This is a genomic window from Paracoccus hibiscisoli, from assembly GCF_005048265.1.
In the GTDB taxonomy this organism is placed as follows: domain Bacteria; phylum Pseudomonadota; class Alphaproteobacteria; order Rhodobacterales; family Rhodobacteraceae; genus Paracoccus; species Paracoccus hibiscisoli.
Genome location: NZ_SUNH01000009.1, coordinates 113,264 through 162,366, shown reverse-complemented (window position 1 = coordinate 162,366; position 49,103 = coordinate 113,264). Strand labels below are relative to the sequence as shown.

The window sequence follows — 49,103 nt, the reverse complement described above, 5'->3', positions numbered from 1 at the left end:
CGCGCCATGGGGCACCGGTGCGAGCGATCCAGAATATCCCATCAAGAACAAGGCGGTGGTTGGTCGGTTTGCGCCCGTTCGGCGCACGGACCGCCAGGATAAACCGTTCAAAGAACGCCCATTCCTCGTCCGACATCAGGTCTCGTGCCAAGCTGGTCTCGATCGCAGATACCAGCTTGAATCATGCCCGAACCGCGTTGTGAATCCCTTTTGTCAACACGGCCTAGCGACGTTCCGTATTGTCGATCCACATCCGATGCAGGTAGTCGCCCGATGTCGGGCCACAGCAACGCGGGCCTTAGCAGAACCGCGGCACTTGGCCTGGGCCATGTACTAGACCTTCGATGGAGCGCGTTTGATCCTCTGGCGCATGATGATGCCAGCTGCCTTAACCCGCGACCATCTGACACCAGCACCTCCACACTGGAAGGCACCCCGCTCGCGGTCCAACTCGCCTGATTGATCGCGCGCGGGTGTCAGGCCGAAATGGGGCGGGCGACGTGATCGGCCGAAGCGGGCAGCCTCGTCGATGCCTGCCCTGACGGTGAGTGAGACGGGCGGACCGACCCCCGGTGCGGTCATGAGCAGACGGCAGATGCCATCGTCTGCGTCCAGCCGGTTTATGGCCTTGTGCAGGCGTTGATACGCCTTACGAAGCGCGCGCCGGACTTCCAAGCAGCGGCGCGATTGTCATCGCAAGGTGGGAGCATTCCTTGATCAGACCCATCACCAGTGCCTCGACCTGTGGTCGCGTGACAACGCCAGCCTTCAAGCCGAACTTGCGCAAGGCACTGATGATCGTCGACTGCAGGAATTTGCACGTCAGCAACATTCTGATCTCTGAGCCCCGCTCTGTCGTGACGTGGACGGGGCGAAACAGGCCAACGCGCATCACCTGGTCAATGCCGCGCGTCGTTCCTGTCCGTCCTGTTGATCCACGCCGACAGCGCCGCCGTCACGTGCCGCGTCTTGACGCATATATCCGGTTTCGACCAGGCCGCTCTACAGCCACTGCGAAACCGGACCTGCCTCTAACCCTGCCCTTTGATCCTGCCCGGCCAGCGCGCCAAGCAGGGACGGGATAGCCCCGGCTCGCTCTCGACCATCCCATCTCATTCACAGGGCCCGCTCAGCCGCGCCCATGGGGTTCGGACCAGTCGATATCGGGACCGATGGGCACGATGCGATGCGGGTTCACCGTGTCGTGGCTGTAGTAATAGTGCCGGATGAAGTGGTCGGGATGCACGGTCTCCGCCACGCCCGGCCATTGATACAGCTCGCGCGCCCATCCCCACAGGTTCGGATAGTCGATGATCCGGCGGCGGTTGCACTTGAAATGCGTGTGATAGACCGCATCGAATCGCAGGACGGTGGTAAACAGCCGCCAATCGGCCTCGGTGATGCGGTCGCCGGTCAGATAGCGGTTCTTGGTCAGCAGCCCCTCGATCCAGTCCAGGCTGTCGAACAGCGGATGGACGGCCTTGTCATAGGCCTCCTGGCTGGTGGCAAAGCCCGCCTTGTAGACGCCGTTGTTGACCGTGTCATAGATGCGGTCGTTGATCGGGGCGATGCGGTCGCGCAGCGCTTCGGGCCAGTAATCGTCGGTGTTCCCGGTCACCCCGTCAAAGGCCGAATTGAACATGCGGATGATGTCCGCGCTTTCGTTCGACACGATCTGGTCGGTCTGGCGGTCCCACAGGACCGGCACCGTGACCCGGCCCGAGGCATCGGGTTTCGCCTTCAGATAGACCTCACGCAGATAGGCGAACCCGAACTGACGGTCGCCGGTCGCGCCGTCGAAATCGGTGCGAAACTCCCACCCGTCCTTCAGCATGTCGGGATGCACGGCCGAAACCGCGATGTGATCCTCCAGCCCCTTCAGCGCCCGAAAGATCAGCGTGCGATGCGCCCAAGGGCAGGCATGGCTGACATACAGGTGATAGCGCCCGCTTTCGGCCTTGAACCCGCCCGTCCCGGTGGGTCCGGCGCTGCCGTCGGCGGTGACCCAGTTGCGGAATTTCGATTCGTCGCGCTTGAACGCGCCGCCGGTGCTGTCGGTGTCATACCATTCGTCCTTCCAGACGCCGTCGACCAGTTGGCCCATGATCTGTCCTTTCCTTGATGTGGCAGGGGAACGGGCGGGCGCGCCCGTTGTTCCGCGCTCAGCCGATGGCGCGGTCGCGCGTCTCGATTCGGACCCATGTCAGGGCGGCGGCAGCCAGGACCAGCAGCACGGCAAAGCTGCCGATGGCCAGGCCGAACCCGCGCGCGAACACGACGGCCAGCAGGCTGGGCGCCAGGATGCCGCCCAAGCGCGCCATGGCGCTGGCCGTGCCCATGCCGGTGCCGCGCAGATGCGTCGGATACAGCTCTGGCGTGAACGCATAAAGCGCGCCCCAACTGCCCAGCAGCGCAAAGCTCATCACGATCAGCGACGCGGCGACCACCGCCCCGCTGGTCGCAAAGGCGAACAGCCCGCAGCCCGCCGCCGACAGGATCAGGAACCCCGCCAGCGTGGGGCGGCGGCCCCAGGCCTCTACCCCCCAGGCCGCCAGCGCGTATCCCGGCACCTGCGCCAGCGCCAGGATCACCAGGAAGCCGTATCCCCGGACAAAGCCGAACCCCTCGGTCGCCAGCTGCCCGGGCACCCAGACGAACACCCCATAATAGGACAGCGAGACCAGAAACCACACCGCCAGGATGCCGATGGTGGCGCGGCGCAGCGGCCCGTCCATGATCGAGCGTGCGGCCCCTTCGGCGACGGGGGCGGGGCGCAGATGGGCCGCGGGTGGCAGGGGGGCCGCGCCGTTCACGCGCAGCACCTGGTCGATGACGGCGCGGGCCTCGGCCTGGCGGCCCTTGCGGACCAGATACATCGGGCTTTCCGGTATCCAGAACCGCAGGACGAACCCGATCAGCGCGGGCAGGGCCGCGACCAGAAAGATCCACCGCCAAGGGGCCGCGGCGCCCCAGCTGGCCGCCGCCCATGCGGTCATCGCCACGATGATCGTGCCGACCGCCCAGAACCCCTCCAGCCAGACCAGCCAGCGACCGCGATTCCGGGGCGGCAGGAATTCGGCCATCATCGCGTAATCGACGGGCAGCGTGCCGCCCACCGCCACCCCGGTCAGAAAGCGCAGGACCAGCAGCACCGTGAAATCGCCCGCCATGACGGAGGCCAGCCCAAAGACCGCGTCCATCGCGACGGTCCCCACCAGCACCCATTTGCGCCCGATGCGGTCGGCCAGGCGCCCGAACCCGAATGCGCCCAGGAACATGCCCAGAAAGAACACCGTCCCGATCTGCAGCGCCGTCACCCGGTCCACCCCGAACGTCGCCGCGACCGAGGGCGCGGCAAAGCCGACCGCGATGACCTGCATCGCATCCGCGGCCCAGACCAGCCCGAAGATGCCCAGCAGCCGCCACTGGAACCGGCCGGTGCCGCCGCGCGTCAGCGCCTCGTCGATGGTCAGCTTCATCACGGCCCTCCTGCGGTCCCTCATGCATAACGCGCATCCGGGATATGACAAGCCTGCGCCGCGCGTCTCGACACCCCCCTCCCGCGCCGCTAGGGTCCGCGCCCAAAAGGAGCGCGCCCATGTTCACCATCGCCACCTGGAACATCAACTCTGTCCGCCTGCGCGAGGGGCTGGTCGCCCGGTTCCTGGAGGAGGAGCGCCCCGACATCCTGTGCCTGCAGGAATGCAAGGCGCCCGTGGACAAGATCCCCCTGACCCGCTTTGCCGAACTGGGATACGGCCACATCGTCGCGCGGGGGCAGAAGGGGTATAACGGCGTGGCCATCCTGTCGCGCCTGCCGCTGGAGGATGCGGGCGACCGCGACTATGCCGCCCTGGGCCATGCGCGGCATGTCTCGGCGCGGCTGCCCAACGGGGTGGTGATCCACAACATGTATGTGCCTGCGGGCGGCGACATACCCGATCGTGAGCAGAACCTGAAATTCGGGCAAAAGCTGGATTTCCTGACCGAGATGCGCGACGTCTTTCATGCCGACCGCCCGGCCCGGTCGATCCTGGTGGGCGACCTGAACATCGCCCCGCGCGAGGACGACGTCTGGTCGCACAAGCAGCTGCTGAATATCGTCAGCCACACCCCCATCGAGGTCGAGCATCTGCTGGCCGCCCAGGATGCCGGGGACTGGGTCGACGTGACGCGCCAGGACATCCCGCAGGGGCTGCTTTACAGCTGGTGGAGCTATCGCGCCAAGGATTGGGACGCCGCCGACAAGGGCCGCCGGCTGGATCACATCTGGGCCAGCCGCGACATCGCGGGCGCCGCCCATTCCAGCCGCATCCTGCGCCCGGTGCGGGGCTGGGACCAGCCAAGCGACCATGTCCCGGTGCTGGCCAGCTTTGATCTGTGACATGATCGGCCCTTTCGCTGGCCGGATGCCTGCCCCATATTGGGGCCAACGCTTTCGACCCACGGGGACGCCATGACCATGCTTTTCGACGGGGCGCAGACGCCCAAGACCGACGACTTCATCAAGGACGTGACCGAGGCGACCTTCATGACCGAGGTCGTCGAGGCCTCGATGGAGGTGCCCGTCATCGTCGATTTTTGGGCACCCTGGTGCGGGCCGTGCAAGACCCTCGGCCCCGCGCTGGAGGCCGAGGTCGCCCGCCACAAGGGCCGCATCCGCATGGCCAAGATCGACGTGGACCAGAACCAGATGATCGCCGGTCAGCTGCGGGTGCAGTCGATCCCGACGGTCTATGCCTTCTACAAGGGCCAGCCGGTCGATGCCTTCCAGGGCGCGCTGCCCGCCAGCCAGATCAAGCAGTTCGTCGACAAGCTGGCCGCCCTGTCCGGCGATGACGGCGGCCTGGCCGACGCGCTGGCCGCCGCCGAGCAGATGATCGAGGACAACGAGGCCGCCGATGCCGTCGAGACCTTCACCGCCATCATCGGAGAGCTGCCCGACAGCCCCGAGGCCTGGGGCGGCCTGATCCGCGCCCATCTGGCGGCGGGCGATCCGGCTGCGGCCGCCTCCACCCTGACCCAGGTCCCCCCAGCCCTAACCCATGCCGGCCCCATCGAGGCCGCCCGCGCCCAGCTGGCCCTGGCCCAGCAGGCCGCCAGCGCCGGTCCCCTGGACGATCTGGCCGCCCGGGTCGAGGCCGACCCCGCCGATCAGCAAGCGCGTCTGGAATACGCCCAGGCCCTGCATGCCGACGGGCAGCTGGAGGCCGCCATCGACGTGCTGCTGGACAGCTTCCGCCGCGACCGCGACTGGAACGAGGGCGCGGCCAAGGCGCAGCTGCTGACCATCTTCGACAGCCTCAAGCCCACCGATCCGGTGGGACAGAAGGGCCGCCGCCGCCTGTCCTCGCTGATCTTCGCCTGACCGATGGTGCTGCGTTTCGACCTGCCCGACCGCATCCCCCTGTTCCCGCTGCCGGGCGCCGTGCTGATGCCGCGCGCCCGCCTGCCGCTGCACCTGTTCGAGCCGCGCTATCTGCAGATGCTGGATGATACGCTCAAGACCGACCACCGCCTGATCGGCATGATCCAGCCCGAGGGCGACGGCCTGTCCGCCATCGGCTGCGCGGGCCGCGTGGTGGCGTTTTCCGAGACCGGCGATGGGCGGATGATGATCTCGCTCGGGGCGGTGTCACGCTTCCGCCTGCAGGAGGTCGAGGAGGGCTTTGCCCCCTATCTGCAGGCGCGGGTGGACTGGTCGTCCTTTGCCCGCGATCTGGGCGGCCCCGAGCAGGACCCGGGCCTGGACCGCAAGGCGCTGTTCTCGCTGTTGGACCGCTACATGCAGACGCAGGAGCTGTCGACCGATTGGGACGCCGCCGCCGAGGCCGAGGATGAGCTGCTGATCAACTCGCTGTCGATGATGCTGCCCTTCGGCCCCGGCGACAAGCAGGCGCTGTTGGAATCCCCCACCCTGTCGGACCGGCGCGAACTGCTGGTCGGCCTGATCGAATTCGCCCTGCATGGCGGCGAGAACGAGGAACGTCTGCAATGACCGATGCCCCCTATGACCGCCACATGCTGGAGGCGCTGGTCTGCCCGGTGACCCACACCACCCTGCGCTATGACGCCGCCGCACAAGAGCTGGTGTCCCACGCGGCAGGCCTTGCCTTTCCGATCCGCTCCGGCATCCCGATCATGCTGATCGACGAGGCCCGCCAGATCCGCGCCGATGACTGACACCCGCCCATGACCGATCCCGGCCGCCCGGTCGCCTTTCCGCAGGTGGCCCGCGCCGACCGTGGGCCCGCGCCGCTGCCGCTGTGGCTGCGCGGGGTGATCGTCGCCTGCTGCCTGATCGAGGCGCTGACCTGGGCCGGCCCGATGCTGGGCCTGGGCTCGGCCCGCGTGGCGGGGGTGATGCTGGGCGGGTTCTGGCCGCCGCTGATGTCCGGGGCCGCGGGGCTTTATCCGGGTCAGGGCGTGGTGATGTTCCTGACCTATGGCCTGCTGCATGGCGGGGTGCCGCATCTGGCGATGAACATGATCTCGCTGGCGGCGGTGGGGCGCGAACTGGTCCGCATGATCGGATCGGGGCGCATGGCGCTGACCTATCTGGTCAGCCAGATCGTGGCCGGTGCCGTGTTCGCCTGGATGGAGCCCGCCGCGGGCCCGATGGTCGGCGCCTCTGGCGCGGTCTTCGGTCTGGCCGGCGCGCTGGTCGGCCATGCCGCGATCAGCCTGCGCCGCCGCCACCGCTCCATGGCCCCGCTGATCCGCGCCACCGCGCTGATCCTGGGGCTGAACATCGTGCTGACGCTGCTGATGCCCGCGATCGCCTGGCAGGCCCATCTGGGCGGCGGGCTTGCCGGGCTGGTCCTTGGCATCGCCTTCGCCCTGTCCGGACCCGCGCGCCGCTAGGACGTCTGATCCGTCCCGGCGTCAGGCGCGCCCTGGGGGGTCCGGGGGGCCTGCCCCCCGGCGTCGCGGGACGCATCCTGCGCCGCATCCCCGTCAGGCGCCTCGGCCTCTGACTCTGGGGCGGCCTCCTCAGGCTCCTCCACGCCCTCGATCGCCAGCAACCGCCGCAGCGCCGGGCGGAACGCATCCGCGGGTTCCGCGACCAGCGATGCGGCAGACTGTCCCTCGGCCTCGGCCAGATGCTCGGCCAGCAGACGGTGCCCCAGCCCATAGCCTGTCCATTTCCGCATCCGTCCGCGCCCCATGAACCATTCGCCATGGTCGTAATCGCGCCGCGCCCAAAGCGTCCCGGCCTGCTTCAGCGATCCCGATCCGGGCCGCGTCGCATCCCAGGGGTCAGGCGCCCCGCCCAGCACCTGCAGCACGAAATGTCCCGCCAGCCCCTCGCTGACCAGGGCCTCGCCCAATGACCGCCCATATCCCGGCCCCTCCCACCGCGCCAGGTGGTGCATCTCATGGACCAAAGTGCGGCGGAAATGCTCGGGCGCGACGCGGGACGGGTCCAGCGTGATCTCGATGATGCCGGCGGCGGGCGCATGGCCCGCGATGCCCCATTCGGGGAACACCCCGTCGCCCGCCCGCACCACCAGATCGAATCGCGGCAGGTCCAGATGCGCCTCGACCGCGGCCACCATCTCGCGCGCATGGGCGCGGATCTCGGCCATGATCGGGGTCAGCGCGCTGCGCGCGTTCAGCATGTGCAACTGCCAGATCGGCATGGCTCTCTCCTCGGGTCCGCGGGGTCAGACCTCGGGGACCAGCACCTCGCGCTTGCCGACATGGTTGGCGCTGGACACGACACCCTGCTCCTCCATCTGCTCGACCAGGCGCGCGGCCTTGTTATAGCCGATGGCCAGCTTGCGCTGGATGTAGCTGGTGGAACACTTGCGGTCCTTGGCCACGATCATCACGGCCTGATCGTACAGCGCGTCATCCCCGCCATCGCCGCCGCCCAGGCCCAGCACGGCGTCGATATCGTCGGCCTTGTCATCCTCGACCCCCTCGACCACGCCCGACTTGTAGCTGGGCGGGCCGAAGGATTTCAGATGCGTCACCACCTCCTCGACCTCCTCGTCGCTGACGAAGGGGCCGTGGATGCGGGTGATCCGCGCGCCGTTGCCCATGTACAGCATGTCGCCCTGACCCAGGAGCTGCTCGGCCCCCTGCTCTCCCAGGATGGTGCGGCTGTCGATCTTGGACGTGACCTGAAAGCTGACCCGCGTGGGAAAGTTCGCCTTGATCGTGCCGGTGATCACATCGACCGAGGGGCGCTGCGTGGCCATGATCAGGTGGATCCCCGAGGCCCGCGCCATCTGCGCCAGGCGCTGGATGCAGGCCTCGATCTCCTTGCCCGCGACCATCATCAGGTCGGCCATCTCGTCGACGACCACGACGATATAGGGGAAGGTCTCGGGCTGGAATTCCTCGGTCTCCCAGATCGCGTCGCCGGTATCCTCGTCGAACCCGGTCTGGACGGTGCGCTTGAACATCTCGCCCTTGCGCAGGGCCTCGGTCACGCGGCCGTTATAGCCCTCGATGTTGCGCACGCCCATCTTGGACATCTTGCGATAGCGGTCCTCCATCTCTCCGACGACCCATTTCAGCGCCACGACGGCCTTCTTGGGGTCGGTGACGACCGGGGACAGCAGATGCGGGATGCCGTCATAGACCGACAGTTCCAGCATCTTGGGGTCGATCATGATCAACCGGCATTCGTCCGGCGTCAGCTTGTAGAGCAGGCTCAGGATCATCGTGTTGATCGCGACCGACTTGCCCGACCCGGTGGTGCCCGCGATCAGCAGGTGGGGCATCTTGGCCAGGTTCGCCACGACCGGATCGCCGCCGATATCCTTGCCCAAGGCCAGCGGCAGCGGCTGCGTGCCATCCCCGAAGGCGCGGGAGGCAAAGATCTCTCGCAGCAGCACCTTTTCGCGTTTCGCGTTGGGCAGTTCTATCCCGATGACGGTGCGGCCGGGGACGGTGCTGACGCGGGCGGACAGGGCCGACATCGACCGCGCGATGTCGTCGGACAGCCCGATCACGCGGCTGGCCTTCAGGCCCGGCGCGGGTTCCAGCTCATACAGCGTCACGACCGGGCCGGGGCGGACCTCGGTGATCTGGCCCTTGACGCCATAATCATCCAGCACCGCCTCCAGCATGCGGGCGTTCTCCATCAGCGCCTCGTGGGACACGGGCACCACGTCGCTGTCGGAGGGCGCCGACAGCAGCGCCAGCGGCGGGCGCTCATAGGCCGGGCCGCCGCTGTCGTCAAAGCGCAGGGCCGGTTCCGCCTCGGCACGCGCGCTGCGCGACGGCTCGGGGCGGCGGGCGGGGGCCACGATCTGGCGCTGCGTCTCGGCGCCGAAGGGGCGCGGATCGGCGGGCTCCTCCTCGGGCGGCAGGGCCGCAGGCGCACCGTCGCGGGCCAGCCGCGACGCGACGGCCTTGAGGACCGACGATTTCGCCGCGCTTGAGCGGATCGCGTCGCTGATGCGGCCGCGCACCTCTGCCTCGGAGGGCGCGTCGCCGTCATAGTCGGAATCGCGCTCGATCAGCTCGGGCTCGGGCATCTCGGCCTCCAGCTCGAATTCGGGCGGGGGGGCGGGCCTGCGGCGGGCGGGGGTGACCCGGGGGGCGGCGCGGGGCGCATCCTCGGGGGCGGGGCGCGGCTGGCGCAGGCGCTGCGCGGCCTGGGTCGCGGCCAGACCGGCGATGGCCGTGCCCTGCGCCGCCGTGCCCAGCCCGGTGCGGAACCGCCGCCACAGGCCGGTCAGCTCGACCCGGTCGAACCCCAGCACGAAGGCCCCCGCCGCCAGCACCGCCAGCGCGACCAGCAGGGCCGCGACGCGGATGCCGGTCTGCGCGGGCATCGGCAGCAGGTTCAGCATCGCGCCCATGATCATGTCGCCGAAATGCCCGCCCAGGCCGTAATTCTGCTGCCATTCGGGGCCCGGCACCAATGTGCTGGCATAGACCGACACCAGCGCCACAGCCATGGGGGTAAAGATCCCGCGCATCAGCCGATCCTCGCCCAGGTGCAGCATCAGGCGCAGGCCCCAGACCCAGGCCCCGACGACCAGCATCCAGGCGCCCATCCCCGCGATCATGATCAGCGCCGAGGCGATCATCGCCCCCAGGCCCCCCAGCATGTTCATCGCCGGCGCATCGGTGGCCGAGCCAAAGCTGGGATCGTCGGGGGACCAGCTGCCCAGCATCATCGCGACCAGGATGCCCAGGACGATCAGCATCGCCCCGGCGGCCTCCTTGCCGCGTCGCTCCAACGCGGCGCGGGTGGTCTGGTCGAACAGCGGATCGCGGTGTTTTGCATGCCAGCTTGCCATGATGTCAGCCCCCCGTTCCGTCCAGCAGCACGGCGCGCAGCCGCGTCAGCGCCGCGCGCGTCTGATCGGCATCCGCCACCAGCGCGACCCGGATGAAGCCCGCGCCCGGATTGACCCCGTCCACCGCCCGCGACAGATAGGCGCCGGGCAGCACCTGGATGCCCGCCTGCGCCCACAGCGTCCGCGCGGCCTGTTCCCCGTCGGCCACCGGAAGCCACAGAAAGAACCCGCCCTGCAGCGGCCGGTATCCCGGCCAATCGGCCAGAACCTCATCCGCGATGCGGTATTTCTGCTGATACAGCGCGCGGCTGGCCTGCACATGCGCCTCATCGGCCCAGGCCGCGGTGCTGACGCGCTGCACCGGCAGGGGCAGGGGCGCGCCCGCATAATTGCGCAGCCGCCGCATCTCGCGGATCTGGGCCACGCCACCGGCGGCGAAACCCGACCGCAACCCCGGCAGGTTCGAGCGTTTGGACAGAGAGTTGAACATCACCACCCGGTCGGGCAGGCCCATTGCGGTCGCCACCTGCAACGCACCCGGCGGGGGCGTGTCGCGCCAGATCTCGGAATAGCATTCATCGGCAAAGATCAGGAAATCATGCCGCTCCGCCAGCGCCACCAGCGTCTCAAGATAATCGCGGTCGGCCACCGCACCCTGCGGATTGGCGGGCGAACACAGATAGGCCACCGCCACCCGGTCCAGCACGGCCGGGTCCAGCGCGGCGTAATCGGGCAGGTTGCCGGTCTGGGGCGTGGCGGGCACGAACATCGCCTCGGCCTCTACGGCGGCGGCGGCGACGGCATAGACCTGATAGAAGGGGTTCGGCACCAGCACGACGGGCCTCTGGCCATTCTTCCGTTCCGGGCACAGGGCCAGGGCGGCGTTGAACAGCCCCTCTCGCGTGCCGTTCAGCACCATCAGCCGCTCGGGCGCGACCTCCAGGTCATAGCGGCGGCCCAGCCACCCCGAAATCGCCGCCAGCAATTCGGGCGCGCCCTCGTTCGGGGGGTATTTCGCCAGCTCGTGCAGGCTGTCGGCCATGATGTGGCCGACGAAATCGGGCATGGGATGACGCGGTTCCCCGATGGTCAGCACCATGGGGGCCTGGCCCGGCGCAAGGCCCGGCGTGATATCGGACAACAGCGCCCGCAACCGCGGGAACGCGTAATCCGGCAGGTTCGAGAACCGGTCGGGGAATGCCATCTCTGCCTCGCTTTTTCGGGGTCTGCGCCCCGTTCCTTGGGCGAAACATTAGCGCGCCCCGGTCCTTGCGTCCAGCAAAGACCGGGTCAGGCCAGCGCAGCCTCGGCCCCTGCCGCCACGCGCAGCAGATGCCGGTCCTGCCCCGGATGGCCCAGCAGGCTGATCCCGCAGGCCGGATGCCCCGTCGGCAGGGTGATCGCGGGCAGGCCCAGCAGGTTGGCGATTCGCGTGTTGCGCAGGGTCAAAAGGTTCGCGCGCACGAATTCCGCCGTGTCGGTCATCAGCCGCTCTCGGTCGGGCGGCAGGATCGGCACGGTGGGGATCAGCACGGCGTCGTATCCGCCCACGACCTCCTTGATCCACTTGCGGCGGATGCGGGCCAGGCTCTCCCATGCGGCGACGTAATCGGGTCCGCTGACCTCGGCGCCGCCGCGGAACCGCTCCAGTATGGGGGGCCACATCAGTTCGGGCGCATCCTCGATCTGGGCGCGCCAGATGCCATAGGCCTCAGGCGCGAACAGCTGCGGCGACAGCGCCATGGCCTTGTCCAGCCAGTCGGTCGAGACATGCGCGATCTGCGCCCCTGCCTTCCCCAGCCGGTCCACCGCATCCTGGAACGCCATCACCGGCCCGGTTTCGGCATCGTCGAAGGGCAGCCCCTCCAGCACCATCAGGCGCAGGCCCTGGACAGTCGCACCATCCAGATCGGGGGCCCGCTGATCGGCCATGATGGCAAAGATCTGGGCGCAATCCTCGACGCTGCGGGCGATGGGGCCGGCGATGTCGAATTTCCGCGCCAATGGCACCACGCCCTTTTCGGGCAGGGCGCCATGCGTGGGCTTGAAGCCCACCAGCCCGTTCCAGGCCGCGGGCACCCGGACCGAGCCGCCCGTGTCCGTGCCCACCGCCGCCGCCGCCAGCCCCAAGGCCACCGACACCGCCGCCCCCGAGGACGAGCCGCCCGGCGCCAGATCGGGGTCCAGCGCATTGGGCGGCGTCGCCGTGCGCGGGTTCAGCCCCAGCCCGGAAAAGGCCAGTTCGGTCATGTGGGTCTTGCCCAGACAGACCATGCCGCGCCGCGCCGCGCGGGCCAGGATATTGGCATCCTTGCGCGGAATGCGCCCCTCCAGCAGGCGCGATCCGGCCTCGGTCACGGTGCCGCCGCTGTCGATGTTGTCCTTCCAGCTGATGGCCACGCCGTCCAGCAGGCTGTGGCGGCGCTCCTGTTTCGCGCGATCATGGGCGGCTACGGCCTCGGACCGGGCGCGGGCCGGGGTCAGCCGGGCAAAGATGCGGGCGCTGTCGGGGTGATCCTTGGCCGCGGCCAGATAAGCCTCGGTCTGGTCGATAGGGTCAAGAACGCCCGCAAGGATGGCGCGGCCCTGCTGGGTGGCCGATGCCCGCAGCCAGTTCATGCGAAAACCCGCGCCATTCAGAAATCCACCGCGATGCCGCTTTTTTCCCAATCGCCATAGCGCACGGGCTCGGGGCCGTCGCGGCCCCCATATTCCTTGGGCAGGATCTGGGCGGCGCGGGCGCGGCGACGCTCCTCTGCCTCGGCCAGGGCGCGTTGGGCGGCGGCAGGCAGGGTTGCGGGGGTGTCATCGCTCATGGATCAATCCTCCGAATGAGGCTATGGGGCTGCGGTCAGTCTTGAACATGATCTAGGCAAAGGAAAGCGTTTTGACAAAGCCGGGTGGCGATATGGCGCGCATGGGCGCATTGCGGTTGATCCAGGGCGTCCGCGAGGGACGGTCCCTGTCCGACCAGTCGGGCAGCCTTGCCCGCCTGCCCGTGGCCGAACAGGCGCGCGCAGCGCGTCTGGCGGCAGAGACCCTGCGCCATCAGGGCCGCGCGGATGTGGTGATCGACAGCTTTGTCACCCGCAAGCCCGCGCCCCAGATCGCCGATGTGCTGCGCCTGGCGGTCGTCGAGATGCTGGAGCTGGGCGCCCCCGCCCATGGCGTCGTGGGCGCGGCGGTCGATCTGACCCGCACGCTTGGCGCGCGCGGACAGGCGGCGGCGGGCATGGTCAACGCGGTGCTGCGCAAGGCGGGCGCCTATCCGGGCTGGGCCGACCTTGCGCCGCAGCCCCTGCCCGAATGGCTGCGCCCTGCGCTGGTCGAGGCCTATGGCGACCCGGTCATGACCGCGATCGAGGCCGCCCATCAGCGCGGCGCGCCCCTGGATCTGACGCCCAAACCCGGCGCCGCCCCGGTGCCGGGCGCGGATGTGCTGCCCACCGGGTCCTGGCGCCTGACGGGACCGGCACAGGTCACCGCCCTGCCGGGGTTCGAGGCGGGCGACTGGTGGGTGCAGGACGCCGCCGCCGCCCTGCCCGCGCGCCTGCTGGCCCCCGCCGCCGGAGAGGTCATCGCCGATCTGTGCGCCGCGCCGGGCGGCAAGACGCTGCAGCTGGCCGCCAGCGGCGCGCGGGTCACCGCCGTGGACATCAACGAACAGCGCCTGCGCCGGGTCACCGAGAACCTGGCCCGCTGCGGGCTGACCGCGCGGCTGGTCGCCGCCGACGCCCTGACCTGGCAGCCGGACGAGCCGCTGGACGCGATCCTGCTGGACGCGCCCTGTTCGGCCACCGGCACCATCCGCCGCCATCCCGACCTGCCCTTCATCCGTGACGGCCACGGCATCGACGAACTGATCGCGCTGCAGGCCGCCTTGCTGGACCACGCGCTGTCGATCCTGCGCCCCGGCGGGCGGCTGGTCTTTGCGACTTGCTCGCTGATCCCGGACGAGGGCGAGGTCCAGATCGATGAGGCGCTGGCCCGCCATCCCGGCCTGACCGTGGAACGCCCTGACCTTCCTGGCATCGACCCCGCCTGGATCACCGAGGAGGGCGGCCTGCGCCTGCGGCCCGATTTCTGGGCCGACCGGGGCGGCATGGACGGCTTCTACATGGCGCGGCTGCGCAAGCCGATCTGAACGGAACCGTCGCCCCGCATGCGGTCTTTTCCTGTCGAACCCGGCAAGGAAAGGACGACCCGATGAAGCTGAGCACCGTCGCGATGGGACTGAAACTGGCGCAGATGGTCCTGCGCACGCGGGGCGCGACCACGGCGGCGCGCGGGGCGGGCGGGCTTGCCTCGGGGATCGGCACGGCGGTGATGGTCGTGGCGGCGGCGCGCCTGGCGCAGCAGCTGCTGTCGTCGCGCAGGCGCTGAGGCGCTGGACCTTCGGCGGGGGTTTCGGTAACTGGGCGTCACCCAGAGACACGAGGCCCCCATGTCCGACCCCGCAGCCATCCGTCGCGCGCTGATCTCCGTTTCCGACAAGACCGGCCTGATCGATTTCGCCCGCGCCCTGGACGCGCGCGGCGTGCAGATCCTGTCCACCGGCGGCAGTGCCAAGGCGCTGCGCGATGCGGGCCTGACCGTGACCGACGTGGCCGACGTGACCGGCTTTCCCGAGATGATGGACGGTCGCGTCAAGACGCTGCACCCGGCGGTGCATGGCGGTCTGCTGGCGCTGCGCGACAATGCGGACCACATCGCCGCGATGGAGGAGCACGGCATCGGCGCGATCGACCTGCTGGTGGTGAACCTGTACCCGTTCGAGGAGACCGTCGCCAAGGGCGCGGCCTATGACGACTGCATCGAGAATATCGACATCGGCGGCCCCGCGATGATCCGCGCCGCGGCCAAGAACCACGGTTTCGTCACCGTGGTCGTGGACGTCCAGGATTACGACGCGGTTCTGGCCGAACTGGACGCGAATGGCGGCACGACGCTGCCCTTCCGCCAGCGGATGGCGCAGACCGCCTATGCCCGCACCGCCGCCTATGACGCCGCCGTCAGCACCTGGATGGCCGATGCCATCGGTGAGGCTACGCCCCGCCGCCGCGCATTCGCCGGCACGCTGGCCCAAGGGCTGCGCTATGGCGAGAATCCGCATCAGCAGGCGGCCTTCTATGTCACCGGCGACGCGCGCCCCGGCGTGGCCACCGCCACGCAGCACCAGGGCAAGGAGCTGTCCTACAACAACATCAACGACACCGATGCCGCGTTCGAGCTGGTGTCGGAATTCGACCCGGCAGACGGCCCCGCCTGCGCGATCATCAAGCACGCCAATCCCTGCGGCGTGGCCCAGGGTGCATCCGCGCTGGAGGCCTATAAGCGGGCCTTCGACTGTGACCGCACTTCGGCCTTTGGCGGCATCATCGCGCTGAACAAGCCACTGGACGGCGCAACGGCGGAAGAAATCGTCAAGATCTTCACCGAGGTCGTCATTGCCCCCGATGCCGACGAGGACGCGCGCCGCATCTTTGCGGGCAAGAAGAACCTGCGCCTGCTGACCACGGGCGGGCTGCCCGATCCGGCGGCCCCCGGCCTGACCTTCCGGCAAGTGTCTGGCGGGATGCTGATCCAGGGCCGCGACAACGGTCATGTGGCCCGCGCCGACCTGAAGATCGTGTCCGACCGCCAGCCGTCCGAGCAGGAACTGGCCGACCTGATGTTCGCCTGGACCGTGGCCAAGCACGTGAAATCGAACGCCATCGTCTATGCCAAGGACTTGGCCACCGTCGGCATCGGCGCGGGCCAGATGAGCCGCGTGGACAGCACCCGCATCGGGCGCCGCAAGTCCGAGGACATGGCCCAGGCCTTGGGCCTGTCCGAACCCCTGACCATCGGCGCGGTCGTGGCATCCGACGCGTTCTTCCCCTTTGCCGACGGCATCGAGGCCCTGGCCGAGGCCGGCGCCCGCGCGGTCATCCAGCCCGGCGGCTCGATGCGCGACGACGAGGTGATCGCGGCGGCCAACCGCCTTGGGCTGGCGATGGTCCTGACCGGCCAGCGCCACTTCCGCCACTGATGGCCGCCCCCGCCAAGCCTGCCGCCCGCAAGGCCGCGCCCAAGCCCGGCCCCGGCAAGTCCAGGCCCAAGGCGGCCCCCCGCAAGGCCACCCCGCCGCGCAGCGACATGCGGCTGGTGATCTGGGTGGCGGCGGCGATCTTCGTGATCGACCAGGTGCTGAAATACGTCGTTGTCCACATGCTGCAGCTGGACCGCGTGCGCGAGATCGACGTCCTGCCGCCCTGGCTGAACCTGCGCATGGCGTGGAATCAGGGCGTGAATTTCGGGCTGATGGCGTCGGACGCGTCGGTGATGCGGTGGGTTCTGATCGGGATCGCGCTGGTCATCTGCGTCTGGGTCTGGGTCTGGATCTGGCGGTCGCCGGTCGGGCGGCTGGCACGGGTTTCGGCGGGGCTGCTGATCGGAGGGGCGCTTGGCAACGTGATCGACCGCGTCCTCTATGGGGCGGTGGCCGATTTCCTGAACATGTCTCTGCCGGGATGGCAGAACCCCTACAGCTTCAACGTGGCCGATATCTCGATCTTTGCAGGGGCGATCGGGCTGGTGCTGATGCCGACGCCCGCCGCGGCGAAATCCGACGACAAGACCCGCAAGGCCCCGGCAAAGCCTGCCCGCCCCGCGCCGAAACCCGTCGCGGCCCCCGGCCCCGCAGCCCCCGGCACCCCGCGTCAGGCCGAGCTGTTCCCCGCCCCCGACCAACAGGGTCGTGACGGCGACGGAAAACCCGGCTAGAACGGCGCAAAGGACCAAGGGGGCAGGACATGCGGACAAGCGCGCTGGTGATCGGATTTGCGGCCGCGATGGGGCTTTCCGCCTGTGGCGGCGGGACGCTGAACAACATCAAGGCGGGTCAGGTCGGGCCGGACGAATTCGCCATCCTGCCCACGCGCGCGCTGTCCATGCCGCCCGATCTGGCCGTGCTGCCCGCGCCCACGCCAGGCGGTGCGAACATCACCGACCCCAACCCACAGGGCGATGCGGTGGCGGCCCTGGGCGGCAATCCCGCCCGGCTGGCCGACCAGGGCATCGGCGCCGCGGATCAGGCGCTGGTGGCGCATGCGGGCCGCGCGGGCACCGATCCGCAGATCCGCCAGCGGCTGGCCCAGTCCGATGCCGATTGGCGCGCCCGCAACGGCCGCCGCCCGCTGGAGCGGATCTTCGGCACCCCCGTCTATCAGCGCGCCTATGCGCCGATGGCGCTGGACGCGGCCACGGAACAGCAGCGCTGGCAGCGCGCGGGGGCCATCACCTCGACCGCACCGGCCCCTGCGGCGCGCTGATGCAGGCCGATTTCGACCTGACGGCCCCCGGTTTCGGGGCCGATCCCTGGCCCGCCTATGACCGCCTGCGCGCCCAGCCCGGCCTGCCCTTCTGGCCGGGCTTTGACGGGCATCTAGCCTCGCGCATGGCCGATGTGCGCGCCATCGCGCTGGACCGGCGCATGGTCCGCGCGCCCGCGGCCTTTGCGCCGCCCGATCAGGTGCGCGCCATGCAGGTCGCGGGCAATTTCCACGACATGCCGTTCCACGACCGCTATGTGCAGACCTCGATGCTGGACACGGACGGGCCGGATCACGGTCGCCTGCGCCGGGCGGTGTTCCCCTTCTTCACCAAGACCCGGCTGGAGAGCCTGCGCGGGTTCGTCACCACATGGGTGGACGCCGCGCTGGACCGGCTGATCCCGCAGGGGCGGATCGACTTCACCGCCGATCTGGCCGCGCATCTGCCGGGACAGGTGATCGGCCACCTGATCGGCACGGACCCCGACCTGGCGCCGCAGATGACCGAATGGTCCGATCACGTGGTCAGCTATTTCGACATCGACCGCACGCCCGAGAAAAAGGCCCGCGCCGAGGAGGCCACGCGCCTGTTCGCGGCGCTGCTGGAGGATCTGTATGCCGCGCGCGCGGCACAGCCCCGCGACGACCTGATGTCCGCGATGATCGAGGCCGAGCGCGCGGGCCTGATGACCCATGACGAGTTGATCGCGACGATCATGCAGATCCTGCATGCGGGGCACGGATCGACCATCGACGTGCTGGGGTCGGGGATGGTCGCGCTGCTTGAGCACCCGGACCAGCAGGCGATGCTGCGTGCGCAGCCCGCGCTGATGCCGCAGGCGGTGCAGGAGATGTTCCGCTTTGCCGCGCCGCTGCCGTTCTTTCACCGCTATGCGTCCGAGGATCTGACGATCTGCGGGCGGGACTGGCCCAAGGGAACGCTGTTCGGGCTGCTTTACGCGTCGGCGAACCGCGATCCGGCGGCCTTTGACGCGCCGGAGCGGTTCGACATCACCCGGCGTCCCAACGTGCATCTGGCCTTTGGCGCGGGGGTCCATGTCTGCCTGGGCAACAATCTGGCGCGGCTGAACATGGAGATCCTGTTCGCGGCCCTGCTGGCGCGGGCGCCCGCGCTGGTGCTGGACGGGCCGGTGCGCTGGAAATCCGGCCTGCAGGCCCATGGGCCGCTGTCGCTGCCGCTGCGTCTGGCGCCCTGAGCCGCGGCACCCCTGGCGCGTGCCGCTAGGGAGGTCGCCGGCGCCCCCCATCGAGAGGGGCACCGGGGCGGGCGGCATGCGCCGCCGGAGCCGCCGCACGGGGCCGCACATTCGCGCGAGCGTGGCTTGCGCGCCCCTGCCCTGCGGTCCAGATTGCCGATCAGCAAGAGGAGGTTGCACCACCCATGCGTCACCCCGCATCCCGTCCCGCCCCGCGGCTGAGCCTGGCCCTGGCCCTGACGTTCGGCACCGCCCTGTCCAGCCTGCCAGCGATGGCCCAGGACAGCGGCCCCATGCCCCAGGGCGTCAGCCATTTCACGCTGGAGAACGGGTTGGAGGCCGTGGTCATCCAGGACACCCGCGCCCCGGTCGTCGTCCAGATGGTCTGGTACCGGATCGGCGCCGCCGACGAGGCGCCGGGCAAATCCGGCATCGCGCATTACCTTGAACACCTGATGTTCAAGGGCACCGACACCCTGGCCCCCGGAGAGCTGTCGCAGACCGTCACCGCCAACGGCGGCAGCGACAACGCCTTTACCTCGTGGGATTTCACGGCCTATTTCCAGCGCATCGCCAGCGACCGCCTGCCCCTGGTCATGGAGATGGAGGCCGACCGCATGGCCAACCTGAACATCCGCGACGAGGATTGGCAGGCCGAACGCCAGGTCGTCCTGGAGGAGCGGGGGCAGCGTGTGGACAGCGACCCCACCGCGCTGTTCATGGAGGAGCTGAACGCCGTTCTGCATGACAACCACCCCTATGGCCGCCCCATCATCGGCTGGCGCGACGAGATCGAGGCGCTGACCCGCGACGATGCCATCGCCTGGTACGACACGCATTACTCCCCCAACGAGGCCATCCTGGTGATCGCGGGCGACGTCACCCCCGAGGAGGCCCGCACCCTGGCCGAGGAGCATTACGGCGCCATTCCCGCCAAGGGCCAGGCCGAGCCGCGCCTGCGCCCGCAGGAGCCGCCCAAGCGCACCGCCCGCCGGATGGAGATGTCGGACCCCCGCGTCGCGCAGCCCCGAATGATCCGCGCCGTTCTGGCGCAGGAGCGCGACCCCGGCGCGCAGCAGGAGGCCGCTGCGCTGACCGTTCTGGCCGCGCTGCTGGGGGGGTCGTCGCAGACATCCGTGCTGTCGCAGCGGCTGATGATGCCGGGCACGGCGCTGTGGGCGGGGGCCAGCTATGACGGGCTGTCGCTGGACCGCACGCGCTTCACGCTGTCGATGATCCCGGCCGAGGGGACGCCCCCCGAGGAGGCCGAGGCCGCCCTGGACGCGGTCCTGACCCAGTTCCTGGAGGACGGGCCCGACCCTGCCGACCTGGAGCGGGTCAAGACCCGCATCCGCGCGCAGGAGATCTATTCGCGCGATTCGGCGCATGGGCGCGCCTATGAATACGGGCAGGGCCTGTCCACCGGCCTGACCGTGCAGGACGTGAGCGACTGGCCCGCCATTCTGGAGGCCGTCACGGCCGAGGATGTCATGGCCGCCGCCCGCCAGGTACTGACCCCGCAGGGCAGCGTGACCGGCTGGCTGCTGCCTGCCGAAGCCCCGGAGGAGGACGCCACTGCGGCACCGCCCGCCGCGGAACCCGCCGCAGACCCCGCCCTGGCAGAACCCGCCGAACAGACTGAGGTGCAGGAATGATCCGCGCAGCAATCGCCACGATCCTGGCGCTGATGGCGGTCCCCGCCCAAGCCATCGAGATTCAGGACGTCACCTCTCCGGGGGGTATCCGCGCCTGGCTGGTCCAGGATGAGAGCATCCCCTTCGTCGCCATCGACATGCAGTTCCGCGGCGGGGCCAGCGTGGATTCCCCCGACAAGCGCGGCGCGGTCAACCTGATGACCGCCCTGCTGGAGGAGGGGGCGGGGAACGAGGACGCCACCGCCTTTGCCCAGGCCGTCGAGGATCTGGGCGCGCGCCTGTCCTTTTCGGCGGGCGACGACACCGTGTCGGTGGGCTTTCAGTCGCTGACCGAAAACCGCGACGCGGCGGCCGACCTGCTGGCCAAGGCATTGGCGCAGCCGCGCTTTGACGATAACGCGCTGAGCCGGGTGCGCGGGCAGGTGCAGGCCGTGATCCGCTCTGAGGCGACCGACCCCAACAGCATCGCGGCCAAGGAGATGGCGGCGCAGGCCTGGGGATCGCACCCCTATGCGACCTCGATCAACGGGACGATGGACAGCGTCGCGTCGCTGACCCGGCAGGATCTGGTCGCGGCCAAGAACCGCGTGCTGGCCCGCGACCGCGTGGTGATCGGTGCGGCGGGCGACATCAGCGCCGAAGAGCTGGGCCTGCTGCTGGACCGCATCCTGGGCGGGCTGCCGGAACAGGCGACCGCCCCCCTGCCCGACCCGGCCGAGCTGCAGCTGACCGGCGGCACGACGGTGATCGATTGGGACAGCCCGCAGACGGTCGTGGCCTTTGCAGGACCCGGGCTGCCCCTCGACGACCCGGATTACTTTGCCGCCTTCGTGGCCAACCACATCCTGGGCGGCGGCGGGTTCAGCTCGCGCCTGATGGCCGAGATTCGGGAAAAGCGCGGCCTGACCTATGGCGTGGGCACGGGGCTGGCCACGGGGCTGTACGGTCAGACCTGGCAGGGCGGCATGGCGGGATCGAACGCCACCACGGCCGAGGCGGTGGACCTGATCCGCGCGGAATGGGCGCGCATGGCCGAGGGCGTGACCGAGCAGGAGCTGACGGATGCCAAGACCTATCTGACCGGCGAATACCCGCTGCGGTTCGACGGGAACGGGCGCATCGCCTCGATCCTGGCGGGGATGCAGCTGATCGGGTTTCCGATCGACTATATCGACACGCGCAATGACAAGGTTGAGGCGGTGACCGCCGAGGACGTGGCGCGCGTGGCCGAACGGCTGCTGGACCCCGACCGGCTGCGGTTTGTGCTGGTGGGTCGGCCCGAGGGGATCGAGAGCGACCCGCAGGAGTGAGGCAGATGCGGTGGCGCCGCGCCCCTGACGGGGCGCGGCGCGGTCGGTCCATGGGGCGGGCCGACCGCGAATCTCTGGCACTGGCGGGGTGGTCCTGCTAGATATGGCGGAATGAACAGCCCCGCACCCAAGATACGCCACGACGCGCGCCCCGTGATCCGTCAGCTGGACGAGGCCACCGCCAACCGCATCGCGGCGGGCGAGGTGGTCGAGCGCCCCGCATCGGCGGTCAAGGAGCTGGTCGAGAATGCGCTGGACGCCGGTGCTGCCCGCATCCAGGTCGCCATCGAGGAGGGCGGCAAGCGGCTGATCCGCGTCACCGATGACGGCTGCGGGATGGTGCCCGAGGATCTGCCGCTGGCCCTGTCGCGCCACGCGACCAGCAAGATCGATGGAACCGACCTGCTGGCCATCACCAGTTTCGGCTTTCGCGGCGAGGCGCTGCCTTCCCTGGGCGCGGTCGGGCGGCTGACCATCACCTCGCGCGCGCAGGGGGCCGAGGGGGCGGCGATTGCCGTCACCGGCGGGCGGATCGACGCGCCCCGCCCGGCGGCGGCCAATTGCGGCACCGTGGTCGAGCTGCGCGACCTGTTCTTTGCCACGCCCGCGCGGCTGAAATTCCTGCGCACCGAGCGTGCCGAGACCCAGGCCGTGGCCGAGGTGCTGCGCCGCCTGGCGATGGCCGAGCCCTATGTCGGCTTTTCGCTGACCGCCGATGGGCGCGAGATCTTTCGCGCCGATGCCGAACAGGGCGATCTGTTCGGCGCCATGACCACCCGCCTGACCCGGCTGATGGGGGCCGATTTCATCGACAACGCGGTGCCGATGGATGCCGAGCGCGACGGGATCACCCTGACGGGCTTCGCGGCCCTGCCGACCTATTCGCGCGGCGCGGCGGTGGCGCAGCATCTGTTCGTGAACGGACGCCCGGTGCGTGACAAGCTGCTGACCGGGGCGCTGAGGGCGGGATACATGGATGTGCTGGCGCCGGGGCGGCATCCGGCGGCGGTGCTGTTTCTGGAATGCGATCCGCAGATGGTCGATGTGAACGTCCATCCGGCCAAGGCCGAGGTGCGGTTCCGCGACCCGCAGGCGGCGCGGGGGCTGCTGGTCAGCGCGCTGCGCCATGCGATGGCGGGGGCGGGGCACCGCGCCTCCAGCACGGTGGGCGATGCGACGCTGGCGGCGGTGCAGGTCGAACCGGCCCGGCCCGCCTGGCAGCCCGACCGCCCGTCGGGGGCCGCGATCCGCGCGGGGCTGGCGCTGCAGATGCCGGTCGAGGGGTTCGCCGAGGCGCCCTCGGCCCGCTATGAGCCGGTGATCGAGGACGAACCGGACGCGCCCCTGGGTGCGGCCCGCGCGCAGATCCACGAGAATTACATCATCGCGCAGACGCCCGACGGTCTGGTCATCGTCGACCAGCACGCGGCGCATGAACGGCTGGTCTATGAGCGGCTCAAGGCGCAGGCCCAGGCATCGGGCATCCCCGCGCAGGCCCTGCTGATCCCCGAGATCGTGGAGCTGTCGCCCGCCGATGCCGACCGCATCCTGGGGCTGGCGGGCGATCTGGCGGCGCTTGGGCTGGTGATCGAACCGTTCGGCCCCGGCGCAGTGGCGATCCGCGAGGTTCCGGCGATGCTGGCGCGGCTGGACGGGGGCGCGCTGATCCGCGACATCCTGGACGATCTGGCCGATCAGGGCGCCTCCGACCGGCTGCAGGCGCGCATCGATGCGGTGCTGTCGTCGATGGCCTGCCACGGTTCGGTCCGCTCGGGGCGGCGCATGACCGCGGAGGAAATGAACGCCCTGCTGCGCGAGATGGAGCGGACGCCGAAATCGGGCCAGTGCAACCATGGCCGCCCGACCTGGGTCAAGCTGGCTTTGTCCGACATCGAACGGCTGTTCGGCCGCAGGGATTGACGCGGGGCCCGCGCGGGCCGATCCTTGGCCCGCAACCAGGGGGGTGCCGCCATGCTGCAAATTGCCACCGACAAGATCGCCCATGTCATCATCCGGGCGCGGGATTACGACAGCGGCGTCAACGCATGGGCGCATCAGGGCGGCGGCCGCCAGCACGGCACCCGGACCGAGCTGCATGATTTCATCGAGGGGCTGAACGAGGACGAACAGGCCAGCCTGGTCGCCGTCATGTGGATCGGCCGCGACAGCTTCGACGCCGCCGAACTGGACGAGGCGATCCGAACCGCGCGCCATGAACGCACGGTGCCGACCGAGGATTACCTGATGGGCGAACCGCGGCTGGCCGACCTGCTGGAGGCGGGGCTGGAGGCGCTTGGCATCTCGCCCGAGGATGCCGAGGACGACCTGCAGCGGCCTGTCTGAAAAGGGCGGCCCCGAAGGACCGCCCCTCTCTCATGCCGGGGATCAGCCTTCCGGCGTGATGCGGATCATCTGGCCGTCTTCCTCGTCGATGATGACCATCAGCGCGCCGTCCTGGGCGACCTCGACCTCGCGGACGCGGCCGATGCCCTGGGCGTGGCGGGCCTCTCCGACCACGGCGCCGTCCTCGATGTCCAGACGGATGATGTCGGCAGACCGCAGCCCGCCCAGCAGGGCCTGGCCCTGCCAGTCGGGGAACATCTCGCCCTCATAGAAGGTCATGCCGCTCAGTGCAGGCGACGGGTCCCAGTAATAGACCGGCTGCTGCGTGCCCTCGACCTCGGTCTGGCCCATCTCCGAGCCGTCGTAATCGGTGCCATAGGTCGCCTCGGGCCAGCCATAGTTGATGCCCACCTCGATCAGGTTCAGCTCATCGCCGCCGCGGGGGCCGTGCTCGTTCATCCACAGCTGCCCGTCGGGCGACATGGCCGCGCCCTGGATGTTGCGGTGGCCCATCGACCAGATCTCGGGCAGGGCGCCCTCGATGCCTGCGCCGGCGGGGGTGCCGTCCTCGGCGTTGATGCGGATGATCTTGCCCAAGGTCGATTGCGGGTCCTGCGCATAGACGCGGGGCTCGGGGTCGGAACGCTCGCCCAGGCCGACAAAGATGTGGCCCTCTCCGTCATGGACGATGCGCGCGCCGAAATGCTTGGTCGAGGCCCAGGCCGGCTGCTGCTGCCAGATGACGTTGACCTCCTCCATGGTGGTGCCATCCTCGGACAGGATGCCGGTGGCCACGGCGGTCGCGTTCTCGCCATCGCCGCGCGGCTCGGCATAGGTCCACCAAACGCGACGCGTTTCAGCGAAATCCGAGGCGACGGAGACGTCATGCAGGCCGCCCTGATCGCGGGCATCGACCTCGGGCAGGCCCTCGATCGAGTCGGACAGGGTGCCGTCCTCGGCCACGATGCGCATGCGGCCCGGACGCTCGGTCACCAGCCAGCTGGCATCGGGCAACTGCACCAGGCCCCAGGGATGCTCCAGCCCCTCGGCGATCACGGTCTGGGTCACGGCGACATCGCCTGCCTCCAGCGCCGGGGCGCGGGTCTGACCCTCAAAGGCCGGGGTCTGGTCATAGGCCGCGCCATGCGGGGGCGCGTCATTGAAACCCTGCGCCGCGGCCATCGAGGCCAGAAAGCCAGTGGCGGCAAGGGTGGTCAGGCTTGTCGTCATGCGGCGCGTCATGGGAATCCTCCGGTGCGTTGAATACCCGGCCCAATGCCCCGTCCCCGCCCATGTTCCCACAGGCGGGGTCACAACGCCTCACGTTTGCGTCAGGCGCCCCGCATGATCGCGATACAGCGCCGCCGCCCGGCCCCAGGCACCGTCCCCGGGCGCGTCCAGCCCCTGCAGCACCGGCAGCAGCTGGGCGGCGTAATCCTCGCTGCTTTCGCGTGGCAGCATCGAGGGCAGGTTGTCGATGGCCATCACGTCCAGCACCGGCGCCTCGGCGACGCGCAGGACCGGCGCCTGCCAGGTCGTGGTGCGGTCATAGACCTTGATGGGAGAGAAATCGCTGGTCGGGTCGCAGGCCACGTCGCCGATCACCGTCAGCGCGCGGCCCGGCGCGACCGCCTCGGCGGGGACAAAGACCGGCGCGCCGGGCTGGGCCAGGATGGCGTTGATCAGGATGTCGTGCATCAGCACCTCGGGGAAGGGGCCGCCATGCGCGGTCTCGGCCATGTCCCAAGCGGTGACGGGCACCCCCATCGCGGTCATCAGGTCGGTCGCGCCGCGCCCCACGCGGCCCCCCGCCCCGATCACCAGCGCGCGCGGGCGCGGGCGGGCCGTGCCGTCCAGCCGGGCGCGCAGATCGTCCAGCATCGGCGCGCGGTCGGGCCAGGCGCGCACCGGGCCGCAGACCCCGCCCCCCTGCTGCGCGGCCCAGGCCAGCAGCGACACCGCCGCCCCCGCATAGCCCGCCCAATAGCCAAAGGCCGCCAGCCTGCGCCCGTCCTCATCCGTCAGGTATTCCAGGTCCAGCAGCGTGCCGCCCCCCGCCGCGAACCGGCGCAACAGCACCTGCCCGGCGGGCTGGCCCTTGAAGGCATGGCCGAACATGACATGGCGATGGCGCAGCGGGGTGCCGTCCTCGGGCAGTTCCTTGAGGCCAAAGACGATCGCATCGTCGGGCGCGGTGGGCCAGCTGCCCTCGGGGGCGATGGCGGCACCGGCGCGGGCGTAATCCTTTGTCGGGATGATGCGGCGCGGGCTGTCCTCGACCGTGACCTGCATGCCTTGCGCGATCAGCTGCGCCACGCCGTCGGGGGTGATCCCAACACGATCCTCGTTCGCCCGGCTCTCTGCCCTGACCCACAGATTTGTCATCCCGTTCCCCTTTCGCGCCTGTTGGTCCCAGACCTATGCCACGCGACACCCTGCCACAAGCGACGCTGCGGAACCGGGAACCGCCCGCGCGGGTTCCGCCCCGATGCCATGCCCGAGGAGAACCCGATGCGCCTTGCCCCCCTGTCCCTGACCGCGACCCTGCTGCTGACCCTGCCGGTCGCGGCGCTGGCCCAGACCAGCGATTTCCGCCACGCGGTCGATGGCGGCGAGGTGGTGATCCACGCCGTGGACCACGCCTCGATGCTGCTGGAGACGCCGGCGGGCGTGATCCTGGTCGATCCGGTGGGCGGGGCCGAGGCCTATGCCGACCTGCCCGCGCCCGACATGATCCTGATCACGCATGAGCATGGCGACCACTATGATCAGCCGACGCTGGACGCCCTGCCGCAGGTGCCGATCATCGCCAACCCCGCCGTGGCCGCCATGCTGCCCGCCCCCATGGCCGAACGGACCACGGTGATGGAGAACGGCGACAGCGGAGACATCCTGGGCCAGCCGATCGAGGCCATCCCCGCCTATAACATCACCGAGGACCGGCTGCAGAACCACCCCCAGGGTCGCGACAACGGCTATATCCTGACCCTGGGCGGCCAGCGTTTCCTGATCGCGGGCGATACCGAGGACACGCCCGAACTGCGCGCGCTGACCGACATCCACGTGGCGTTCCTGCCGATGAACCTGCCCTATACCATGTCGGTCGAACAGGCGGCGGATGCGGTCACGGCCTTTGCCCCCGACATCGTCTATCCCTATCACCACCGCGGCAGCGACCTGGAGACCTTTGCCCGCCTGGTCGAAGAGGGCGGCTCGGGCGCGCAGGTGGTCATCGCGCCCTGGTATGACGATCCGTCCTGAGGCATGACCCCGGCGGCGCCGATGCGGCGGCCCCTACTTCGGATGCTGCTGGCGGGGCTGGCCCTTGTGGCGCTGGCCGGGGCGGCGCTGTGGCTGTGGCCGTCGCTGCCCGCGTTGCAATCCGACCTGACGCGACTGCACGGCCTGCTGGAACACGGGCAGGGCTGGCGGGCGCGCAACCCTGAACTGGCCGCGCTGGCCTTTCTGGGCGCCTTCACCCTGCTGGGTGCGCTGCCGGTGCCGGTGGTGGTCGTGCTGACCCTGGCCGGGGGCGCGTTCTTCGGGTTCTGGCTGGGGGTGGCGCTGTCGGTGGCGGGGACGGTGGGGGCGGCCCTGCTGACCTTTCTGGCGGCGCGCCACCTGCTCAGCGGGCCGGTGCGGCGGGTGATGGGTCAGCGCGCCGGCCAGCTGGACCGCCATGTCGCGCGGGACGGGGCGCTGGCGCTGCTCAGCCTGCGGCTGACTCCGGCGGTGCCGTTCTTCGTGCTGAACCTGATCTCGGGCGTCAGCCGCCTGTCGGCGCGGGTCTTTGCGCTGGTCACGGCGGTGGGCGTGCTGCCCAACAAGGTGATCCTGACCGCCGCGGGCACCCAGCTGGCCGAGATCGACCAGATCGCCGACCTGTTCGGCCCCCGCGTCATCGCCGTCATCGCGGCGCTGGCGATCTTTCCCTGGGTGGCACGCTGGCTGACCCGCCGCCTGCGCGACAGTTAGAACGGCGACTAGAACGGCACCGGGGCCGAGAACCCCATCTGCACGCCGCTGTCCGGGTGCCTGAACCGCAGGCTTTCGGCATGCAGCATCAGGCGCGGATGCGCCGCCGCCTGACCCGTCGCATACAGCGGATCGCCCAGGATCGGATGGCCCAGCGATGCCATATGCACCCGCAGCTGATGGCTGCGGCCGGTGACGGGCATCAGCCGCACCCGCGTCTCGGCATCGCTGGCGCGCACCACGCGCCAATCGGTCTGGGCGGGGCGCCCCTCGGCATGGTCGACCTTCTGGCGCGGACGGTTCGGCCAGTCCACGATCAGCGGCAGGTCGACCCGGCCCTGCGCATGCTCCAGCCGCCCCGACAGGCGCGCGACATAGACCTTCTTCGTCTGGCGCTCCTCGAACTGCTTGGACAGGTGGCGCTGCGCATGGGGGGTCAGCGCAAAGACCATCACCCCCGACGTGTCCAGATCCAGCCGATGCACCAGCAGCACGGTCGGAAACGCCCCGCGCAGCCGCGCGATCAGGCAATCGGCCCGATCCTCTCCGCGCCCAGGGACCGACAGCAGACCCGCCTGCTTGTCCACGACCAGCACCTGGTCATCGGCATGAACCACCACCGGCGCATCGCCCGGCGGTGCATAGACGAAATCGCTCATTTCCAGACAAGGCGCAGCGCCAGCCCCGCGAACATGACGGCGGCGATCTTGTTGACCATGCCCAGCCGCTTGCCGATGACCCCGCCCGCCAGACCGCCCACGACGCCATAGCCCATGGTGACCAGCGTCCCGGTGAACGCAAAAACCAGTCCCAGACCCAGGATCTGCTGCCAGATCGGCCCCCAGGCGGGGTTGGTGAACTGCGGCAGGAAGGCCAGCAGGAACAGAACCGGCTTGGGGTTCAGCGCATTCGACAGGAACCCGCGGCGGATGATGTTCCAGACCCGCACGCTGCCCCGCGCCGACGGGTCGACATCCCCCGCCCGCCAGCTTTTCCACGCCAGCCACAGCAGATAGGCCGCCCCCGCATACTTGATCGCGCGCAGCGCCTCGGGATGGGCAGCCACGATCGCGCCCAGACCCACGGTGGCCAGCGCGACATGCATCAGCACGCCCAAGCCCACGCCGAACCCAGCCCAGGCCCCGGCCCGCGGCCCGCCCTGGATGCCGCAGGCGCTGGCAAAGAACACGTCCTGACCCGGCGCGAAATTCAGCACCAGCCCCCCCGCGATGAACGCCATCAGCTGTGCCGTCGGGATATTCGCCAAGGTGTCCCAGATCATCGCCGCATCCTTGCTGCCGAAAGAATCACAGATGCCCGAAGACATCCGCCAGAATGGCCGCCAGCGCATCCGCATCGGCCTGATCGAACGCATCCACGCGGTCGCTGTCGATATCCAGAACCCCGATCAGCCGCCCGCCTGCGCCAAAGACCGGCAGCACGATCTCGGACCGGGTGCTGCTGGAACAGGCGATATGGCCGGGAAAGGCCTCCACATCCGGCACGATCTGCACCGCGCGCAACCGCGCCGCCGCCCCGCACACCCCGCGCGAGAACGGAATGACCAGACAGCCATGCCCGCCCTGATAGGGCCCGATCTTCAACAGCTCGGGCGCCACCACGCGATAGAAGCCCGTCCAGTCGAACCGCGCATCCGACTGATGCAGCTCGCAGGCCACGGTCGCCATCAGCGCGACCTCATCGGTCTCGCCCGCACACAGGGCCCGGATGCGGGCCGCAAGATCGTCATAATCGCTCATGCGCCAATCCATACGCGCGCCCTTCGGAACAGAAAAGCCCGCCCCTTCTTCTTCACGAAAATATCCCGGGGGGAGTCCGCAGGACGGGGGGCAGCGCCCCCCTGACCACCCATCCCCCATTGCCCCGGCCCGCCCTTTAAGGCCACTGTCCCGCCCATGACGCTGCGCACCCGCATCCTGACCGTGATCCTGATCGTCCAGCTTGGGTTGATCGCGCTTCTGGCCCTGGGCAGCCTGGACCGCCTGCGCCGCGACATCGCGACCGAGACGCGCATGGGCGCCGACACCGCCCGCAACCTGGTGCTGGCCACCATCGGCACGATGCAGGGCGCGGTGCCCCCCGACCGCATCATGGCGCTGCTGCCCGAACGCCTGACCGAACCGCGCCATGCCCGCATTGGGGTGGTGGACGCGCTGGACGGGACGCTGCGCCAGCCTGCGGGGCCGCCGGACCCGGACCTGCGCGTGCCCGCCTTCTTTGCCGCCCTGGTGGCGCCACCGCCCCAGGAGACCCGCCTGCCGGTGGTCATCGCGGGGCGGCCGCGGGGCTATGTGCTGATCACCGGCGACCCGGCGCAGGAAATCGCCCGCGCGTGGCGCGACATGCGCGACCTGATGGCGCTGGCGGTCGCGGCGGCGGCGCTGCAGGCCGGGCTGATCGCCGCCGCGCTGTCGCAGGGGCTGCGCCCGGTAGCCACCATCGGCGCGCGGCTGTCGGACCTCGCGCGGGGCGATCTGTCGGGCCGCATCGGCCCGCTGCCCCATCCCGATCTGGCGCCGCTGGCCGCCCATGCCGACCGGCTGGCCGATGCGCTGGAACAGGCCCGGACCGAGCGCACCCGCCTGCAGCACCAGATCGTGGCCCGCGCCGATGCCGAACGAAAGGCCATCGCCCGCGATCTGCACGACGAGATGGGCCCCTGCCTCTTTGGCCTGCGGGTCGAGGCCGACGCCCTGCGCGAGGCCGCCCCCGACCCCGCCACCGCCACCTCGGCCGCCCAGATCGCGGCCATCGCCGAACAGATCGCCCGGGTGAACCGCGCGCTGCTGGACGATCTGCGCCCGATGGCGGTGGGCCAGCTGCCTTTGGCCACGGTGCTGGGCGATTACGTGGCCGATCTGAACCGCCGCTGGCCCGACACCAGCTTCGCCCTGGACATGGCCGCAGGCCTGCCCGAGCCCGACGAGGCCACCGCCCTGACCCTGTTCCGCATCCTGCAGGAGGGCACGACCAACGCCCTGCGCCACGCGCAGGCGGGCCGGGTGCGGATCCGCCTCTGGACCGATCCCGCGCATTGGCGCATGGTGCTGGCCGATGACGGCACGGGCATGGCCCCCGACCGGCGCGACGGGACCGGGCTGACCGGCATGCGGGAACGCATCACCCTGCTGGGCGGCACGCTGCGGATCGAACCGGCCGCGCCCGGCACGCGCCTGGTCGCGGAACTGCCCCGGCTGCCGGGCTGAAAGAGGACAAGGACCCCCGTGACGAAACGCGCCCTGGTCATCGACGACCACCCCATCACCCATCTGGGTGCCAGCCGCCTGCTGCGCGATCTGGGCTATGACCCGGTGGGCCAGGCCATGTCCGGAGAGGAGGCGCTGGACCAGCTGACCCGCGATGCCGCCCCCGACCTGATCGTGCTGGACATCAGCCTGCCCGGCGCGGGGGGGTTGGACCTGGTGGCGCCCCTGCGCGCCGCCGTGCCCGATGCGCGCATCCTGATCTTTTCGATGAACGACCAGACCGGCTTTGCCGCCCGCGCCCTGCAGGCGGGCGCGCAGGGGTTTCTGTCCAAGAACGCCCCGCCCGCCGATTTCCGCGACGCCGTCCGCACGCTGGAGGCCGGAGAGTTCTACCTGTCGCCCAAACAGGCGATGGCGCTGGCCACGCTGCGCGCGGGCGCGGCCGACGACCCCCTGGGCGCGCTGTCGGACCGCGAACGCCAGGTGCTGGCGCTGATCGGGCAGGGGCACGGGCTGCAGGCCATCGCCGACCAGCTGGGCGTCAGCTACAAGACCGCGGCCAACACCTCCTCGGCGCTGAAAAAGAAGCTGGGCGTGGACGGCATCAACGGGCTGATGAAATTCGCGCTGGACAGCGGCGTATAGGGGGGCGGCATGCTGGCATGGTTCACCAATGACGAGACGACCCCCGCAGGCTCCGCCGACCTGGCGCTGGAGGCGCTGGCCCGCGATCTGGCCGCACAGGGCCTGCCCGTGGCGGGCGCGGTCCAGCGCAACCTGGATCTGGGCCCCGATTGCGCCTGCGACATGGAGATGATCGTGCTGGGCGATCCCGGCCCGCCGCTGCGCATCTCTCAATCCCTGGGGCCGGGGGCGCAGGGCTGCCGGCTGGATACCGGCGCGCTGGAGGAGGCCGTCGCCCGCACCGCGCCGCATCTGCCCGGCGCGGGTCTGGTCGTGATCCCCAAATTCGGGCGGCAGGAGGCGATGGGCCGCGGCTTTCGCGCCCTGATCGGGCAGGCGGTGGCCGACGGACAGCCCGTGGTCCTCTATGTGCCGCGCCAGCAGCGGGCGGCCTTTCTGGACTTTGCGGGCGATCTGGCCGTGCAGATCGCGCCCGCCGACCTGCGGTCCTGGTGCCTGGACCGATTCGCGGCCGCATCGTGACCGTGCTGGATGCGCGGGGCCTGTTGTGCCCCCTGCCTGTGCTGCGGCTGCGAAAACAGCTGCTGGCGCTGCCTCAGGGGGCGATTGTGCGCCTGATCGCCACCGATCGCATGGCGATGGTCGATGTGCCGCATTTCTGCGAGCAGGCCGGGCATGTCATGGTCGGCACGCGCGATCTGGGTGACGGTGCGCTGGAATTCACGGTCAGGCGGGGCCCCTCTGTCCCGCAGGCCGAGGGCCTCGTCACCCCCGAGGATAGTTGAGCACATCAGATGACCATGCCCTTCCTGCCCTCCCGCAAGCGCCTGTCGGAATTGACGGAACGCGAAATCGTGGCGCTGGCCATCGCCTCCGAGGAGGACGACGCCCGCATCTATCGCAACTGGGCGGCCTTCCTGCGCAAGGATTACCCCGCCAGCGCCGCCGTCTTCGACGCCATGAGCGCCGAGGAGGACACCCATCGCCGCCTGCTGCTGGAGGTGCATCAGCGCCGGTGGGGCGATGCGATTCCCGTGATACGGCGCGAACATGTGGCGGGCTATGTGACCCGCCGCCCCGCCTGGATGATGGAGAACCTGTCGCTGGACCGCATCCGCGCCGAGGCCGCGGGCATGGAACGCGACGCTGCCGAATTCTATGCCCATGCCGCCCAGGTCAGCCAGGACGCGCCCACCCGCAAGCTGCTGGGCGATCTGGCCGCCGCCGAACGCGGCCACGAGAACCGCGCGGCCGAGCTGACCGACCAGCTGCTGCCCGACCACGTCCGCGCCGAGGAGGACGCCGTCGCGCATCGCGATTTCGTCCTGACCTGGGTCCAGCCGGGGCTGGCGGGGCTGATGGATGGCAGCGTGTCGACCCTGGCCCCGATATTCGCAGTGGCCTTTGCGACCCAGGACCCCTGGACGACCTTTCTGGTGGGTTCTGCCGCCAGCATCGGCGCGGGCATCAGCATGGGCTTTACCGAGGCTGCGTCCGATGACGGCGTGGTCTCGGGGCGCGGATCGCCGATCAAGCGGGGCATCTCGTCGGGGGTGATGACCACGGTGGGCGGCATGGGCCACGCGCTGCCCTATCTGATCCCCGATTTCTGGACCGCCACGACCATCGCGATCATCGTCGTCTTCATCGAGCTGTGGGCCATCGCCTGGATCCAGAACCGCTGGATGCAGACCCCCTTCTGGCGGGCCACCTTGCAAGTCGTCGTGGGCGGTGGTCTGGTGATGGCCGTTGGGGTGCTGATCGGATCGGGCTGACGGCCCCCTTGGGGGCCCCATGACCGAGATCCTGCTCAAGACCCTGCCCTTCTTCGCCCTGATCGGGCTGGGCTGGGCGGCCGCCGCCACGCGGTTCTTTCCCGCCCAGGGTGCGGCCTGGCTGACGAAATTCGTGTTCTATTTCGCGCTGTCGGCCATGCTGTTCCGCTTTGCCGCGGGGGTCGATCTAGGGCAACTGTTCGATCTGCGCTTTGTGCTGGCCTATCTGGCGGGGTCGACGGCGGTCTGGGCCCTGGGCCTGTGCGTCGCGCGCGCCCGCGGCCTGGCCCTGCCCGAGGCCGCGATGGAGGCGCAGTGCTGCATGATCGGCAATACCGGCTTTCTGGGCGTGCCGATGCTGGTCGTGCTGCTGGGGCCTGCGGCGATCGGGCCGGTGCTGATGGTGCTGATCATAGACATGCTGGTGTTTTCGACGCTGATCACGCTGATCGTGCACGGGTCGCGGCATGGCGGGCTGCGGCTGGTGGCCGTGCTGCCGGTGCTGCGCGGGGTGGCGGCGAACCCGATGATCCTGGCGATGGTCGCGGGGCTGGCCTGGGGCGGCATGGCGCTGCCCATGCCCGCGCCGCTGGACGAGTTCCTGGCCCTGCTGGGGGCTGCGGCCACGCCCGGCGCGCTGTTTGCCATCGGCGCCAGCCTGGCGGGGCGGCGCCTGGCGCGTCTGGCGCCCTCGGCCTGGCTGTCGGGGGCGAAACTGGTGCTGCACCCGGCGGCGGTGGGGCTGGCGGCCTGGGGCTTTGGCGTCGATCCGGTCGCGGCGGGGGTGATGGTGGTGGCGGCGGGCCTGCCGGTGGCGGGCAACGTCTATATCCTGGCGCAGCATTTCGGCCTGGCGCAGCAGCGGGTGTCCACCGCGATCCTGATCTCGACCGCGGCCAGCATCGCGACCATCCCGGTGCTGATCGTGCTGATCGGCGCCTGAGGCCCCCTCGACCCCCGCGCGACCAGCGGCTATCCCGGTCAGGCATCACGAGGGGGGAGAGGACCACATGCGCGACATCGCCGATCTGCGGCTGACCAACATCCTGCTGGCGGTGGATGACGAGGGCATCGCCCGCGTCACCCTGAACCGCCCGTCCAAGCGCAACGCCCTGGACCTGGCCACCATCGAGGAGCTGATCGACATCTTCACCACGCTGCCCCGCGCGGGCGTGCGCGCGGCCATCCTGGACGCGGCGGGCGATCATTTCTGCGCGGGCCTCGATCTGGTGGAACATCACCGAGAGGATCGCAGCGCGGCCGATTTCATGCAGGTCTGCCTGCGCTGGCACGACGCGTTCAATCGCATGGAATATGGCGGCGTGCCGATCATCGCCGTACTGCAGGGCGCGGTCGTGGGCGGCGGGCTGGAACTGGCCTCGGCCGCGCATATCCGGGTGGCGGGGCCCGGCACCTATTTCGGCCTCCCCGAGGGGCAGCGCGGCCTGTTCACCGGGGGCGGTGCGACGATCCGGGTGGCCGACCTGATCGGCAAGGCGCGGATGATCGACATGATGCTGTCGGGCCGCCTCTATCGCGGGGACGAGGCCGTGTCGGTGGGCCTGTGCCAATACCTTGTGGACGACCCGGCCGCGCAGGCGCTGCAGATCGCGCGCCAGGCCGCGCAGAACCCGCCTTTGTCGAACTTCGCCATCTGCTCGGCCATCAGCCACATGCAGAACATGAGCGCGCTGGACGCGGCCTATGCGGAAGCGGCGGTGGCGGGTGTGGTCAACACGCAGGCCGCCGCCCGCGACCGGCTGGCGGCCTTTGCCAGCGGGGCGGCGGCCCGCATCCGGCCCACGGATTAGGGCGCCCATGCCCCGGTGCCGACAGGCGCCGGGGCAGCGGTCTGGCGGGGCTCGATGCCCCGCCCGACCGCCCCTCGCTCAGGTCACGACCATCGTGACCAGACCCGCGATCCCGCCGATCGCCATCAGCCCCAGCACGACGAAGGCCCCGTCCCGCGCCAGCAGGCCAAAGGCCATCAGGCTGACCACCACGCCCATCAGCGACGATGTGAACGGCACCAGCTCCAGAAACGGCATCGCCATCCCGCAGCACAGGCAGATCGCCTGCACGATCCACCGCATCGGCCGCCGCACCAGCAGGGTCAGGCGCTCATCCGTGACCCGGTCCAGGAACCGCGCGGGCCGCTCCATCCAGTCCAGCCCCTTGCGCAGCCTTTCACCCGACACGCGCCGGTCCATCAGAAAGCCCGGCAGCCAGACATGATCCCGCCCGATCAGCATCTGCGCCGAAATCAGCGCGATCATGATCCCGCAGATGCTGGAAAACAGCGGCACGCCAGACAAAGGCGACACCACCGCCAGGGCGGGAATCATCAGATTGGGGGGCAAGGAATCCTCGCCCAAGGCCTCGACCACGCTGCGAACGCTGACGCGCGGGACATCGGCGGCCCCCCGGACGCGACCGATCAGGTCGGTGATGATCTGGTCGTCGGACATGCTCTGCTCCTGGGGGTGACGGCGCTTAACGCGGGCCGCGCGCGGGAGTTTCGCCTCAGCCCGCGCGGCGGGCCGCGACCAACAGCCGGTCCAGCGATTGCAGGAACCGCGCCCGGTCGGCCTTGCCGAAACCCGCCCCGCCGCCCTTGTGGAACGGGTCCGCCGCGCGGATGTCGGCCATCAGGTCGCGCGTGGCCAGGCGCGGCCCGATGTTGCGAACGTCCAGCACCTCTCCGGCATGGGTCAGCACCGCCGCCCCCGCCTTGATGCAGCGATCCGCCAGCGGCAGGTCGCCCGTCACCACCACGTCGCCCGGACCGCAGCTGTCGGCGATCCACTTGTCGGCCTCGTCCGGGCCCGCGGCCACGATCTGCAGCCGGACCAGCGGATGCGTGGGCATCCGCATGCCGCCGTTGCAGACCAGCACCATCGGCACACCCATGCGGATGGCCACCCGTTCGGCCTCGGCCTTGACCGGGCAGGCATCCGCATCGATGAACAGCGTGGTCATCAGTCGCGCAGCAGCTCGTTGATCGAGGTCTTGGAGCGCGTCTGCGCATCCACGCGCTTGACGATCACCGCGCAGTACAGGTTCACGCCGTTCTTGGACGGCATCGTGCCCGACACCACGACCGAACCCGCCGGAACCTCGCCATAGGTGACGGTGCCGGTCTCGCGGTCCACGATCTTGGTGGATTGGCCGATATAGACGCCCATGCCCAGGACCGATCCCTCGCGCACGATGCAGCCCTCGACCACCTCGGAGCGCGCGCCGATGAAGCAGTCATCCTCGATGATCGTCGGCCCCGCCTGCAGCGGCTCCAGCACGCCGCCGATGCCCACGCCGCCCGACAGGTGGACGTTGCGGCCGATCTGCGCGCAGCTGCCGACCGTGGCCCAGGTATCGATCATCGCCCCCTCGCCCACATGGGCGCCCAGGTTGACGAATGACGGCATCAGCACCGCGCCCTTGCCGATGAAGGCGCTGCGCCGAACGATCGCGCCGGGCACCGCGCGGAACCCCGCCGCACGCCAGTCATCGGCGGTCCAGCCGTGGAACTTGGACGGCACCTTGTCCCACCAGTTCGCGCCCTGCGGGCCGCCCGACATCTCCTCCATGTCGTTCAGGCGGAACGACAGCAGCACGGCCTTTTTCGCCCACTGGTTCACGTGCCAGTCGGCGCCGCGCTTTTCGGCCACGCGCAGGGTGCCGGCGTCCAGCTGGTGCAGCGTCTCCTCCACCGCCTCGCGGGTGGGGCCGGTGGTGGCGGGGGTGATCTCGGCGCGGGCCTCCCACGCGGTTTCGATGGCTTGTTCCAGATCTTGGGTCATCTTGGCCTCTTGTTGCTGTCGCGTCCGGGTGGAAACTGTTCCCCCGGGGCTATAAGCATCAAGCAATGCCCGCGCAATCCGCGCATCCCCCACGCCGAGGCCTTGATGACCGATACGACCGAACAGGACCGCGCCCACCCCCTGCCCCACAGCAGCCGCGACGCCGCCCGTGTCCAGCATGTGCCCGACACGCCGCAGACCCGCGCGCCGTCCTATCGGCTGGCCTTCACCGACCACGATTTCCTGCTGCGAGAGGAGCTGCGCCCCGTCCGCCTTCAGCTGGAACTGCTGAAGCCGCAGATGGTGATGGACGAACACGGCATCGAATCCACCGTGGTGATGTTCGGCGGCGCGCGCATCCCGGCGCCCGACGGCGCCCCCCGCGACGCGCGCAGCCCCGCCCTGGCCGAGATGTCGAAATACTATACCGAGGCGCGCCAGTTCGCCCGCCTGATGACCGAACGCAGCCTGGCGCAGGGCGGCAAGGACCTGGTCATCTGCACCGGCGGCGGCCCCGGCGTGATGGAGGCGGGCAACCTGGGCGCGCATGAGGTCGGCGGCCAGTCGATCGGCCTGGGCATCGTGCTGCCGCATGAACAGGCGCCCAACCCCTATGTCTCGCCGGACCTGTGCTTCAACTTCCACTATTTCGCGATCCGCAAGATGCACTTCCTGATGCGCGCCCGCGCGATCACGGTGTTCCCCGGCGGATTCGGCACCCTGGACGAGCTGTTCGAGGCGCTGACCCTGATCCAGACCGGCCGCATGGCCCGCATCCCCGTCCTGCTGTTCGGCGCGGAATTCTGGGACGGCATCATCAACTGGCAGGCGCTGGCCCGCGCGGGCACCATCAGCCCGTCCGACCTGGACCTGATCCGCTATGTCGAGACCGCGGACGAGGCCGTGGCCATCATCGACGCCTGGACGCCCGCATGAAACGCTTGCATCGCGCCTGTGGCCCGATCATGCAGAACGCATGACACACGCGCTGGACGATCTGGGCTGGGGGCCCTTCTTTGCCGATCAGGTGACGGACGACGATGCCGGGCTGGTGCCCATGCGCATCGCCGCCGTGCACCGGTCGCGGCTGATGGCCGAAACCGGCGCGGGCCAGGTGCGGCTGGACTTGCCGATCCATGCCTCGACCGCCGATTACGCGGTGGGGGACTGGGTGCTGGCCAAGGGTGACACGCGCGTGGTGGCCCGCCTGCTGGACCGCCGCGCCCTGCTGCGCCGCCGGACCGAGGGCGCCGATACCCGCCAGCTGATCGCCGCCAATGTCGACACGCTGTTCGTGGTCACGTCGTGCAACGACGATTTCAACCCGGCGCGTCTGGAACGCTATCTGGCCCTGGCGAACGAGGCCGGGACCGACCCGGTGATCGTGCTGACCAAGATCGACAAGGTGGACGACCCGTCCGACTGGATCGACCGCGCCCGCGCCCTGCAGCGCGGGTTGCAGGTCGTGGCGCTGAACGCGAAATCGCCCGATGCGGCGGACGTGCTGGCACCCTGGTGCGGAGCGGGGCGGACGGTGGCGCTGGTCGGCTCGTCCGGGGTGGGCAAATCGACGCTGCTGAACACGCTGTCGGGGCGCGATGCGCAGGCCACCGGCGATATCCGCGAATCGGACGCCAAGGGGCGGCACACGACCACATCGCGGTCGCTGCATCCGGTGGCGGGCGGGGGCTGGGTCATCGACACGCCCGGCATGCGCACGCTGCACGTGGCCGATGTCGCCGTGGGCATCGAGATGCTGTTTGCGGAAATCACCGAGCTGGCGCCCCAATGCCGGTTCCGCGACTGCACCCATGCGCATGAGCCGGGCTGCGCGGTGCAGGCGGCGGTGCGCGCCGGCACGCTGGACGCGGGTCGCCTGGACCGCTGGCGCAAGCTGCATGACGAAAATCGCGACAACACCCCCGTCCAGACCGGGCCGCGCGGCAATCGCACGACCCTGCCCCGCGGGTCGAAACGCCGCTAGGCCGTTTCGGCGGCGATCTGGGCGCGCGATTTGCGGCCCCGTTCGGTCGCCGATTTCAACTGACCGCAGGCGGCCATGATGTCCTCGCCGCGCGGGGTGCGGATCGGGCTGGCATAGCCGGCATTGTGGATGATGTCGGCAAACGCATGGATGCGGTTGTTGCTGGAGCGTTTGTAGGGCGCGCCGGGCCATTCGTTGAACGGGATCAGGTTGATCTTGGCCGGGATGCCGCGGATCAGCTCGACCAGGCGGTGCGCGTCGGCATCGCTGTCGTTCACGCCCGCCAGCATGACGTATTCGAACGTGATCCGCTCGCTGTTGGTCAGACGCGGGTAGTCGCGCAAGGCGGCCAGCAGCGTCTCGATGTTCCAGCGCTTGTTGATGGGGACCAAGCGGTCGCGGACCTCATCCGTCGTGGCGTGAAAGCTGACGGCCAGCAGGCAGCCGATCTCCTGCGCGGTGCGGGCGATCTCGGGGACCACGCCGCTGGTCGACAGGGTGATGCGGCGGCGCGACAGGGACAGGCCCTCGTTGTCCATGACGACCTTCATCGCGTCGCGGACATTGTCGAAGTTGTACAAGGGCTCGCCCATGCCCATCAGGACGATGTTGCTGATCAGCCGCGTCTCGTCCTTGGGGGCGCCCTGAACGGGCCATTCGCCCAGATCGTCGCGCGCCAGCATCAGCTGGCCGACGATTTCCCCGGCGGTCAGGTTGCGCACCAGCTTTTGCGTGCCGGTGTGGCAAAAGGAACAGGTCAGCGTGCAGCCGACCTGGCTGCTGACGCACAGCGTGCCGCGGCCCTCTTCGGGGATATAGACGACCTCGACCTCATGGCCGCCGGCGATGCGGACCAGATATTTGCGGGTGCCGTCATTGCTGACCTGGCGCGTCACGACCTCGGGCAGGGTGATTTCGAAATTCCGGGCCAGCAGGGCGCGGTAATCCTTGGCCAGGTTGGTCATCTGGGCGAAATCGCGCACGCCCCAGTGATAGACCCACTGCCAGACCTGGCCCACGCGCATCTTGGCCTGACGTTCGGGCGTACCCGCCGCGATCAGCGCGTCCAGCAGCTGCGCGCGGGTCAGGCCGACGATGTTCGTCAGCCCCCCGTCCGGCAGCTTGCGCGGAATGGTCAGCACGTCTTGCGTGATCGGGGCCGCGCCTGCGGCCTGCATGGGAACGACGGTCATGGGCCACCCGGAGATTTGCGTAAGGTGCCGGACATAAGACAGGCGGCGCCGGAAATCAACCGGCGCCGCCCCTGAGAATGTCGTGGGCCTTGTGGCCTTACTGGCAGCGCGACCGCGCGGTGTTCGTCGCGGCGGTGATGCCCGACAGGCTGAACGTGTCCTTGGTCGTGGTGCCGCGGGCCGAACGGCCGGTGACGACGGCCGACGATCCGGCGCGCAGAGCGGCGATCAGCGCCTCGTCATCGGCGGGGCTGCCGGTCCAGGCGCTCTCGGCCTCGGTGAACAGGTTGAAGGTGCGGCCGCCGACATCGACCTCGACCGTCGAATCGGGGGCGAAGGGATAGCCGCCGCTGAAGCTGACCTCGCCGTTCTGGCCCGGGCGATAGGCCACATACAGGCGGATGTCGCCGCGCGACACCTCGGTCGGCTGTCCGTTGCGGGTGTTCAGGGTCGAGCGCGGGGGCGACACGGCCCAGCATTCGCGCGGATTGTCCGCCGCGAAGACCGTCCAGTCCCCTTCGGTCGCCACGACGTTGCTGGATTCTTGCGCAACAGCCGTGCCCAATCCGGCGATCAGGACAAGGCTGGCGCCCAGTCCGCGCAGGGTGGTGGTAATCATGCTCTGGCCTCCTGCCATTCAATTCGCCGCTTCGCCCGGCGTTCTTCCTGATTGCTGTGGTCTTTTCAACCATCTGTCGTCAGGATAGCGAAAATCGCCGCCCGTGAAAGGCCGCGCAAGCAAAATCGCGCAATTGTCAGGGAGAAAACATGCGGTCTGCGGACATGATCGAACTGTGGCGCGGCCCCCTTTGCGAAAGCCTGCATCGCGGCCATGCGGTGATCTGCGACGCGCATGGCGTGGTCGAGGCCTGGGGCGTGCCCGGACAGGTGATCTATCCCCGGTCGTCGTGCAAGATGATCCAGGCGCTGCCCCTGATCGAAAGCGGGGCGGCGGACGCGGCGGGGCTGACCGACCGCCAGCTGGCGCTGGCCTGCGCCAGCCATTCGGGGGCGGCGATGCATGTCGCGACCGTGGACGGCTGGCTGAGCGGGCTGGGCCTGGGCGAACCCGATCTGCGCTGCGGCTGCCACATGCCCCGCGACGCGGCCGAGAACCGCCGCCTGACCTGTTCGGACACCGCGCCCTGCCAGCTGCACAACAACTGTTCGGGCAAGCATGCCGGGTTCCTGACGCTGAACCGCCACCTGAAGGGCGGGCCGGATTATGTCGAGCCCGACCACCCGGTCCAGCGCGCCGTCAAGGCCACCTTCGAGGAGGTCACCGACGAGGACAGCCCCGGCTTTGGCATCGACGGCTGCTCGGCCCCGAACTGGGCCTGCACGGTCGAGGGGCTGGCCCGCGCGATGGCGCGGTTCGCCAATCCCGGCACCGACCGGCGCGGACAGGCCATGCGGCGGCTGGTCGACGCGATGCGCACCCATCCCGAGATGGTCGCCGGAGAGGGCCGGTCCTGCACCGAACTGATGCGCGCCATGGGCGGCGTCGCGGCCATCAAGACCGGGGCCGAGGCGGTGTTCGTGGCGATCCTGCCCGATCAGGGCCTGGGCGTCGCGCTCAAGATCACCGATGGCGCCACCCGCGCCAGCGAGGCCGCGATCACCGCGCTGCTGATCCATCTGCGGGTGCTGGACGCGGGCCATCCGGCCGCGCAGGCGCATCTGGACGGCCCGATCCTGAACTGTCGCGGCATGGTCACCGGCAACCTGCGCCGCGCGCCGGGCTTTCCCGGCTGAGCACCGTCACATCCCCGACATGCAGTCGTGGTTCACTGACAGGACGGGATACCCCCGTCCCGTCCCCCTGCCCCCGAACCGGCGCCCCTTGGCAGAGGTGGCGCCGGATGCGGGGCCTCAGATCATCTGCCAGATCAGCCGCCCCGCCAGCAGGGTCGAGGTCACGACCAGCAGCGGCTTGATCAGCCGCGCGCCGATGCGCGAGGCCAGCCGCGCCCCCAGCATCGCCCCCGCGATCTGTGCCGCCCCCATCGCCATGCCCAGCAGCCACAGCGGCTGCCCGACCAGCGCGAATGCCCCCAGACCGCCCAGATTCGAGGCAAAGTTCAACAGCTTGGTATGCGCCGTGGCCTTCAGCACCCCGTATCCGGCCAGCGTGACGAACCCGATCATGTAGAACGCCCCCGCCCCCGGCCCGATCAGGCCGTCATAAAAGCCGATGAACGGCACCACGGTCGCCGCAAAGACCAGCGGCGTCAGGCGGCGCGTGCGGTCCAGGTCGTTCAGCCCCGGCTTGAAGGCAAAGAACAGCGCGATGCCGATCAGGATCACCGGCAGGATCAGCCGCAGCCCGTCGGTCGGGATCGCGCTGACCAGCACCGCGCCCGCAGCCCCCGCCGCCCCCGCGATCAGCGCCGATCGCCACTGGCTGCGCAGATCGACCAACCCCCGCGCCGCATAGCTGAGCGCCGCGGTGCCCGCGCCAAAGACGCCCTGCACCTTGTTCGTGGCCAGCGCCTGCGCGGGCGACAGGCCCGCCAGCATCAGGATGGGCAGCGTGATCAGCCCGCCTCCGCCCGCGATCGCATCGACGAATCCTGCGGCAAAGGCCGCCATCATCAGCAGCATCACCAGATCGGCGGTCAGTTCGAACATCATCGGGGCTTTCGGTGTGGCGGGAAACGGGTCAGGGTGTTACGAAATCGTCGTCCGCAAAGCCCTGCAGATACAGCAGCGCGGTCAGGTCGCCGTGGTTGATGCGGATCTGGGCCTGGGCGGCGACGGCGGGTTTTGCGTGCAGCGCCACCCCAGCACCGGCCAGCTGGATCATGCCCAGATCGTTGGCCCCGTCGCCCACCGCGATGGCGTTCTGCGGCGTGGTGCCAAGGCGGGCGGCGATCTGGGTCAGGGCGTCGACCTTGGCCTCGCGGCCCAGGATTGGCAGGCCGACCTGACCGGTCAGCACCCCGTCCTGCACCAGCAGCGTGTTGGCGCGATGTTCGTCAAAGCCCAAGGTCTGCGCCACGGCCTGGGTAAAGCTGGTAAAGCCCCCCGACACCAGCGCGGTATAGGCCCCATGCGCGCGCATGGTGGCCACCAGCGCCGGCCCGCCCGCGGCATAGGTGATGCGCTCGGCCAGGACCTGCGCGATGACCGCCTCCGGCAGGTTGGCCAGCAGGGCCACGCGTTCGGTCAGGGCGGCGTTGAAATCCAGCTCTCCGTTCATGGCGCGGGCGGTGATGTCGGCCACGCGGGGGCCGAAACCGGCCATGTCGGCCAGCTCGTCGATGCATTCCTGGTTGATCATGGTCGAATCCATGTCGGCGATCAGGATGCGCTTGCGCCGCCCGCCTGCGGGTTGGATCGCCAGGTCGATGCCGATCATCTGCAGGTCGGACCAGACCTGATCGGCATCCTGCGGCGGGGTCGCGATGTCGAATTCGGCGGCGACGCCCGGCGACAGCCAGCGCGTCACATCGCCGCCCCACCGGTCGGACAGACCGCCGGGCAAAGCATCATCCAGATTGGCTGCGGCAGGCGCCGCGATCAGCGAGACGGTGAACATGGGCGCGGTCCTTGTACGGTTGCGTCCGGGTGTAGGGCAAAGTTTTTTCTTGCGCCAGAGCGGGCGGGGCCTTAGGTCGGTCGACGGGACACCCCTCCCCAACGAGGGGCTTTTTAGCTGGAAGGCTAGCCAGATGACCGATCATCCGATCCCGGCTGCGCGCCCGGAAAACCCGCGCTTTTCTTCGGGCCCCTGCGCCAAGATCCCCCATTATTCGCTGGACATGCTGTCGGACGCCCCCCTGGGCCGTTCGCATCGCGCCGCTGTCGGCAAGTCCAAGCTGGCCGAGGCCATCGACCTGACCCGCGCGGTTCTGGGCGTGCCGGCCGATTACCGCATCGGCATCGTGCCCGGCTCTGACACCGGCGCGGTCGAGATGGCGATGTGGACCCTGCTGGGTCAGCGCCCCGTCGAGATGCTGGCCTGGGAAAGCTTTGGCGAGGGCTGGGTCACCGACGCGGTCAAGCAGCTGAAGCTGGACGCCACCGTCCGCACCGCCGATTACGGCAAGATCGTCGATCTGACGCAGGTCGATTTCGACAAGGACGTCGTCTTCACCTGGAACGGCACCACCAGCGGCGTGCGCGTCCCCAATGGCGACGCGATTCCCGCCGACCGCGACGGGTTGACCATCTGCGACGCGACCAGCGCGGCCTTTGCCATGGACCTGCCGTGGGACAAGCTGGATGTGGTGACCTTCAGCTGGCAGAAGGTGCTGGGCGGAGAGGGCGCGCATGGCGTGCTGATCCTGTCGCCGCGCGCGGTCGAGCGGCTGGAGACGTATACCCCCGCCTGGCCGCTGCCCAAGATTTTCCGCATGACCAAGGGCGGCAAGCTGATCGAGGGCATCTTCAAGGGTGAGACGATCAACACGCCGTCCATGCTGGCGGTCGAGGATTATCTGGTCGCGCTGAAATGGGCGCAATCCCTGGGCGGCCTGCACGCGCTGATCGCGCGGGCCGACGCCAATGCGGCTGCGGTGCGCGATTTCATCGCGGACAAGGACTGGATCGCGGATCTGGCCGAGGACCCGGCGACGGCTTCGACCACCAGCGTGTGCCTGAAGTTCACCGACCCCGCCATCAAGGACGGGGCCGCCTTCGCCAAGGCCGTGGCCAAGCGGCTGGAGAAGGAAGGCGTGGCGCTGGACGCCGGCGCCTATCGCGACGCGCCTGCAGGCCTGCGCATCTGGTGTGGATCAACGGTCGAGGCCAGCGATGTCGCGGCGCTGATGCCGTGGATCGAATGGGCCTATCGTGCCGAGTTGGCCGCCCAATAAGCCGAGAGGACCGGGGGCCAGCCCCCGGACCCCCGGGATATTTTCCTGAAGAAGAAACATGGCGTCGGCGAGGCCTGGCCCCGATGCCCTTGCAAGGATGAATGACATGCCGAAAGTTCTCGTGTCCGACAAGCTGTCGGAAACCGCCGTCCAGATTTTCCGCGATCGTGGGGTTGAGGTGGATTACCTGCCCGATTTGGGCAAGGACAAGGACAAGCTGGCCGAGATCATCGGGCAGTATGACGGGCTGGCGATTCGGTCCGCCACCAAGGTGACCGACAAGCTGCTGGAGGCCGCCACCAACCTGAAGGTGATCGGTCGTGCGGGCATCGGGGTAGACAATGTCGACATCCCGGCTGCCAGCAAGAAGGGCGTGATTGTGATGAACACGCCCTTTGGCAACAGCGTCACCACCGCCGAGCATGCCATCGCGATGATGTTCGCGGTCGCCCGCCAGCTGCCCGAGGCCAGCGTGTCGACCCATGCCGGCAAGTGGGAAAAGAACCGCTTTATGGGGGTCGAGCTGTTCAACAAGACCCTGGGCGTGATCGGCGCGGGCAATATCGGCGGGATCGTGATCGACCGCGCCCTGGGCCTGCACATGAAGGTGCTGGCCTATGACCCCTTCCTGTCCGAGGACCGCGCCAAGGAGCTGGGCGTGACCAAGGTCGAGTTGGACGACCTGCTGGCACGGGCCGATTTCATCACCTTCCACGTGCCTCTGACCGAGAAGACGAAGAACATCCTGTCGCGCGAGGCCATCGCCAAGCTGAAGAAGGGCGTGCGGATCATCAACTGCGCCCGCGGCGGCCTGGTGGACGAGGAGGCGCTGGCCGAGGCGCTGAAGGATGGTCGCGTGGCCGGGGCCGCGTTCGACGTCTTTGCGGTCGAGCCCGCGACGGACAGCCCGCTGTTCAACCTGCCCAACGTCGTCGTGACGCCCCACCTGGGCGCCGCCACCACCGAGGCGCAGGAGAACGTCGCCCTGCAGGTGGCCGAACAGATGTCGGATTACCTGCTGTCGGGTGCGGTTCAGAATGCGCTGAACATGCCGTCCGTCACCGCCGAAGAGGCCGCCGTGATGGGGCCGTGGATCAAGCTGGCATCGCACCTGGGCGCGTTCGTCGGCCAGATGACGGACGAGCCGATCAAGGCGATCAACGTGCTGTATGATGGCGTTGTGTCGGAAATGAACCTGAACGCGCTGAACGCGGCCGTGATCGCGGGCGTGATGAAGGCGGGCAACCCGGACGTGAACATGGTCTCCGCGCCGGTCATGGCCAAGGAGCGCGGCGTGCAGGTGTCGACCACCAAGCAGGATAAGGCCGGCGCCTTTGAGGGTTACGTCAAGGTCACCTGCGTGACCGAGACACGCGAACGCTCGATCGCCGGCACCGTGTTCAGCGACGGCAAGCCGCGCTTTATCCAGATCCGCGGGATCAACGTCGATGCCGAGGTCGGCCACCACATGCTGTATACCCGCAACAAGGATGTGCCGGGCGTGATCGGCGCCCTGGGGATGACCTTGGGCGATCTGGGCGTGAACATCGCGAACTTTACCCTGGGGCGGTCCGCCAATGGCGCGGATGCCATCGCGATCCTGTACCTGGACGAGGCGATCAGCGACGAGGCCCTGGCCACGCTGCAGAACACCGGCAAGTTCCTCCAGGCCCGCCGCCTGCAATTCGAGGTTTGACCTTGGCCCCGCACGCCCCTAGCCATGGGGCGTGCGGCCTGCCTGCCGCGCGCCACGGTCAGGGGACAGATGCGACTTTATGCAATTGGCGACATTCACGGACAGCTGGACCTGCTCAAGGCCGCGCATCAGCGGATCTTTGACGACGGAGGCCCTGACGCGGTCATCGCCCATGTCGGCGACCTGATCGACCGCGGCCCCGATTCGCGCGGCGTGGTCGAGTATCTGATGCAGGGACAGCGCGCCGGGCGGCCCTGGATCGTGACCCGCGGCAATCACGACCGCTTTCTGCCGGCATTCCTGAACAGCCCGGATTGGATCGACCCCGGCCTGTCCTCGGGGCAGCATTGGGTGGATCATCCGGGCCTGGGGGCCGCGGCCACGCTGCGGTCATATGGGGTGGACCCGGATCAGCCGCGCGATGCGCTGCTGCGCGACGCGCGGGCGGCGGTGCCCGCGGATCACGCGCGCTTTCTGGCGGCGCTGCCGCTGTGGTATCTGCATCCGCTGGCGCTGGTCGTGCATGCGGGCGTCCGGCCGGGGGTCGATCTGCAGAACCAGGCCGAGGGTGATCTGGTCTGGATCCGGCAGGGGTTCCTGGACAGCGACGCCGATCACGGCACGCTGGTCGTGCATGGCCACACCGCGCTGGAGGCGCCGCGGCTGTATCGCAACCGCCTGAACCTGGATGGCGGGGCGGCCTATGGGCGCCCCCTGTCGGCCGCGGTGATCGAGCAGGGCGCCGTCCATTTGCTGACCGACAGCGGCCGCCACCTGATGCGCGTCGACTAGGGTCGCGCGCAGCGTTCGGGCATCCGGTGGACAGAATCACCGTGGCGCGTTAGAACGCGCGCTTATTTCCGAATGATCGCGGATGGACAGATGGAACCCCCCCGGATGCAGGCCCAGAGCCGCCACGCGAAATACAGCCTGGGCCAGGTCGTCCGGCACCGCACGCGCCCGTTCCGCGGGGTGATCTTCGACGTCGATCCGGAATTCGCCAATACCGAGGAATGGTACGAATCGATCCCCGAGGATTCGCGCCCCGACCGGGACCAGCCCTTCTATCACCTGTTCGCCGAGACCGAGGCCACCTATTACGTGGCCTATGTCTCGGAACAGAACCTGGAGCCGGACGCCTCGGGCGAGCCGCTGGACCACCCGGAGGTGGGCGACATGTTCACGGCCTTTCAGGATGGCAGGTACCATCTGGTCGGGCTGGTCAACTGACGCTCAGCTGGCCTCAAGCTGGGCAAAGGGGATGCTGAAGGCCAGATAGTTGCGGCTTTCCTCGCGGTAATAGCACAGCGCCTGCGTCAGGTCCTGGATCAGGAACCAGCCGAAGCCGCCCTCGGGCAGATCGTCCGCGACCATGTCCGGCAGGCTGCGGGGCAGCAGGCAGTCATCGGGCAGCGACACGCCGTCATCGGTCAGCGCGCAGGCCAGCCCGGAATTGTGGCGCACGATGCACAGGTGGATCACCGGCAGGGGCCCCGGCCCGGGGGCGGCCTGCCCCAGGGGCGCGTGTTCGGCGACGTTGTTCATCACCTCGGCCAGGACCAGCTCCAGCCGGCCCAGGGTATCGTCGCTGACCTCTCCGCGAAAGCGGTGGCGGACATCCTGCAGGGTGTCGCGCACGGTCAGCGGATGGGCGTTCAGAACGCGATGGAACATGGGCTGGGTCAGCGTCGAGGCGCGGTTCCCGATCCCCGGATCGGACCGTTCGGTGGGTGTCATTCACGTGGCTCCTTCTGAGCGGTGAGGGGCTGGATGTCGAAGACGCTGTCCATCCGCGTCAGTCGGAACACCCGTTCGACATTGGGCGTCAGCGCCAGCAGCACCAGCGCCAGGTTGTCCGGCAGGCTTTTGCGGACCGCGATCATGG

The 49,103-nt window shown here is 69.4% G+C and carries 55 protein-coding genes (1 of these 55 cut by a window edge); 31 read left to right on the top strand and 24 right to left on the bottom strand.

The window, feature by feature from the left end; genetic code table 11:
• From FA740_RS07845 to FA740_RS07825, 5 genes are all read right to left on the bottom strand, one after another.
• The coding region (locus FA740_RS07845) for a transposase (RefSeq protein WP_169306252.1) at positions 1–136 on the bottom strand (136 nt) is incomplete at its 3' end.
• 197 nt (positions 137–333) lie between these two features.
• Positions 334–582, bottom strand: a complete 249-nt coding sequence (locus FA740_RS20490; protein ID WP_420873140.1) for a transposase — start codon at positions 580–582, stop codon at positions 334–336.
• Positions 583–649: 67 nt separating this feature from the next.
• The gene (locus tag FA740_RS07835; RefSeq protein ID WP_136856209.1) at positions 650–892 is read right to left on the bottom strand and encodes a hypothetical protein; all 243 of its coding nucleotides are present in this window, start codon (positions 890–892) and stop codon (positions 650–652) included.
• 237 nt (positions 893–1,129) lie between these two features.
• On the bottom strand, positions 1,130–2,104 hold the full coding sequence (locus FA740_RS07830; RefSeq protein ID WP_136856208.1) for a glutathione S-transferase family protein: 975 nt from the start codon (positions 2,102–2,104) through the stop codon (positions 1,130–1,132).
• 58 nt (positions 2,105–2,162) lie between these two features.
• Complete coding sequence (locus tag FA740_RS07825) at positions 2,163–3,479, bottom strand: MFS transporter (protein WP_136856207.1); 1,317 nt, start codon at positions 3,477–3,479, stop codon at positions 2,163–2,165.
• 119 nt (positions 3,480–3,598) lie between these two features.
• On the opposite strand from FA740_RS07825, the gene FA740_RS07820 reads away from it, so the two are divergent.
• From FA740_RS07820 to FA740_RS07800, 5 genes are all read left to right on the top strand, one after another.
• Positions 3,599–4,384, top strand: a complete 786-nt coding sequence (locus FA740_RS07820) for an exodeoxyribonuclease III (protein WP_136856206.1) — start codon at positions 3,599–3,601, stop codon at positions 4,382–4,384.
• Positions 4,385–4,462: 78 nt separating this feature from the next.
• Entirely contained in the window at positions 4,463–5,368 is a 906-nt protein-coding gene (locus FA740_RS07815) for a tetratricopeptide repeat protein (RefSeq protein ID WP_420873139.1), read from the top strand.
• Between the two features lie 3 nt (positions 5,369–5,371).
• A complete protein-coding gene (locus tag FA740_RS07810; RefSeq protein WP_136856204.1) occupies positions 5,372–5,998 on the top strand; it encodes an LON peptidase substrate-binding domain-containing protein in 627 nt (208 codons plus the stop codon).
• Complete coding sequence (locus FA740_RS07805; RefSeq protein WP_136856203.1) at positions 5,995–6,183, top strand: Trm112 family protein; 189 nt, start codon at positions 5,995–5,997, stop codon at positions 6,181–6,183. Before FA740_RS07810 ends, FA740_RS07805 begins: the two co-directional genes overlap by 4 nt.
• A gap of 9 nt (positions 6,184–6,192) precedes the next feature.
• Positions 6,193–6,864: a rhomboid family intramembrane serine protease gene (locus FA740_RS07800; RefSeq protein ID WP_136856202.1), complete on the top strand. Its 672-nt coding sequence runs from the start codon at positions 6,193–6,195 to the stop codon at positions 6,862–6,864.
• Here the strand turns inward: FA740_RS07800 and FA740_RS07795 are convergent.
• The 5 genes from FA740_RS07795 to FA740_RS07775 form a co-directional block, all read right to left on the bottom strand.
• Positions 6,861–7,643, bottom strand: a complete 783-nt coding sequence (locus FA740_RS07795; protein ID WP_136856201.1) for a DUF2268 domain-containing putative Zn-dependent protease — start codon at positions 7,641–7,643, stop codon at positions 6,861–6,863. The two genes, FA740_RS07800 and FA740_RS07795, sit on opposite strands and share 4 nt — an antisense overlap.
• 24 nt (positions 7,644–7,667) lie before the next feature.
• A complete protein-coding gene (locus tag FA740_RS07790; protein WP_136856200.1) occupies positions 7,668–10,265 on the bottom strand; it encodes a DNA translocase FtsK in 2,598 nt (865 codons plus the stop codon).
• Between the two features lie 4 nt (positions 10,266–10,269).
• Positions 10,270–11,469, bottom strand: a complete 1,200-nt coding sequence (locus FA740_RS07785; protein ID WP_136856199.1) for an aminotransferase class I/II-fold pyridoxal phosphate-dependent enzyme — start codon at positions 11,467–11,469, stop codon at positions 10,270–10,272.
• Between the two features lie 86 nt (positions 11,470–11,555).
• Positions 11,556–12,884, bottom strand: a complete 1,329-nt coding sequence (locus tag FA740_RS07780; protein WP_136856198.1) for an amidase — start codon at positions 12,882–12,884, stop codon at positions 11,556–11,558.
• Positions 12,885–12,901: 17 nt separating this feature from the next.
• The gene (locus FA740_RS07775) at positions 12,902–13,081 is read right to left on the bottom strand and encodes a DUF1674 domain-containing protein (protein WP_136856197.1); all 180 of its coding nucleotides are present in this window, start codon (positions 13,079–13,081) and stop codon (positions 12,902–12,904) included.
• A 92-nt stretch (positions 13,082–13,173) separates the two neighbouring features.
• Between FA740_RS07775 and FA740_RS07770 the strand changes: the two genes are divergently transcribed.
• From FA740_RS07770 to FA740_RS07730, 10 genes are all read left to right on the top strand, one after another.
• Positions 13,174–14,409, top strand: coding sequence for an RsmB/NOP family class I SAM-dependent RNA methyltransferase (locus tag FA740_RS07770; RefSeq protein ID WP_136856226.1), 1,236 nt, complete (start codon positions 13,174–13,176; stop codon positions 14,407–14,409).
• 62 nt (positions 14,410–14,471) lie between these two features.
• Positions 14,472–14,648 carry a hypothetical protein gene (locus tag FA740_RS19655; RefSeq protein ID WP_169306250.1) on the top strand — a complete coding sequence of 59 codons (177 nt, stop codon included), beginning with the start codon at positions 14,472–14,474 and terminating at the stop codon, positions 14,646–14,648.
• Positions 14,649–14,709: 61 nt separating this feature from the next.
• Positions 14,710–16,296, top strand: a complete 1,587-nt coding sequence (gene purH / locus FA740_RS07765; protein ID WP_136856196.1) for a bifunctional phosphoribosylaminoimidazolecarboxamide formyltransferase/IMP cyclohydrolase — start codon at positions 14,710–14,712, stop codon at positions 16,294–16,296.
• Positions 16,296–17,030, top strand: coding sequence for a signal peptidase II (gene lspA, locus FA740_RS07760; RefSeq protein ID WP_246053517.1), 735 nt, complete (start codon positions 16,296–16,298; stop codon positions 17,028–17,030). The genes purH and lspA overlap by 1 nt, the downstream gene beginning before the upstream one ends.
• Before the next feature lie 29 nt (positions 17,031–17,059).
• Complete coding sequence (locus tag FA740_RS07755; RefSeq protein ID WP_136856195.1) at positions 17,060–17,578, top strand: DUF3035 domain-containing protein; 519 nt, start codon at positions 17,060–17,062, stop codon at positions 17,576–17,578.
• Positions 17,578–18,795 carry a cytochrome P450 gene (locus tag FA740_RS07750; RefSeq protein WP_136856194.1) on the top strand — a complete coding sequence of 406 codons (1,218 nt, stop codon included), beginning with the start codon at positions 17,578–17,580 and terminating at the stop codon, positions 18,793–18,795. The genes FA740_RS07755 and FA740_RS07750 overlap by 1 nt, the downstream gene beginning before the upstream one ends.
• Positions 18,796–18,980: 185 nt before the next feature.
• Positions 18,981–20,450 carry a M16 family metallopeptidase gene (locus FA740_RS07745; protein ID WP_136856193.1) on the top strand — a complete coding sequence of 490 codons (1,470 nt, stop codon included), beginning with the start codon at positions 18,981–18,983 and terminating at the stop codon, positions 20,448–20,450.
• Entirely contained in the window at positions 20,447–21,760 is a 1,314-nt protein-coding gene (locus FA740_RS07740) for a M16 family metallopeptidase (RefSeq protein ID WP_136856192.1), read from the top strand. Before FA740_RS07745 ends, FA740_RS07740 begins: the two co-directional genes overlap by 4 nt.
• A 111-nt stretch (positions 21,761–21,871) precedes the next feature.
• The gene (gene mutL, locus FA740_RS07735; protein WP_136856191.1) at positions 21,872–23,680 is read left to right on the top strand and encodes a DNA mismatch repair endonuclease MutL; all 1,809 of its coding nucleotides are present in this window, start codon (positions 21,872–21,874) and stop codon (positions 23,678–23,680) included.
• A 51-nt stretch (positions 23,681–23,731) separates the two neighbouring features.
• Positions 23,732–24,103 carry a DUF3775 domain-containing protein gene (locus FA740_RS07730; RefSeq protein ID WP_136856190.1) on the top strand — a complete coding sequence of 124 codons (372 nt, stop codon included), beginning with the start codon at positions 23,732–23,734 and terminating at the stop codon, positions 24,101–24,103.
• A 42-nt stretch (positions 24,104–24,145) separates the two neighbouring features.
• Here the strand turns inward: FA740_RS07730 and FA740_RS07725 are convergent, their stop codons facing one another.
• Both FA740_RS07725 and FA740_RS07720 read right to left on the bottom strand, forming a co-directional pair.
• Positions 24,146–25,333 (bottom strand): PQQ-dependent sugar dehydrogenase, encoded by a 1,188-nt coding sequence (locus tag FA740_RS07725; protein ID WP_136856189.1) that lies wholly within the window; start codon positions 25,331–25,333, stop codon positions 24,146–24,148.
• Positions 25,334–25,423: 90 nt separating this feature from the next.
• Positions 25,424–26,488 (bottom strand): saccharopine dehydrogenase, encoded by a 1,065-nt coding sequence (locus FA740_RS07720; RefSeq protein WP_136856188.1) that lies wholly within the window; start codon positions 26,486–26,488, stop codon positions 25,424–25,426.
• Positions 26,489–26,614: 126 nt separating this feature from the next.
• Here FA740_RS07720 and FA740_RS07715 point away from each other — a divergent pair, with 126 nt between their 5' ends.
• Together FA740_RS07715 and FA740_RS07710 are read left to right on the top strand one after the other, a co-directional pair.
• Positions 26,615–27,364 (top strand): MBL fold metallo-hydrolase, encoded by a 750-nt coding sequence (locus tag FA740_RS07715; protein WP_246053515.1) that lies wholly within the window; start codon positions 26,615–26,617, stop codon positions 27,362–27,364.
• A 3-nt stretch (positions 27,365–27,367) separates the two neighbouring features.
• Complete coding sequence (locus tag FA740_RS07710) at positions 27,368–28,078, top strand: TVP38/TMEM64 family protein (protein WP_136856186.1); 711 nt, start codon at positions 27,368–27,370, stop codon at positions 28,076–28,078.
• 8 nt (positions 28,079–28,086) lie between these two features.
• On the opposite strand, the gene FA740_RS07705 is transcribed toward FA740_RS07710, so the two are convergent.
• From FA740_RS07705 to FA740_RS07695, 3 genes are read right to left on the bottom strand one after another with little or no spacing between them, the layout of a single operon-like run.
• Complete coding sequence (locus tag FA740_RS07705) at positions 28,087–28,737, bottom strand: pseudouridine synthase (protein ID WP_136856185.1); 651 nt, start codon at positions 28,735–28,737, stop codon at positions 28,087–28,089.
• A complete protein-coding gene (locus FA740_RS07700; protein ID WP_136856184.1) occupies positions 28,734–29,360 on the bottom strand; it encodes a LysE family translocator in 627 nt (208 codons plus the stop codon). Before FA740_RS07700 ends, FA740_RS07705 begins: the two co-directional genes overlap by 4 nt.
• A 25-nt stretch (positions 29,361–29,385) precedes the next feature.
• A complete protein-coding gene (locus tag FA740_RS07695) occupies positions 29,386–29,838 on the bottom strand; it encodes a GAF domain-containing protein (protein WP_136856183.1) in 453 nt (150 codons plus the stop codon).
• A 156-nt stretch (positions 29,839–29,994) separates the two neighbouring features.
• Here FA740_RS07695 and FA740_RS07690 point away from each other — a divergent pair, with 156 nt between their 5' ends.
• The 7 genes from FA740_RS07690 to FA740_RS07660 all read left to right on the top strand — a co-directional run bounded on the left by FA740_RS07690 (position 29,995) and on the right by FA740_RS07660 (position 35,536).
• Entirely contained in the window at positions 29,995–31,305 is a 1,311-nt protein-coding gene (locus FA740_RS07690; RefSeq protein WP_136856182.1) for an ATP-binding protein, read from the top strand.
• Positions 31,306–31,323: 18 nt separating this feature from the next.
• On the top strand, positions 31,324–31,950 hold the full coding sequence (locus tag FA740_RS07685) for a response regulator (protein WP_136856181.1): 627 nt from the start codon (positions 31,324–31,326) through the stop codon (positions 31,948–31,950).
• Between the two features lie 9 nt (positions 31,951–31,959).
• Positions 31,960–32,472: a DUF2478 domain-containing protein gene (locus tag FA740_RS07680; RefSeq protein WP_136856180.1), complete on the top strand. Its 513-nt coding sequence runs from the start codon at positions 31,960–31,962 to the stop codon at positions 32,470–32,472.
• A complete protein-coding gene (locus FA740_RS07675) occupies positions 32,442–32,735 on the top strand; it encodes a sulfurtransferase TusA family protein (RefSeq protein ID WP_338119661.1) in 294 nt (97 codons plus the stop codon). The genes FA740_RS07680 and FA740_RS07675 overlap by 31 nt, the downstream gene beginning before the upstream one ends.
• A 15-nt stretch (positions 32,736–32,750) precedes the next feature.
• The gene (gene mbfA, locus FA740_RS07670) at positions 32,751–33,725 is read left to right on the top strand and encodes an iron exporter MbfA (RefSeq protein WP_136856223.1); all 975 of its coding nucleotides are present in this window, start codon (positions 32,751–32,753) and stop codon (positions 33,723–33,725) included.
• A gap of 19 nt (positions 33,726–33,744) precedes the next feature.
• Positions 33,745–34,668 carry an AEC family transporter gene (locus FA740_RS07665; protein WP_136856179.1) on the top strand — a complete coding sequence of 308 codons (924 nt, stop codon included), beginning with the start codon at positions 33,745–33,747 and terminating at the stop codon, positions 34,666–34,668.
• 67 nt (positions 34,669–34,735) lie between these two features.
• Positions 34,736–35,536, top strand: a complete 801-nt coding sequence (locus FA740_RS07660; RefSeq protein ID WP_136856178.1) for a crotonase/enoyl-CoA hydratase family protein — start codon at positions 34,736–34,738, stop codon at positions 35,534–35,536.
• Between the two features lie 78 nt (positions 35,537–35,614).
• Here FA740_RS07660 and FA740_RS07655 read toward each other — a convergent pair whose 3' ends face one another.
• Genes FA740_RS07655 through dapD form a run of 3 tightly spaced genes read right to left on the bottom strand, consistent with a single transcriptional unit; the run spans position 35,615 to position 37,525 of the window.
• Entirely contained in the window at positions 35,615–36,193 is a 579-nt protein-coding gene (locus tag FA740_RS07655) for an exopolysaccharide biosynthesis protein (RefSeq protein WP_136856177.1), read from the bottom strand.
• A 55-nt stretch (positions 36,194–36,248) separates the two neighbouring features.
• Positions 36,249–36,704 (bottom strand): YaiI/YqxD family protein, encoded by a 456-nt coding sequence (locus FA740_RS07650; RefSeq protein ID WP_136856176.1) that lies wholly within the window; start codon positions 36,702–36,704, stop codon positions 36,249–36,251.
• Entirely contained in the window at positions 36,704–37,525 is an 822-nt protein-coding gene (gene dapD, locus FA740_RS07645; protein ID WP_136856175.1) for a 2,3,4,5-tetrahydropyridine-2,6-dicarboxylate N-succinyltransferase, read from the bottom strand. The genes FA740_RS07650 and dapD overlap by 1 nt, the downstream gene beginning before the upstream one ends.
• A gap of 105 nt (positions 37,526–37,630) precedes the next feature.
• Here dapD and FA740_RS07640 point away from each other — a divergent pair, with 105 nt between their 5' ends.
• Positions 37,631–38,461: an LOG family protein gene (locus FA740_RS07640; protein WP_136856174.1), complete on the top strand. Its 831-nt coding sequence runs from the start codon at positions 37,631–37,633 to the stop codon at positions 38,459–38,461.
• A gap of 40 nt (positions 38,462–38,501) precedes the next feature.
• Positions 38,502–39,509 carry a ribosome small subunit-dependent GTPase A gene (gene rsgA / locus FA740_RS07635; RefSeq protein ID WP_136856173.1) on the top strand — a complete coding sequence of 336 codons (1,008 nt, stop codon included), beginning with the start codon at positions 38,502–38,504 and terminating at the stop codon, positions 39,507–39,509.
• Here the strand turns inward: rsgA and rlmN are convergent.
• Positions 39,506–40,687: a dual-specificity RNA methyltransferase RlmN gene (gene rlmN / locus FA740_RS07630; RefSeq protein ID WP_136856222.1), complete on the bottom strand. Its 1,182-nt coding sequence runs from the start codon at positions 40,685–40,687 to the stop codon at positions 39,506–39,508. The genes rsgA and rlmN overlap by 4 nt on opposite strands.
• 112 nt (positions 40,688–40,799) lie before the next feature.
• Positions 40,800–41,321, bottom strand: coding sequence for an invasion associated locus B family protein (locus tag FA740_RS07625; RefSeq protein ID WP_136856172.1), 522 nt, complete (start codon positions 41,319–41,321; stop codon positions 40,800–40,802).
• 149 nt (positions 41,322–41,470) lie between these two features.
• Between FA740_RS07625 and FA740_RS07620 the strand changes: the two genes are divergently transcribed.
• Entirely contained in the window at positions 41,471–42,457 is a 987-nt protein-coding gene (locus tag FA740_RS07620) for an asparaginase (protein ID WP_136856171.1), read from the top strand.
• Positions 42,458–42,574: 117 nt separating this feature from the next.
• Here FA740_RS07620 and FA740_RS07615 read toward each other — a convergent pair whose 3' ends face one another.
• A complete protein-coding gene (locus tag FA740_RS07615) occupies positions 42,575–43,333 on the bottom strand; it encodes a TSUP family transporter (protein ID WP_136856170.1) in 759 nt (252 codons plus the stop codon).
• Between the two features lie 31 nt (positions 43,334–43,364).
• Positions 43,365–44,243, bottom strand: a complete 879-nt coding sequence (gene serB, locus FA740_RS07610; RefSeq protein ID WP_136856169.1) for a phosphoserine phosphatase SerB — start codon at positions 44,241–44,243, stop codon at positions 43,365–43,367.
• 133 nt (positions 44,244–44,376) lie between these two features.
• Between serB and FA740_RS07605 the strand changes: the two genes are divergently transcribed.
• From FA740_RS07605 to hspQ, 4 genes are all read left to right on the top strand, one after another.
• Positions 44,377–45,522 carry a phosphoserine transaminase gene (locus FA740_RS07605; protein ID WP_136856168.1) on the top strand — a complete coding sequence of 382 codons (1,146 nt, stop codon included), beginning with the start codon at positions 44,377–44,379 and terminating at the stop codon, positions 45,520–45,522.
• 106 nt (positions 45,523–45,628) lie between these two features.
• Entirely contained in the window at positions 45,629–47,218 is a 1,590-nt protein-coding gene (gene serA, locus FA740_RS07600; RefSeq protein WP_169306249.1) for a phosphoglycerate dehydrogenase, read from the top strand.
• Positions 47,219–47,287: 69 nt separating this feature from the next.
• Positions 47,288–48,010: a metallophosphoesterase gene (locus tag FA740_RS07595; protein ID WP_136856166.1), complete on the top strand. Its 723-nt coding sequence runs from the start codon at positions 47,288–47,290 to the stop codon at positions 48,008–48,010.
• A gap of 90 nt (positions 48,011–48,100) precedes the next feature.
• The gene (gene hspQ, locus FA740_RS07590) at positions 48,101–48,448 is read left to right on the top strand and encodes a heat shock protein HspQ (protein WP_409596551.1); all 348 of its coding nucleotides are present in this window, start codon (positions 48,101–48,103) and stop codon (positions 48,446–48,448) included.
• Positions 48,449–48,451: 3 nt separating this feature from the next.
• Here hspQ and FA740_RS07585 read toward each other — a convergent pair whose 3' ends face one another.
• Together FA740_RS07585 and FA740_RS07580 are read right to left on the bottom strand one after the other, a co-directional pair.
• A complete protein-coding gene (locus tag FA740_RS07585) occupies positions 48,452–48,955 on the bottom strand; it encodes an ATP-binding protein (protein ID WP_136856165.1) in 504 nt (167 codons plus the stop codon).
• Positions 48,952–49,103, bottom strand: partial view of an STAS domain-containing protein gene (locus tag FA740_RS07580; RefSeq protein WP_246053514.1) — the final stretch only. The gene runs 208 nt beyond the window's last position; only the last 152 of its 360 coding nucleotides appear in the window; its start codon lies off the right edge, out of view; the stop codon is at positions 48,952–48,954. Before FA740_RS07580 ends, FA740_RS07585 begins: the two co-directional genes overlap by 4 nt.

Excerpts from the sequence above, each read along its gene's own strand:
- FA740_RS20490 (WP_420873140.1), bottom strand. The coding sequence starts at position 582 with ATGACCGCACCGGGGGTCGGTCCGCCCGTCTCACTCACCGTCAGGGCA.
- FA740_RS07835 (WP_136856209.1), bottom strand. The coding sequence starts at position 892 with ATGCGCGTTGGCCTGTTTCGCCCCGTCCACGTCACGACAGAGCGGGGC.
- FA740_RS07830 (WP_136856208.1), bottom strand. The coding sequence starts at position 2,104 with ATGGGCCAACTGGTCGACGGCGTCTGGAAGGACGAATGGTATGACACC.
- FA740_RS07825 (WP_136856207.1), bottom strand. The coding sequence starts at position 3,479 with ATGAAGCTGACCATCGACGAGGCGCTGACGCGCGGCGGCACCGGCCGG.
- FA740_RS07820 (WP_136856206.1), top strand. The coding sequence starts at position 3,599 with ATGTTCACCATCGCCACCTGGAACATCAACTCTGTCCGCCTGCGCGAG.
- FA740_RS07815 (WP_420873139.1), top strand. The coding sequence starts at position 4,463 with ATGCTTTTCGACGGGGCGCAGACGCCCAAGACCGACGACTTCATCAAG.
- FA740_RS07810 (WP_136856204.1), top strand. The coding sequence starts at position 5,372 with ATGGTGCTGCGTTTCGACCTGCCCGACCGCATCCCCCTGTTCCCGCTG.
- FA740_RS07805 (WP_136856203.1), top strand. The coding sequence starts at position 5,995 with ATGACCGATGCCCCCTATGACCGCCACATGCTGGAGGCGCTGGTCTGC.
- FA740_RS07800 (WP_136856202.1), top strand. The coding sequence starts at position 6,193 with ATGACCGATCCCGGCCGCCCGGTCGCCTTTCCGCAGGTGGCCCGCGCC.
- FA740_RS07795 (WP_136856201.1), bottom strand. The coding sequence starts at position 7,643 with ATGCCGATCTGGCAGTTGCACATGCTGAACGCGCGCAGCGCGCTGACC.
- FA740_RS07790 (WP_136856200.1), bottom strand. The coding sequence starts at position 10,265 with ATGGCAAGCTGGCATGCAAAACACCGCGATCCGCTGTTCGACCAGACC.
- FA740_RS07785 (WP_136856199.1), bottom strand. The coding sequence starts at position 11,469 with ATGGCATTCCCCGACCGGTTCTCGAACCTGCCGGATTACGCGTTCCCG.
- FA740_RS07780 (WP_136856198.1), bottom strand. The coding sequence starts at position 12,884 with ATGAACTGGCTGCGGGCATCGGCCACCCAGCAGGGCCGCGCCATCCTT.
- FA740_RS07775 (WP_136856197.1), bottom strand. The coding sequence starts at position 13,081 with ATGAGCGATGACACCCCCGCAACCCTGCCTGCCGCCGCCCAACGCGCC.
- FA740_RS07770 (WP_136856226.1), top strand. The coding sequence starts at position 13,174 with ATGGCGCGCATGGGCGCATTGCGGTTGATCCAGGGCGTCCGCGAGGGA.
- FA740_RS19655 (WP_169306250.1), top strand. The coding sequence starts at position 14,472 with ATGAAGCTGAGCACCGTCGCGATGGGACTGAAACTGGCGCAGATGGTC.
- purH (WP_136856196.1), top strand. The coding sequence starts at position 14,710 with ATGTCCGACCCCGCAGCCATCCGTCGCGCGCTGATCTCCGTTTCCGAC.
- lspA (WP_246053517.1), top strand. The coding sequence starts at position 16,296 with ATGGCCGCCCCCGCCAAGCCTGCCGCCCGCAAGGCCGCGCCCAAGCCC.
- FA740_RS07755 (WP_136856195.1), top strand. The coding sequence starts at position 17,060 with ATGCGGACAAGCGCGCTGGTGATCGGATTTGCGGCCGCGATGGGGCTT.
- FA740_RS07750 (WP_136856194.1), top strand. The coding sequence starts at position 17,578 with ATGCAGGCCGATTTCGACCTGACGGCCCCCGGTTTCGGGGCCGATCCC.
- FA740_RS07745 (WP_136856193.1), top strand. The coding sequence starts at position 18,981 with ATGCGTCACCCCGCATCCCGTCCCGCCCCGCGGCTGAGCCTGGCCCTG.
- FA740_RS07740 (WP_136856192.1), top strand. The coding sequence starts at position 20,447 with ATGATCCGCGCAGCAATCGCCACGATCCTGGCGCTGATGGCGGTCCCC.
- mutL (WP_136856191.1), top strand. The coding sequence starts at position 21,872 with ATGAACAGCCCCGCACCCAAGATACGCCACGACGCGCGCCCCGTGATC.
- FA740_RS07730 (WP_136856190.1), top strand. The coding sequence starts at position 23,732 with ATGCTGCAAATTGCCACCGACAAGATCGCCCATGTCATCATCCGGGCG.
- FA740_RS07725 (WP_136856189.1), bottom strand. The coding sequence starts at position 25,333 with ATGACGACAAGCCTGACCACCCTTGCCGCCACTGGCTTTCTGGCCTCG.
- FA740_RS07720 (WP_136856188.1), bottom strand. The coding sequence starts at position 26,488 with ATGACAAATCTGTGGGTCAGGGCAGAGAGCCGGGCGAACGAGGATCGT.
- FA740_RS07715 (WP_246053515.1), top strand. The coding sequence starts at position 26,615 with ATGCGCCTTGCCCCCCTGTCCCTGACCGCGACCCTGCTGCTGACCCTG.
- FA740_RS07710 (WP_136856186.1), top strand. The coding sequence starts at position 27,368 with ATGACCCCGGCGGCGCCGATGCGGCGGCCCCTACTTCGGATGCTGCTG.
- FA740_RS07705 (WP_136856185.1), bottom strand. The coding sequence starts at position 28,737 with ATGAGCGATTTCGTCTATGCACCGCCGGGCGATGCGCCGGTGGTGGTT.
- FA740_RS07700 (WP_136856184.1), bottom strand. The coding sequence starts at position 29,360 with ATGATCTGGGACACCTTGGCGAATATCCCGACGGCACAGCTGATGGCG.
- FA740_RS07695 (WP_136856183.1), bottom strand. The coding sequence starts at position 29,838 with ATGAGCGATTATGACGATCTTGCGGCCCGCATCCGGGCCCTGTGTGCG.
- FA740_RS07690 (WP_136856182.1), top strand. The coding sequence starts at position 29,995 with ATGACGCTGCGCACCCGCATCCTGACCGTGATCCTGATCGTCCAGCTT.
- FA740_RS07680 (WP_136856180.1), top strand. The coding sequence starts at position 31,960 with ATGCTGGCATGGTTCACCAATGACGAGACGACCCCCGCAGGCTCCGCC.
- mbfA (WP_136856223.1), top strand. The coding sequence starts at position 32,751 with ATGCCCTTCCTGCCCTCCCGCAAGCGCCTGTCGGAATTGACGGAACGC.
- FA740_RS07665 (WP_136856179.1), top strand. The coding sequence starts at position 33,745 with ATGACCGAGATCCTGCTCAAGACCCTGCCCTTCTTCGCCCTGATCGGG.
- FA740_RS07660 (WP_136856178.1), top strand. The coding sequence starts at position 34,736 with ATGCGCGACATCGCCGATCTGCGGCTGACCAACATCCTGCTGGCGGTG.
- FA740_RS07655 (WP_136856177.1), bottom strand. The coding sequence starts at position 36,193 with ATGTCCGACGACCAGATCATCACCGACCTGATCGGTCGCGTCCGGGGG.
- FA740_RS07650 (WP_136856176.1), bottom strand. The coding sequence starts at position 36,704 with ATGACCACGCTGTTCATCGATGCGGATGCCTGCCCGGTCAAGGCCGAG.
- dapD (WP_136856175.1), bottom strand. The coding sequence starts at position 37,525 with ATGACCCAAGATCTGGAACAAGCCATCGAAACCGCGTGGGAGGCCCGC.
- FA740_RS07640 (WP_136856174.1), top strand. The coding sequence starts at position 37,631 with ATGACCGATACGACCGAACAGGACCGCGCCCACCCCCTGCCCCACAGC.
- rsgA (WP_136856173.1), top strand. The coding sequence starts at position 38,502 with ATGACACACGCGCTGGACGATCTGGGCTGGGGGCCCTTCTTTGCCGAT.
- rlmN (WP_136856222.1), bottom strand. The coding sequence starts at position 40,687 with ATGCAGGCCGCAGGCGCGGCCCCGATCACGCAAGACGTGCTGACCATT.
- FA740_RS07625 (WP_136856172.1), bottom strand. The coding sequence starts at position 41,321 with ATGATTACCACCACCCTGCGCGGACTGGGCGCCAGCCTTGTCCTGATC.
- FA740_RS07620 (WP_136856171.1), top strand. The coding sequence starts at position 41,471 with ATGCGGTCTGCGGACATGATCGAACTGTGGCGCGGCCCCCTTTGCGAA.
- FA740_RS07615 (WP_136856170.1), bottom strand. The coding sequence starts at position 43,333 with ATGTTCGAACTGACCGCCGATCTGGTGATGCTGCTGATGATGGCGGCC.
- serB (WP_136856169.1), bottom strand. The coding sequence starts at position 44,243 with ATGTTCACCGTCTCGCTGATCGCGGCGCCTGCCGCAGCCAATCTGGAT.
- FA740_RS07605 (WP_136856168.1), top strand. The coding sequence starts at position 44,377 with ATGACCGATCATCCGATCCCGGCTGCGCGCCCGGAAAACCCGCGCTTT.
- serA (WP_169306249.1), top strand. The coding sequence starts at position 45,629 with ATGCCGAAAGTTCTCGTGTCCGACAAGCTGTCGGAAACCGCCGTCCAG.
- FA740_RS07595 (WP_136856166.1), top strand. The coding sequence starts at position 47,288 with ATGCGACTTTATGCAATTGGCGACATTCACGGACAGCTGGACCTGCTC.
- hspQ (WP_409596551.1), top strand. The coding sequence starts at position 48,101 with ATGGAACCCCCCCGGATGCAGGCCCAGAGCCGCCACGCGAAATACAGC.
- FA740_RS07585 (WP_136856165.1), bottom strand. The coding sequence starts at position 48,955 with ATGACACCCACCGAACGGTCCGATCCGGGGATCGGGAACCGCGCCTCG.